This window comes from Dokdonella sp., assembly GCF_044227025.1.
GTDB lineage: Bacteria > Pseudomonadota > Gammaproteobacteria > Xanthomonadales > Rhodanobacteraceae > Dokdonella_A.
Window position 1 is genome coordinate 455,772 of record NZ_JBGAFX010000003.1, and the last position, 57,671, is coordinate 513,442.

At 67.3% G+C, this 57,671-nt stretch carries 46 protein-coding genes (1 of these 46 only partly in view); 22 read left to right on the top strand and 24 right to left on the bottom strand.

Annotated features, from left to right (window positions below; genetic code table 11):
* The 13 genes from ACILRJ_RS09790 to asnS form a co-directional block, all read right to left on the bottom strand.
* Window positions 1-2,247: the 5' portion of a fibronectin type III domain-containing protein gene (locus tag ACILRJ_RS09790; RefSeq protein WP_395682849.1), read on the bottom strand. Its footprint begins 2,238 nt before the window's first position; 2,247 of the gene's 4,485 nt are visible here — the first part of the coding sequence; its start codon is at window positions 2,245-2,247; the stop codon falls past the left edge of the window.
* 219 nt (window positions 2,248-2,466) lie between these two features.
* Complete coding sequence (locus ACILRJ_RS09795) at window positions 2,467-4,575, bottom strand: FUSC family protein (RefSeq protein WP_395682851.1); 2,109 nt, start codon at window positions 4,573-4,575, stop codon at window positions 2,467-2,469.
* A gap of 40 nt (window positions 4,576-4,615) precedes the next feature.
* Window positions 4,616-5,143: a 3-hydroxyanthranilate 3,4-dioxygenase gene (locus ACILRJ_RS09800; RefSeq protein WP_395683078.1), complete on the bottom strand. Its 528-nt coding sequence runs from the start codon at window positions 5,141-5,143 to the stop codon at window positions 4,616-4,618.
* Window positions 5,144-5,292: 149 nt separating this feature from the next.
* Window positions 5,293-5,724: a RidA family protein gene (locus ACILRJ_RS09805; protein ID WP_395682853.1), complete on the bottom strand. Its 432-nt coding sequence runs from the start codon at window positions 5,722-5,724 to the stop codon at window positions 5,293-5,295.
* A 3-nt stretch (window positions 5,725-5,727) separates the two neighbouring features.
* Complete coding sequence (locus ACILRJ_RS09810) at window positions 5,728-7,110, bottom strand: hypothetical protein (protein WP_395682855.1); 1,383 nt, start codon at window positions 7,108-7,110, stop codon at window positions 5,728-5,730.
* Between the two features lie 51 nt (window positions 7,111-7,161).
* Window positions 7,162-7,821, bottom strand: a complete 660-nt coding sequence (gene can, locus ACILRJ_RS09815; RefSeq protein WP_395682857.1) for a carbonate dehydratase — start codon at window positions 7,819-7,821, stop codon at window positions 7,162-7,164.
* Window positions 7,822-7,830: 9 nt separating this feature from the next.
* Window positions 7,831-9,288, bottom strand: coding sequence for an aldehyde dehydrogenase (locus ACILRJ_RS09820; protein ID WP_395682859.1), 1,458 nt, complete (start codon window positions 9,286-9,288; stop codon window positions 7,831-7,833).
* A 74-nt stretch (window positions 9,289-9,362) separates the two neighbouring features.
* Window positions 9,363-10,106, bottom strand: a complete 744-nt coding sequence (locus ACILRJ_RS09825; RefSeq protein WP_395682861.1) for a sulfurtransferase — start codon at window positions 10,104-10,106, stop codon at window positions 9,363-9,365.
* 28 nt (window positions 10,107-10,134) lie between these two features.
* Complete coding sequence (locus ACILRJ_RS09830; RefSeq protein ID WP_395682863.1) at window positions 10,135-10,590, bottom strand: hypothetical protein; 456 nt, start codon at window positions 10,588-10,590, stop codon at window positions 10,135-10,137.
* Entirely contained in the window at window positions 10,587-11,375 is a 789-nt protein-coding gene (locus ACILRJ_RS09835; RefSeq protein WP_395683080.1) for an SDR family oxidoreductase, read from the bottom strand. Before ACILRJ_RS09835 ends, ACILRJ_RS09830 begins: the two co-directional genes overlap by 4 nt.
* Window positions 11,376-11,449: 74 nt before the next feature.
* Window positions 11,450-11,755, bottom strand: a complete 306-nt coding sequence (locus ACILRJ_RS09840) for a hypothetical protein (RefSeq protein ID WP_395682865.1) — start codon at window positions 11,753-11,755, stop codon at window positions 11,450-11,452.
* Window positions 11,752-12,075, bottom strand: a complete 324-nt coding sequence (locus ACILRJ_RS09845; protein WP_395682867.1) for a hypothetical protein — start codon at window positions 12,073-12,075, stop codon at window positions 11,752-11,754. Before ACILRJ_RS09845 ends, ACILRJ_RS09840 begins: the two co-directional genes overlap by 4 nt.
* Before the next feature lie 5 nt (window positions 12,076-12,080).
* Window positions 12,081-13,481 carry an asparagine--tRNA ligase gene (gene asnS, locus ACILRJ_RS09850; protein ID WP_395683082.1) on the bottom strand — a complete coding sequence of 467 codons (1,401 nt, stop codon included), beginning with the start codon at window positions 13,479-13,481 and terminating at the stop codon, window positions 12,081-12,083.
* A 184-nt stretch (window positions 13,482-13,665) separates the two neighbouring features.
* Here asnS and ACILRJ_RS09855 point away from each other — a divergent pair, with 184 nt between their 5' ends.
* From ACILRJ_RS09855 to radA, 8 genes are all read left to right on the top strand, one after another.
* The gene (locus tag ACILRJ_RS09855) at window positions 13,666-14,001 is read left to right on the top strand and encodes a HesB/IscA family protein (RefSeq protein ID WP_395682869.1); all 336 of its coding nucleotides are present in this window, start codon (window positions 13,666-13,668) and stop codon (window positions 13,999-14,001) included.
* Window positions 13,998-14,744, top strand: coding sequence for a hypothetical protein (locus tag ACILRJ_RS09860; protein WP_395682871.1), 747 nt, complete (start codon window positions 13,998-14,000; stop codon window positions 14,742-14,744). The genes ACILRJ_RS09855 and ACILRJ_RS09860 overlap by 4 nt, the downstream gene beginning before the upstream one ends.
* 143 nt (window positions 14,745-14,887) lie before the next feature.
* Window positions 14,888-15,334: a 30S ribosomal protein S6 gene (gene rpsF, locus ACILRJ_RS09865; protein ID WP_395682873.1), complete on the top strand. Its 447-nt coding sequence runs from the start codon at window positions 14,888-14,890 to the stop codon at window positions 15,332-15,334.
* A 30-nt stretch (window positions 15,335-15,364) separates the two neighbouring features.
* Window positions 15,365-15,589, top strand: a complete 225-nt coding sequence (gene rpsR / locus ACILRJ_RS09870; protein ID WP_395682875.1) for a 30S ribosomal protein S18 — start codon at window positions 15,365-15,367, stop codon at window positions 15,587-15,589.
* 159 nt (window positions 15,590-15,748) lie between these two features.
* Window positions 15,749-16,198 carry a 50S ribosomal protein L9 gene (gene rplI / locus ACILRJ_RS09875; RefSeq protein WP_395682877.1) on the top strand — a complete coding sequence of 150 codons (450 nt, stop codon included), beginning with the start codon at window positions 15,749-15,751 and terminating at the stop codon, window positions 16,196-16,198.
* Window positions 16,199-16,408: 210 nt separating this feature from the next.
* On the top strand, window positions 16,409-17,794 hold the full coding sequence (locus ACILRJ_RS09880; RefSeq protein ID WP_395682879.1) for a replicative DNA helicase: 1,386 nt from the start codon (window positions 16,409-16,411) through the stop codon (window positions 17,792-17,794).
* Window positions 17,795-17,928: 134 nt separating this feature from the next.
* A complete protein-coding gene (gene alr / locus ACILRJ_RS09885; protein ID WP_395682881.1) occupies window positions 17,929-19,008 on the top strand; it encodes an alanine racemase in 1,080 nt (359 codons plus the stop codon).
* The gene (gene radA / locus ACILRJ_RS09890; RefSeq protein WP_395682883.1) at window positions 19,008-20,387 is read left to right on the top strand and encodes a DNA repair protein RadA; all 1,380 of its coding nucleotides are present in this window, start codon (window positions 19,008-19,010) and stop codon (window positions 20,385-20,387) included. The genes alr and radA overlap by 1 nt, the downstream gene beginning before the upstream one ends.
* 105 nt (window positions 20,388-20,492) lie before the next feature.
* On the opposite strand, the gene ACILRJ_RS09895 is transcribed toward radA, so the two are convergent.
* The gene (locus ACILRJ_RS09895; RefSeq protein ID WP_395682885.1) at window positions 20,493-20,789 is read right to left on the bottom strand and encodes a hypothetical protein; all 297 of its coding nucleotides are present in this window, start codon (window positions 20,787-20,789) and stop codon (window positions 20,493-20,495) included.
* Window positions 20,786-21,583 carry an inner membrane protein YpjD gene (locus tag ACILRJ_RS09900; protein WP_395682887.1) on the bottom strand — a complete coding sequence of 266 codons (798 nt, stop codon included), beginning with the start codon at window positions 21,581-21,583 and terminating at the stop codon, window positions 20,786-20,788. The genes ACILRJ_RS09895 and ACILRJ_RS09900 overlap by 4 nt, the downstream gene beginning before the upstream one ends.
* A 250-nt stretch (window positions 21,584-21,833) precedes the next feature.
* Here ACILRJ_RS09900 and ffh point away from each other — a divergent pair, with 250 nt between their 5' ends.
* The 9 genes from ffh to htpG all read left to right on the top strand — a co-directional run bounded on the left by ffh (window position 21,834) and on the right by htpG (window position 31,804).
* The gene (gene ffh, locus ACILRJ_RS09905; protein WP_395682889.1) at window positions 21,834-23,222 is read left to right on the top strand and encodes a signal recognition particle protein; all 1,389 of its coding nucleotides are present in this window, start codon (window positions 21,834-21,836) and stop codon (window positions 23,220-23,222) included.
* Between the two features lie 168 nt (window positions 23,223-23,390).
* Window positions 23,391-25,139 carry a DUF1800 family protein gene (locus ACILRJ_RS09910; RefSeq protein WP_395682891.1) on the top strand — a complete coding sequence of 583 codons (1,749 nt, stop codon included), beginning with the start codon at window positions 23,391-23,393 and terminating at the stop codon, window positions 25,137-25,139.
* 10 nt (window positions 25,140-25,149) lie between these two features.
* A complete protein-coding gene (locus tag ACILRJ_RS09915) occupies window positions 25,150-26,631 on the top strand; it encodes a DUF1501 domain-containing protein (RefSeq protein ID WP_395682893.1) in 1,482 nt (493 codons plus the stop codon).
* Between the two features lie 4 nt (window positions 26,632-26,635).
* Window positions 26,636-27,160 (top strand): hypothetical protein, encoded by a 525-nt coding sequence (locus tag ACILRJ_RS09920; RefSeq protein WP_395682895.1) that lies wholly within the window; start codon window positions 26,636-26,638, stop codon window positions 27,158-27,160.
* 336 nt (window positions 27,161-27,496) lie between these two features.
* Window positions 27,497-27,748: a 30S ribosomal protein S16 gene (gene rpsP, locus ACILRJ_RS09925; protein WP_395682897.1), complete on the top strand. Its 252-nt coding sequence runs from the start codon at window positions 27,497-27,499 to the stop codon at window positions 27,746-27,748.
* Window positions 27,749-27,753: 5 nt separating this feature from the next.
* Window positions 27,754-28,266: a ribosome maturation factor RimM gene (gene rimM / locus ACILRJ_RS09930; RefSeq protein WP_395682899.1), complete on the top strand. Its 513-nt coding sequence runs from the start codon at window positions 27,754-27,756 to the stop codon at window positions 28,264-28,266.
* Window positions 28,267-28,357: 91 nt separating this feature from the next.
* Window positions 28,358-29,128 carry a tRNA (guanosine(37)-N1)-methyltransferase TrmD gene (gene trmD, locus ACILRJ_RS09935; protein WP_395682901.1) on the top strand — a complete coding sequence of 257 codons (771 nt, stop codon included), beginning with the start codon at window positions 28,358-28,360 and terminating at the stop codon, window positions 29,126-29,128.
* Between the two features lie 26 nt (window positions 29,129-29,154).
* Window positions 29,155-29,517, top strand: coding sequence for a 50S ribosomal protein L19 (gene rplS / locus ACILRJ_RS09940; protein ID WP_395682903.1), 363 nt, complete (start codon window positions 29,155-29,157; stop codon window positions 29,515-29,517).
* A 415-nt stretch (window positions 29,518-29,932) separates the two neighbouring features.
* Entirely contained in the window at window positions 29,933-31,804 is a 1,872-nt protein-coding gene (gene htpG, locus ACILRJ_RS09945) for a molecular chaperone HtpG (RefSeq protein ID WP_395682905.1), read from the top strand.
* A 77-nt stretch (window positions 31,805-31,881) separates the two neighbouring features.
* On the opposite strand, the gene ACILRJ_RS09950 is transcribed toward htpG, so the two are convergent.
* Together ACILRJ_RS09950 and ACILRJ_RS09955 are read right to left on the bottom strand one after the other, a co-directional pair.
* Window positions 31,882-34,980: a PKD domain-containing protein gene (locus ACILRJ_RS09950; protein ID WP_395682907.1), complete on the bottom strand. Its 3,099-nt coding sequence runs from the start codon at window positions 34,978-34,980 to the stop codon at window positions 31,882-31,884.
* Window positions 34,981-35,067: 87 nt separating this feature from the next.
* Complete coding sequence (locus ACILRJ_RS09955) at window positions 35,068-35,940, bottom strand: DUF4097 family beta strand repeat-containing protein (protein ID WP_395682909.1); 873 nt, start codon at window positions 35,938-35,940, stop codon at window positions 35,068-35,070.
* A gap of 315 nt (window positions 35,941-36,255) precedes the next feature.
* Between ACILRJ_RS09955 and ACILRJ_RS09960 the strand changes: the two genes are divergently transcribed.
* Entirely contained in the window at window positions 36,256-37,404 is a 1,149-nt protein-coding gene (locus ACILRJ_RS09960; protein WP_395682911.1) for a pyridoxal phosphate-dependent aminotransferase, read from the top strand.
* 208 nt (window positions 37,405-37,612) lie between these two features.
* On the top strand, window positions 37,613-38,416 hold the full coding sequence (locus ACILRJ_RS09965) for an amidohydrolase (protein WP_395682913.1): 804 nt from the start codon (window positions 37,613-37,615) through the stop codon (window positions 38,414-38,416).
* Between the two features lie 163 nt (window positions 38,417-38,579).
* On the opposite strand, the gene ACILRJ_RS09970 is transcribed toward ACILRJ_RS09965, so the two are convergent.
* Together ACILRJ_RS09970 and ACILRJ_RS09975 are read right to left on the bottom strand one after the other, a co-directional pair.
* Window positions 38,580-38,783 carry a hypothetical protein gene (locus tag ACILRJ_RS09970; RefSeq protein WP_395682915.1) on the bottom strand — a complete coding sequence of 68 codons (204 nt, stop codon included), beginning with the start codon at window positions 38,781-38,783 and terminating at the stop codon, window positions 38,580-38,582.
* Window positions 38,784-38,840: 57 nt separating this feature from the next.
* On the bottom strand, window positions 38,841-39,938 hold the full coding sequence (locus tag ACILRJ_RS09975) for an aromatic ring-hydroxylating dioxygenase subunit alpha (protein WP_395682917.1): 1,098 nt from the start codon (window positions 39,936-39,938) through the stop codon (window positions 38,841-38,843).
* 260 nt (window positions 39,939-40,198) lie between these two features.
* Here ACILRJ_RS09975 and ACILRJ_RS09980 point away from each other — a divergent pair, with 260 nt between their 5' ends.
* From ACILRJ_RS09980 to ACILRJ_RS09990, 3 genes are all read left to right on the top strand, one after another.
* Window positions 40,199-41,938 (top strand): ArnT family glycosyltransferase, encoded by a 1,740-nt coding sequence (locus ACILRJ_RS09980; protein WP_395682919.1) that lies wholly within the window; start codon window positions 40,199-40,201, stop codon window positions 41,936-41,938.
* A gap of 67 nt (window positions 41,939-42,005) precedes the next feature.
* The gene (locus ACILRJ_RS09985; protein ID WP_395682921.1) at window positions 42,006-44,387 is read left to right on the top strand and encodes a winged helix-turn-helix domain-containing protein; all 2,382 of its coding nucleotides are present in this window, start codon (window positions 42,006-42,008) and stop codon (window positions 44,385-44,387) included.
* Window positions 44,388-44,795: 408 nt separating this feature from the next.
* The gene (locus tag ACILRJ_RS09990) at window positions 44,796-46,763 is read left to right on the top strand and encodes an LVIVD repeat-containing protein (RefSeq protein ID WP_395682923.1); all 1,968 of its coding nucleotides are present in this window, start codon (window positions 44,796-44,798) and stop codon (window positions 46,761-46,763) included.
* A 32-nt stretch (window positions 46,764-46,795) separates the two neighbouring features.
* On the opposite strand, the gene ACILRJ_RS09995 is transcribed toward ACILRJ_RS09990, so the two are convergent.
* The 5 genes from ACILRJ_RS09995 to ACILRJ_RS10015 all read right to left on the bottom strand — a co-directional run bounded on the left by ACILRJ_RS09995 (window position 46,796) and on the right by ACILRJ_RS10015 (window position 57,384).
* Window positions 46,796-49,804, bottom strand: a complete 3,009-nt coding sequence (locus ACILRJ_RS09995; protein ID WP_395682925.1) for a CHAT domain-containing protein — start codon at window positions 49,802-49,804, stop codon at window positions 46,796-46,798.
* A 99-nt stretch (window positions 49,805-49,903) separates the two neighbouring features.
* Window positions 49,904-52,372, bottom strand: a complete 2,469-nt coding sequence (locus ACILRJ_RS10000) for a NosD domain-containing protein (RefSeq protein WP_395682928.1) — start codon at window positions 52,370-52,372, stop codon at window positions 49,904-49,906.
* Window positions 52,373-52,460: 88 nt separating this feature from the next.
* Entirely contained in the window at window positions 52,461-55,178 is a 2,718-nt protein-coding gene (locus tag ACILRJ_RS10005; RefSeq protein WP_395682930.1) for a Calx-beta domain-containing protein, read from the bottom strand.
* 62 nt (window positions 55,179-55,240) lie between these two features.
* Window positions 55,241-56,821, bottom strand: a complete 1,581-nt coding sequence (locus tag ACILRJ_RS10010; RefSeq protein ID WP_395682932.1) for a serine/threonine-protein kinase — start codon at window positions 56,819-56,821, stop codon at window positions 55,241-55,243.
* Entirely contained in the window at window positions 56,818-57,384 is a 567-nt protein-coding gene (locus ACILRJ_RS10015; RefSeq protein WP_395682934.1) for an RNA polymerase sigma factor, read from the bottom strand. The genes ACILRJ_RS10010 and ACILRJ_RS10015 overlap by 4 nt, the downstream gene beginning before the upstream one ends.
* Between the last annotated feature and the right edge of the window lie 287 nt (window positions 57,385-57,671).

Consider the following 57,671-nt stretch of genomic DNA (forward strand, 5'->3'; position numbering starts at 1 on the left):
GCTCGCGCTCAGGGTCACTGCGTTCGAGAACGCCATCTGGCTGCCGACGTTGATCGTGTACGTCGTGTTGCCCGGCGCGCAGATGTTCCGGCTTGCCTCGACGATCGCGAGCGAGAAGTCCGGCGCGTCCGCGCTGCAGACCGGGCGCGCGCCGCAGGCGATGCCGTGCGCGGTGAACGCATCCCAGATGCGGCAGCCATTCGGCGTGCCGTCGGCGAGGTTGCCGTTGTCGTCGTCGGAGGCGAGGAACACCGTGTACCAGTTGTTCGCGCCGCAACCGTCGACGACGGCGGCCGCATTGCAGGTGCCGCCGCTGACGACGCGATAGGCGCTCTTGCTCGGCGTCAGGCTACCGTACCAGATGCGATCCATTTCGGAGTAGCCCTGCGTCGCGCCGTGCTGGGCGACGAGCTTCTGCGACAGATCCCAGTTGGCCGAACTGGCGATGTAGCTCTCGCAGTGACCTTCGTAACCCATCGGTCCCTGATACGGGAAGATGCCCTGCGACAGGTAGGGGCAGGTGAAGCGGTCGCAATTGATGCCGGCGTTGTCGGTGACGGTCGACGGCTTGGAGACCGTCGCGGCGCCGAGCGTGCTGAAGGCATTGAGGTCGCGCACGCCGGTGCAGCTCGCCGCGCAGTTCGCGCACGGCACGCCGGGCTGGAAGTTCTTGCCGATGCAGGCGTCTTTCGTCTCGAGGAACGCGAACGTGTCTCCGACCGCCTCGCCGCTGCCGTTCTCGCTGGCCGCGCCGCCGCTGTTGGTATCCATGCCATGGCCCCACTCGTGCAGGAACACCGCGGCGATTTCACCAGTGTTGGAGCAGCCGCTGCCCGATTTGAAGAAGTTCAGCGTGCTGCCGTTCCAGCCGGCATTGCAGACGTCGTTGACGTTCATGTTCGCCGTCACCGTGCCCTGCAGCCAGGAGTTGGACGGGAAGAACGTGATCGCCTTGCGGTTGATGTTGGTCAGGTGGTAGAAGCCGGTGCGCGAGGCGTGCGTGTTGCCTGCGCCGCCGACGCCGGGCGTCGTGCAGTCAGTGCCCGCGCTGGTGCCGAAGTTCAGGTTGCCGTCGGTGGAGTTCGACAGCGAGATCGCGCCGCAGTTGTCCGACATGTTGAAGAACTTGCCGTTCAGCGTGATCGTTGCCGAGCCGCCGCTGTAGTCGTAGATGCCGAGTACGTCGGTGACCTTGGTACCGCCATTGGAAACGTTCGCGAACGGCATCGGGCGCACGACCTCGGTATCCGAGTTCGTGGTCGGGTAGATGCCGCCCGTGACCGTCGCGTTGACCCAGTCATTGAGGTCACGCACTTCGATCACGCGATTGGTCTTCGCGTCGAACAGGACCTGGTAGGTCGTCTGGTCGTCGTTGACGCGAAACACGAAGCGCCAGGCGAGGCGATGGTCGTAACCCTTGCCGGCACTGCCGAGATAGTTCGCATGCTCCGCTTCACCGGCCGGGCTCACTGGCAGGACCAGCAGCTCGCCGGCGACGAGAAGTTCCTCGACGCGCGTGCCGGCGGGGAAATCCAGTTCGTGCAGCGCCAGGTCGAACGCATTCGCGCGCGTCGAGACGGGTTGCACGTCGATCGTCACCGGGGCGACTGCGTTCGCGCCGAACTGCACGATGTTGCCGGCCGCGATGCGGAAGAACAGGTTCGCGCCTTCCACGCGGACTCCGTCCTTGAACTGCGCGAACTCGACGAACCAGTGCGAGTTGTCCTTGCCGTAGGCAAGGCTGCTGTCGAGGTCGAGGCGGAACTCGAGGCCCTTGGTGCCGAGCAGGTCGGCGTTCGCGCCGATGAAATCGAGCAGGCGCGTTTCGACCAGCGCCATGTCGACCGGTTCGCCGGCGGAAAGGCCCAGTTGTTGCAGCGTCAGCGCATTGCCACGGCCGGGAATCAGCGCGTAGCCGCTGCCCTGGACGAGGTTCGGGCGATCCGAGCGTCGGTCCCAGCGCATCTCCCATGAGCCGGAATTGCGCTGCACGAACGCGCGTGCGGCGGCATGATCGGCCGTGGCGAGCGACGTAGTCGCTTCCAGTTCCGGCTGCACGGCGAGTTCCGGTGCGAGGAACGCGCGCGCGAGTTTTACGTGCGCCGCCCGCTGTTCGGGCACGATCGGCTGGATCGCGAACGCGAGCGAAGTCACGAGGAACAGGCACGCTGCGAACAGCATGCGGGTCAGTTGCGCGCGGCGTGCGCAAGGCGCGGGCACATTGCCGCCTTGGTGTGTCGATATCATCAGTGCTTCCCCAAGCTGAGACGATGGAACGGGTGTGCATCCGGCGTTCGACGCGCATTCGCACGCGCATGCAGTGGCCGGCCGTGGATGACGGCGCGGACGAACGACGGATTTCCCCCGGGGCGCGCAGGCGCCGACCGTAAAACTAGCACGACGCCCGTGCCTTGGAGTCCGCCGAGGGACGGAAAAAAAAGCGCGCCGTGCGCGATTCGCTGCGCGCTAGGTCTCGCGGCGCAGGTCGCGCTCCGCCTGCGCGACGACATGCGCCAGCGTATCGATGCTGTCGGTCATGCGGTCGAAGGTTTCGATGACTTCCGCGGCGAGGCGCGCGCGGTGTTCGTCGGCGGTTGCGCCGAGGCGTTCGGCGACGGAGCGTTCGTCGGCGCGAAGGTCGTCGTTGTCTTCGGGTGCATTCGGCGACTCCTCGCGCAGCGTCGCTGCGAGTGCGGCGAGGCGGGTTTCAATGCGCGCCGAGAACGCGGCCAGCGCGGCGCGTTCGGGCAGGTCGTGCGCATCCTGCAGGGCTGCTTCCAGCGACATGCTGGCGCGCACGAAACGATTCGCGTTGGCGAACACGCCTTCTGCGAACGTGAGCAGGCGGCGATCGGGCCGCGGCTCTCCGCGCAGGCGGTCGAGCGAAGCCTGCGCATTGGTACGCGCGCTGCGGGCAACGCTGCGCGCGGCAATGCGCGCTGGCAGGTCGTCGGCGAGCAGGGTGGAGAAATAGCTGCGATAGGCATCCAGCATCGCGGCCAGCGCCGGTCGAACGCGGCGGTGTTCCCAGGTTGGCCACAGCGCGTAGGCAAGCAGGGCCACCGCGCTGCCGATCGCGGTCGCGGCGCCGCGCGCGATCATCGTTTCGCCGGGAGAGATGCCGTCGAATGCGAGGAGGATGACAACGATGCCGGTCAGCATCATCACGCCGAGGCCGTAGTGCATGGTGACGAGCATGCGAAAGCCGATGCACAACAGCGCGAGCAGGGCGAGTTCCTCCCACGCATCGCCGAACGCATAGTGAACGAGCGCGGTGGTCAGCACGAGGCCGAGCAGGGTGCCGGCTACGCGCAACAGTCCGAACTGGAACGTGCCGGCGAAATCGGGCTTCAGCACGATCGCGATCGTCATCGGGATCCAGTAGCCGTGCTCGATGCCGGAAAGGCGCTCCACCGCGACCGCAAGCGAGACGCAGACGCCGCAGCGCAACGCATGCCGAAACGCAACCGAGGACAGGCCGATGTTCGCGCGCAAGGTGGCCAGCGCGCTGCGCGGGCGCAACGCGCGCGGCAGGAGCGCTTCGGCGAGTTGGGCGCGGAGTTCGCCGCGGCTGCCGGCGAAGTTCGCGTTGCGCAGCATCGCGCGCAACTGCCCGGCGAGACCCTGCGCACGTGCAACCGCGATCGCCAGTGTGCGTGGCATGGTCGACGGCGTGCCGTCGACGCGCGCCTGCAGGCGCAGCGCTTCGACGGTGGCGTCAAGGCCTTCCATCGCCGCGCTGCCGGCCAGCGGTGCGGTGCCGCGTTCCAGCGCGGTCGCCAGAGCATCGAGCACGCGCGCGGCGTATTCGAGCGTGCGCCCGAGCGTCGCCTTCGCCTCGTCGTCCGCGAGCTGGGCACGCAGATCGCCGATCACCAGCAGTTCACGGCGCACGCGTTCGACCAGCTCGGCGAGCACGCGGAAGGTCTGCATGATCTCGCCGCGTGCACGATGCGAGCCGTGCAACAGTCCTTCGACATCGAGCAGGGCCTGCGTCACCGGCGGTGCCTGGCTGCTGTCCGGCAGGTTGCGTGCGCTCGCGCCAAGCTGGCGGCAGATCTGCGCCAGCGCGTGGCGTTCCGGCCGGTAGCGTTGCAGCGGCCACGCCGCGATCGCGAACAGCATCTGCAGCATGCCACCGCCGAAGATCAGCGCGCCGGCCGCAAACGACTCGCCCGGAGTGCGCGATTGCGATGCGGCGATGACCAGCAGGATCACGCTGGTGAGTCCGGCGCGTGCGGCATCCGGACCAAGCGCGACGAGCAGGCCTCCGCCGACACCCCAGACCAGGGCGGCAAAAACGAGCAGCACGGCATGGCCACCGAGCAGGCTGCCGACGAACGCCGACAGGCCTGCTGCGAGCGCCGTCAGCAGCATGCGCTGCATGCGCAGCCGATACGGACCGGGCTGGTCGGTGAACATCGTGTTCAGCGCGCCCGCGGCGATGCCGAGACCGGCGCCGACGTGGCCGGTCGCGAGGCCGAGCGCAAGCGGCAGCACCACCGCGGCGGTGTTGCGCAATGCCACTCGCAGCGGCACGTCGCGTGGCTTGAGTTCGATCAGGCTGCGCAGCATCGGCGGATCATGCGGCAGCGACGCGGCGCTGCAAAGGACTTCAGCCTTCGAACGCGTACTTCTCGGGCGCCGGATTCAGGTGGCCACATGCGTCGCAGGTGCGCGCGTCCACCGAACGGTAGAAATGCTCGAACACGCGCGGAAAGTCGTTCTCGATGTCGACGAGGTGGAAGAACTCCTCGTACAGTTTGTGGTTGCAGCGTTCGCAGAACCACATCAGGCCATCCTGCTCGTGCGCGAGGCGCTTGCGCTCGATGACCAGGCCGATCGACCCCGGCATGCGCTGCGGCGAGTGCGGCACGTGCGGCGGCAGGTGGAACACTTCGCCGGCACGAATCGGAATGTCGCGCACGCGGCCGTCTTCCTGGATTTTTAGCACCATCTCGCCTTCGAGCTGGTGGAAGAACTCGGGGCCTTCCTCCCAGTGGTAGTCGGTGCGCAGGTTCGGTCCGCCGACGATCATGACGATGAAATCGCCCTGCACCATGCACTTGTTGCCGACCGGCGGCTTGAGCAAGTGGCGATGCTCGTCGATCCAGGCTTGCAGGTTGAACGGGGCGGGCAGCATGGTGGAGTCCTGTGCAGGCAGGGTGAAGTCTACCGTTTCATGGAAATCGGAGAGGGAAAGCATTGACGCGCATCCGCGCGGAGGGCGTGGCGTGCCCTGCGAGCGCATCCTTTCGACGCTCCCTCGCGGCACTCGCCCACCATCCTCGGCTAGCCAGCAGGCCGCAACGCCACAATGCACTTCAACTCGATCGCGATCGGCGTCGGCAGCGCGGTGATGCCGAGCGTGGTGCGGCATGGCGCGGTCGCCGGGTCCGCGAAGTATTCGGCATAGACGCGGTTGTAGGTCGCGAAGTCGCGCGCCATGTCGGTCAGGAACACGGTCACGTCGACGAGGTCTTCCCAGCGCGCGCCGCTCGCTTCGAGCACAGCGCGCACGTTCGCGAACACCTGTCGGCACTGCGCCTCGATGTCGTAGCCGACGAGGCGGCCGTTCGCATCCACCACGTTGCCGGGAATCGCGTTCGTGCCCGGCGTGCGCGGTCCGACGCCGGACAGGAACAGCAGGTCGCCGACCCGACGTGCGTGCGGATAGGCACCCACCGGTGCCGGCGCGCTGTCGGTGCGGATCGCCTGGCTCATCCGTCAGCCACCCTTGCCGGCGCGGGTGCCTGCTGCCGGCGCAGTCGCGCCGCCGGATCCGATCGTGACGTCCTTGCGCGCAAGCGAATGGTTTTCGCGGTCGACGCCTGTGATGCGGTAGCGCCCCGGACGCAGGTACAGGTTGCCGTGCACCTCGATCTGGCCCTGGATCACCTTGTCGTTGACGCGATTGATGGCGTTGATCGGGTCGAGCACGAGGCGGTCCGCAGGGATCGCGTCATCGCCCTCGTCCGCATAGCGTGCCTCGACGAGGCAAGGGAACTGCTTCTGGCAGAAATCGCCGGCTACGAAATACGCCTGGCGCAGTCCGCCCAGATCCGCCCACGCGGGGCGTTCCTCGCCTTGCGGCGCGGGCGGAAACACCACGCTGACGTCATACGCCTTCGGCTTGAGCGTCCATGGCTCTCCCTTTGCGTTCTCGAACACGATCGGTGCAGTCGGATGCAGCTGTGCGATCGCAGCGAGATAGAACGGGTGGCTCTCCGTGCCTGGCGGGTGCTCCATCATCATGGTCTGCTCGACGGTGAGCGGATCGATGCCGCTGAGACGCGTGAAGTGCTGCGCCATGCTGCGACCGCCGAGGTACTTGCCGTTTTCCTGGATGTGCGCGTAGCCGGCATTGACGACGACGCGGGCGGTCGGATCGTTCTTGAACACGCGCTCGTACAGGTTCTTCGCCTGGTCGTACTCGCGGATGTCGCCGTTGCCTTCGCGCTCGCTTTCGTAGGCGACCACCTTGAAGCCGAGCTTGAGTGCGGTGCGCACCATTTCGGCGCAAATCGGCTCCATCGTGTAGAAACCGGTCTTCGCAGTCGGATAACCGCGCTTGGCCAGGTCGGTGTCGGTGGAGTAGAGCGTCTCCGCCGCGAAATGGGTGTAGCCATCGGCGCGCAGTTTCGACAGCAGCTCGACCGTCAGCGTGCGCGTCAGCGGGACGTTGTGCGCTTCGTTGAGGAAGATCGCCTTGCGTCCCTTCGCCAACGTGGCAATCGCCTCCAGCGCGGGCTTGGCGACCTGGCCGCCGGACAGTGGCGACGCCGCGTCGTCTTGCGAGGGCAGTTGGCGGATCGAATACGAGTCGTGCGCCCCGGCATAGTCGCCGACGAAGCTCTGGTACCAGCTGAGGTATTGGCCGAACACGATGCGGAACGCGCGATCCTTGTCGGCGCGGTAGGCGTCGCGCATCGCGGCGTATTGGGCCAGCAAGCCGTCACGCTTGAGCGCATCCGCATAGACTTTCTCGGACTTTTCGAACGCGACCTTCTGCGCCTGTTGCCACTGGTACGGCGACAGCGGTTCGTCCGCCGCGGTGGTGTCGGCGCAGGCGAGCAGCAGGGCGAGGGACAGGCTGGCGATGGGGCGCATGATCGTGGTTCCCGTTCGTGGCTGGCATGCATGGCGGCGTACGATCGCCAGTCATTCTCGTGTTGAAGCGCAGACCAGCGCATGGGCATTCGCGACGGCCTTCACGGTATCCGTGTCGGCCTGCACGTGCAGGCCGAGGTCGCGCACGCGTCCGTTGCGCAGGCTGTAGATCCAGCCGTGCACGCTGAGTTGCTGGCCACGGTCCCAGGCATCGCGCACGACCGTGGTCTGACAGACGTTGACGACCTGCTCGATCACGTTGAGCTCGCACAGTCTGTCATGGCGTTCCTGCGGTCCGGCGAGGCCGCGCAACGCTTCGGCGTGCTTGTGCTTCACGTCGTCGACGTGGCGCAGCCAGTTGTCGACCAGACCGAGTCGGCGTTCCTCGAGCACGGACAGCACGCCGCCGCAGCCGTAATGCCCGACCACGATGACGTGCTCGACCTTCAGCACGTCCACCGCAAACTGGATCGTGCTGAGGCAGTTGAGGTCGGTGTGCACGACGACGTTGGCGACGTTGCGGTGCACGAACACCTCGCCTGGCGCCATGTCGATGATCTGGTTCGCCGGCACGCGCGAATCGGAGCAGCCGATCCATAGGTACTTCGGCGCCTGCTGCTCGGAGAGCCGCTTGAAGAAGGTCGGATCCTCGGCGCTGAGCGCCTCGGACCAGGCGCGGTTGCGTTCCAGCAGGTCGTGCAGGTCGTGCATGGTGTTCCCTCAGTCCAGTCGTACGCAGATGTTCTTCGCCTCTGTGAAGAAGCGCAATGCGTCGACGCCACCTTCGCGGCCGATGCCGGAGTTCTTCACCCCGCCGAAAGGCGTGCGCAGGTCGCGCAGCAGCCAGCAGTTGATCCAGACGATGCCGAACTCGAGTCGTGCCGCGCAGCGGTGCGCGCGCGCGAGGTCGGCGGTCCACAGCGACGCGGCGAGGCCGTAGCCGGTGCCATTCGCGATCGCGAGCGCCTCCTCTTCCTCGTCGAACGGGATCAGCGTGACGACCGGACCGAAGATCTCCTCCTGGTTCGTCGCGCTGTCGTTGGAGAGGCCCTCGATCACGGTCGGTGCGACGAACCAGCCGCCAGCGCAGCGCCCGTCGATGCGCACCGCATCTCCACCACACAGGATGCGGCCGCCTTCACTGCGCGCGCGTTCGATGCAGCCGGTCACCTTGTCGAAATGCGCCCGCGAAACCAGTGCGCCGAGGTCGCTCGCGGGATCCTGCGGATCGCCGACGCGCAGTGCACGCACGCGTTCGAGGTAACGCGCCTTGAACGCGTCGAAGATGGAACGCTGCACCAGCAGGCGCGAACCGCACAGGCAGATCTCGCCCTGGTTGGCGAAGCCGGAACGCACGATCGTTTCGAGGTTCGCATCGGAGAGGTCGGCGTCGGCGAACACGATCGCCGGATTCTTGCCACCCATCTCGAGCGAAACCTTCTTGAACTTAGCTGCCGTCGCGAGCGCGATCGCGGCCCCCGTGCGCGTGCTGCCGGTGAACGAGACCGCCTTGATCGCCGGGTGTTCCACCAGCGGCTGGCCGACGCCGGGACCCGTGCCGAGCACGATGTTCAGGACACCCGGCGGAAAGCCCGCCTCGAGCGCGAGCTCGCCCAGGCGCGCGGCGGTGCACGGCGTGACTTCGGAAGGCTTGGCGACGACCGCATTGCCGGTCGCGAGCGCGGGCGCGATCTTCCAGGTGAACAGGTACAGCGGCAGGTTCCACGGCGAGATGCAGGCGACCGCGCCGAGCGGTTGGCGCAGGGTGTAGTTCAGCGCGCGCGCATCGGTCGCATGCGCCTCGCTCGACCATTGGCCGATCGCCGCAGCGAAGAACCGCAGGTTCGCCACCGCGCGCGGGATATCCAGGCTGCGCGCGAGCTTGACCGGCTTGCCGCTGTCCTGCGATTCAAGCTGCGCCAGGTCCTCGAGGTCGCGCTCGACCAGGGTCGCGAGGCGATCGAGCAGGCGCGCGCGCTGTTCGACCGGCGTTGACGCCCAACCGGGCGCGGCGCGCGTGGCGGCGGCGACCGCCGCGTCGACATCGCGCGCATCGGAATCCGGACAACGCGCGAACAGCTTGCCGGTCGCCGGCTCGTGGACATCGAGCCAGCGCTCGCCCTTTGGCGCCAGCAGCACGCCGTCGATCAGGTTGGAGAGGGCAGGGAGCGGACTCATTGGCGCCAGCTTAGCCGCTTGTGCCGGAAAAGGGAGGGCGGATCCTGCGCAGCCGTGGTGCTGCGTCCGCTCGCTCAGGCGGGCAGTGTGGCGTCGCGCAGCGGCTGCAGCGCCGGGTCGAGGGCAACGCGCTCGTCGAACACGAAGCAGCCGCCGTCGTAGCCGTTGCCGCCGACGTGTTCGAAGTAGCCGAGGATCCCGCCGTCGAGTTGCCACACGCGCGCGAAGCCGTTCGCCTGCATCCACAGGGCGGCCTTCTCGCAGCGGATGCCGCCGGTGCAGAAGCTGACGACCGTGGCATCGGCAAGCGCCGCGCGTTGCGATTCCATGGCGGCAGGAAGGTCGGTGAACTTGTCGATCGGCAGTGTCAGTGCGCCCGCAAATGTGCCGTGCACCACTTCGGTGCGGTTGCGCGTGTCCAGCAGCACGACGCGGCGCCCGTCGTCGTCGCGGCCGCGCTCGATCCAGCGCGCAAGCGTGGCGGGCGCCAGCGCCGGTGCGCGCTCGCCCGCCGGATTGCTTTCGCGCCGGAATGCGATGATCTCGCGCTTCGCCTTCACCTTCAGGCGCGCGAACGGCACGACCTCGCTCCAGCTGCGCTTGATCCCGATGCCGGCGAAACGCGCATCCGCGCGCAATGCGGCGAGGAAGGTTTCGACCTTGGCCTGCACGCCGGCGAGAAAAAGATTGATGCCTTCCGGCGCGACCAGCACGGTCCCGCGCAGGTCATTCCGTTCGGCTTCGGCTCGCAGGCGATCGACGATCGCCTGCGCATCGTCGATCGCGACGAAACGGTAGGCGGCGATGTTGAGGATCATCGACGTATTGTAGCGGACGCGGGTTCGATCATTGCCCCGCAGGGCGCGGGCCCAGCGCCATTCGCACGGCAAATGCGACCGTTGGCAGGTAGATCAGGGCGGTCATCGTCAGCATCACCCGGAACAGCGTGCCGCGACTGTCGTTCGGGCCGGGCGGCAAGGGTGGCCAGTGCGCCAGTCCCCATTGCCAGCCCGCAAACCCGAGCAGCGCGATCGCCAGTGCACAGAACAGGTAGCCAGGCGCGGGCGTTTCGCGATCGGGCAGCCAGCGCGCGGACAATGCGACCAGTTCGGCAAGGATGGCGGCGGCAAGCAGCGGACCCCACCCCATGCCCAGCACGAGCAGGGCCAGCATCCAGGTGATCACGCCGGGCACGCGGAACAAAGCGGCGGCCTGGCTGTGCGAGGCGTACAGAAAATCCGCGCCCCACGCGATCGCGCCCGCCTGCGCAATCGCCGCCAGCACTACGACGAGGTGTTTCACAGCGACTGCATCCGCCCGCCGTCGACGGGCACGTTGATGCCGTTGATGTAGCCGGCCGCCGGCGAAGCGAGGAAGGCGATCGCCGCGGCGATCTCCGCCGGCTTGGCGAAGCGTCCGACCGGCACGCTGGCGAGCATCGCCTGCTCGATCTCGGCGCTGCTCTTGCCGGTCGCCTTCCTGCGGTCGGCGAGAATCTGTTCGAGCCGTTGCGTCTGCGTGTAGCCCGGCAGCACGTTGTTGACCGTGATGCCGAACGCGCCGAGTTCGCCGGCGAGCGTCTTGGCCCAGCTCGCGGTGGCGCCGCGGATCGTGTTCGACACGCCGAGGTTCCGGATCGGCTCCTTCACCGAGGTCGAGATCACGTTGACGATGCGGCCGTAGCCGGACGCCTTCATCCCCGGCAGCACCGCCTGCAGCAGCGTCTGCGCACCGATCAGGTGCTGGTTGAATGCGACGAGGAATTCATCGGTGGTCGCGGCATGCGCCGGCCCGCCGGGAGGACCGCCGGTGTTGTTGACGAGGATCTGCAGCGGATGCGCATTCGCTGCGGCCTCGACCTTCGCGTGCAACGTGGCGTGGTCGCTCATGTCGGCCGCGATCGTCGCGTGCGCCTGCGCGGCATGCACCTTCGGCAAGATCGCGAGCGCGGCGTCGAGCGCCTCGCGCGAACGCGCGAGCAGGGTGACATCGGCGCCGAGCTGGGCCAGTTCGATCGCGGCCGCACGGCCGATGCCCTGCGAACCGCCGCAGACGAGCGCGTGTTTGCCGGTGAGGTCGAGGTTCATCATTCAGCCACGTCGGTCATGGAGACAGTATTGCAGGAGCCACACCCGCCGGGCGATCCCCGAAGCGGCAGCGATCAGTGCTCCGGCGCGAGCCTCTGGATCATGCGGGCGAGCAGTTCCTCGTCGCTGTCGCCGCGCGGCGGCTCGATCGAGTCGAGATCGAAACCCATCATCGCGGCATCGTCTTCGTCGAGGCCGTCGAACTCGCGGAACTCGGCGTCGAGCAGGGCCATGCGCGCAGCGGCTTCGTCGTCGTAGCGCAGCACGCGCCCGTCGTTGTCGAACACTTCGGCGACGCCGGAGTCGAGCACGTCGAGGCGTGCCCAGACGAGGGTGTCGCCGAGTCCGGCGACCCACCAGCTCGAGGTCTCTGCGCTCATGCGCCGGCTCCTTGCAGTGAAAGCAGTTTGGCGACGACCGCGGCGATCGCGCCGAGCACGATCGCCCAGGCACCGATGCGGCCGGGTGCGCCGAGCGCATTCAGGCTGCGGTCGCGCAATGCACGATAGCGCCCGGCGAGATACCAGCCGAACGCGCGCGGCGCGAACAGGAATGCGCCGAGGCGAGCGTGCTCGGCCGGATGGCGATCACGCAGATGCACTGCGACCAGCATCCAGGTGATGATGTAGGTGGTGAGGCCGGCGACGACCAGGCCGAGCCCCATGATGAAGATGAATTGGTGCCACGCCGACGCGGACATGGCAGCTAGAACTCCGCCGAACCTGGCGCGCGCGGATACGGGATCGCGTCGCGGATGTTGGCGAGGCCGCAGACGTACACGACCAGCCGTTCGAAACCGAGGCCGAAGCCCGCGTGTGGCACCGTGCCGTAGCGGCGGAAATCCCGGTACCAGGAATACATCTTCGGATCGAGGCCGAACTGGGCGATGCGCTTGTCGAGGATGTCGAGGCGCTCCTCGCGCTGCGAGCCGCCGATGATCTCGCCGATGCCGGGCGCGAGCACGTCCATCGCCGCGACCGTGCGGCCGTCGTCGTTGAGGCGCATGTAGAACGCCTTGATCTTCTCCGGGTAGTTCTTCACCACGACCGGTCCGCCGACGTATTCCTCGGTCAGGAACCGCTCGTGCTCGGTCTGCAGATCCGCGCCCCATTCGACTGCGTAGTCGAACTTCCTGCCGGACTTCTTCAGGATCTCGACCGCATCGGTGTAGTCGATCTGCGCGAACGGCGCGGCGACGATCGACTCGAGGCGCGAGATCGCCGTCTTCTCGACGCGGTCGGCGAAGAACGCCATGTCGTCCGGGCGCTCGGCCAGCACCATCCGGAAGATGAACTTGAGGAACTCCTCGGCGACGCGCGCGTCCTCGGCGAGGTCGGCGAACGCGATCTCCGGTTCGACCATCCAGAACTCGGCGAGGTGGCGCGAGGTGTGCGAGTTCTCGGCGCGGAAGGTCGGGCCGAAGGTGTAGACCTTGCCGAGGGCGAGACAATACGCCTCGACATTGAGCTGGCCGGACACGGTCAGGAACGCTTCCTTGCCGAAGAAATCCTTCTTGAAGTCGACTGCGCCCTTGTCGGTCTTCGGCAGGTTCATGAGGTCGAGCGTCGAGACGCGGAACATCTCGCCGGCGCCCTCGGTGTCCGAGGTCGTGATGATCGGGGTATTGACCCAGAAGTAGCCGTGCTCGTCGAAGTAGCGGTGGATCGCCTGCGCGATCGTGTGGCGCACGCGGCTGACCGCACCGAACAGGTTGGTGCGCGGACGAAGGTGGGCGACCTCGCGCAGGAATTCCGGCGAATGCGGCTTCGGCTGGATCGGATAGGTTTCCGGGTCGTCGACCCAGCCGAGCACCTCGATGCGCTCCGCCTGCAACTCGAACGACTGGCCCTTGCCCTGCGAGGCCACCAGCACGCCCTCGGTGACGAACGAGCAGCCGGCCGTGAGGTGCAGCACTTCGCTGTCATAGTTCTCCAGCGCGTTCGGCGCGACGACCTGGATGGTGTCGAAGCACGAGCCGTCGCTGAGGTTGACGAACGACAGGCCGGCCTTCGAGTCGCGCCGGGTGCGCACCCAGCCGCGCATCTGCACGCGGCTGCCCGGCGCGATCGCGCCCGACAGGGCGTGCTTCACGTCCACTACCTTCATCACGTCGCCGTCGACGTCCGACATACCTTGAAACCCTCGCGAGAGCACCCATCATCGGAGGGCGCGGAAAGATCGCCGATCATAGCGGAATCCTCGTACACGCATCGGCGCCACGGCCCGTGTGGCGCTACAATGGCGCGGCTTGTCGAATCTCCAATCCAAATCGCGAATCCCCCGCCCAGTCATGTCCATCCAGCTCACCGATGCCGCGCGCCAGCGCATGCACGACTTCCTCGCGAAGCAGCCGGATGCTTACGGCGTGCGCTTCGGCATCAGGCGCACCGGCTGCTCCGGCTTCGGCTACACGGTCGATCTCGCCGCCGCGGTCGCCGAAAACGACACGGTGTTCGAGCAGGATGGCCTGCGCCTGGTGGTGGACCGCAAGGCGCTGCCGTTCGTCGACGGCACCGAGATCGATTTCCAGCGCCAGGGCCTGAACGCGAGCTTCGTGTTCCGCAATCCGAACGCGACCGGTGAATGCGGCTGCGGCGAGAGTTTCACGGTCGAGACGCAGGCTTGAGCGCGGTCGAGGAGACGCGTCCGCCGCCGGTCCCGGTGGTGCGCGATTCGACCTCGGCGTTGCAGAACATGCTGCCGCATGTGATCGACACCCTGCGGCGCGAGCCGGCCGTCGCGATCACGCTGGGCTACCTGCTCGTCGCGATGGCGGGCATTTTCTACAACTACTGGTTCTACCGAGCGTTCGACATCCCGGTGCTGACGCTGTCGCAGATCAGCGACTTCCTCGTCGCAGGACTGCAACGACCGATGGCGTTGCTGCTGGTGCTGTCGACGTTCCCGCTGTGCTGGCTCATGGACCTGTACAACCTGCGCAGCCGGCGCCGGCATCTCGATGCGCTCGCGCTGTTGCGCGCGTCGGATTCCCTGTCCGGCTATCAGCGCCTGCGTCGCCGTTTCCTTGAATGGCGTGTTGGCGAGATGTGGTACACGCAGCTCAGCTATGTCGCGGTGATCGCCGTATACGGGTGGGCGTTCGTCGGGATCTATGCCAAGTACCGCGCCGAGGCGGTCAAGCGCGGCGAGGTGGCCGAGGTGCGGATCTGGCTGAATGGCGAGGACGGCGGGCTCGCGGCGGGCGAGTCCGGCACCTGGAGCTATCTCGGCGCGGTTGCCAACTACGTGTTCGTCTACGACCGTACCGAGCGGCGGGCGCTCGTGCTGCCGGTCAATGCGATCGCGCGCCTGCAGCCGATGCCGGCGCCAAAGCGCCCGGCGAGCCTGTTCGTGGTGCCGTTCCCCTGACACCGAGTCTGGGCTGGTTGCGCCAATTCACTGATTCCATTACCATCCGCGCCCCTTGGCTACGTCCAAGGCCTTGCCTCACCGCGCCGCGGGAGGCTGCCGCCCCGGAAATTCCTCCGTGCGGTACCCACAAGGAGTTGCAAATGCGTCATTACGAAGTCGTGTTCCTGGTCCATCCCGACCAGAGCGAGCAGGTGCCGGCGATGGTCGAGCGCTACAAGGCGCTGATCGAAGGTGCCAACGGCAAGATCCACCGCCTCGAAGACTGGGGTCGCCGCCAGCTCGCGTATCCGATCCAGCACCTCGCCAAGGCGCACTACGTGCTGCTCAACATCGAGTGCGACGCCCCGGTGCTGGCCGAGTTGCAGTCCGGTTTCCGCTTCAACGACGCGGTGCTGCGCCACCTGATCGTGACGCGCGAGAACGCGGTGACGGAAATGTCGCCGATCATGAAGAACAAGGACGACAAGGGCGGCCGCCGCCGCGACGACGAGGGCTTTGGTTTCGGCAGCGACGACGACGAACCGCGTCCGCGTCGCGAGCGCGCTCCGCGCGAAGAAGCCTCGGCTCCCGTCGAAGCCGCCGAATAAGCACCCGCCCAGGTCCGAAGGAATATTCCCATGTCCAAGTTCTTCCGCCGCAAGAAGTTCTGCCGTTTCACCGCCGAGGGCGTGACCGAGATCGACTACAAGGATCTCAACATGCTGCGCCAGTACATCAGCGAGACCGGCAAGATCGTGCCGAGCCGCATCACCGGCACCAAGGCGCGCTACCAGCGCATGCTGGGCACTGCGGTCGAGCACGCACGCTTCCTCGCGCTGCTGCCCTACAGCGACGCCCATTGAAACGAGCGTCGCGCGTGAGCGCGACGACCACTTTCCCTCTCCCCGCCGGGAGAGGTTGGGGTGAGGGGAAGTGATCGCGTCGATACGACCCTTCCCTCGCCAGCATTCGGACAGCGCAAGCTGCGCCGGCCAACCCGACGCTAACGAATAGGTAATCCCATGGAACTGATCCTCCTGCAAAAAGTGAAAAACCTCGGCAACCTCGGCGACAAGGTCAAGGTGAAGCCGGGCTACGGCCGCAACTTCCTCGTGCCGCAGGGCAAGGCGACCGCGGCCACGGCCGACAACATCGCCGAGTTCGAGAAGCGCCGCGCCGAGTACGAGGCGAAGGCGAACCAGCTGCTCTCCGGCGCCGAAGCGCGCAGGGCGCAGTTCGAAGGCGCGTCGGTCACGATCAAGGCGAACGCGAGCCCGGAAGGCAAGCTGTTCGGCTCGGTCGGCCCGCGCGACATCGCCGAGGCGTTCACCGCCGCCGGCAGCGCCCTCGACAAGAGCGAGGTCGTGATGAGCGAAGGCCCGCTGCGCCACATCGGCGAGTTCGACGTGCAGGTGCACCTGCATGCCGACGTCAACACCACGGTCAAGGTCGTCATCACCGGCGAAGACTGATCCGTTTTGACATCGCTTCGACAAACGGGCGCCTTCGGGCGCCCGTTTCGTTTCCAGAGTGGCGAACAGCTTGAAACACGAAGCGCGCCGGCCGTTGAAGCATGAGCCGGATCGCAGCTTCGCATACGCACAGGTTATCCACAGAGTTGTTGTCTCGACAGCTGAGACTGCGCCGCGGATGATTCACCGCCGAATGAGTATGCCGTCGCCATGGCCCTGACCGAACGCAAGAACGTCACCAACATCGAAGCGTTGCGCGTTCCGCCGCATTCGATCGAAGCCGAGCAGGCAGTGCTCGGTGGCCTGATGCTCGCGCCGGAGTCGTGGGATCGCGTCGCCGATCGCCTCAACGAGGACGACTTCTACCGCAAGGACCACCGCCTGATCTTCCGTGCGATCGGCGATCTGTCGGCGAAAGGCATGCCCTACGACGCGATCACGCTCGGCGACTGGTTCCAGGCGCAGAACCTGTCCGAGCTGGTCGGCGGCACCACCTACGTGATCGAGCTTGCGAACTCGACGCCGAGCGCCGCGAACATCACCGCGTATGCCGACATCGTGCGCGAGAAATCGGTACTGCGGCAGTTGATCGACGCCGGCACCGACATTGCCGGCGATGCCTTCCAGCCGGAAGGGCGCTCCAGCCAGGAACTGCTCGAAGTCGCCGAGCAGAAGGTGTTCCACATCGCCGAAGCCGGTGCGCGCGGGCGCAAGGGTTTCGTGCAGATGCGCACCGCGGTCAAGGAAGCGTTCCAGATCCTGCATCAGCGCTACGAGAATCGCGGTTCGGTTACCGGGCTCCCGACAGGCTTCCTCGACCTCGACGAGATGACCGCCGGCTTGCAGCCGTCCGACCTCATCATCGTCGCGGCGAGACCGTCGATGGGAAAAACCGCATTCGCTGTCAACATGGCCGAAACGGTGGCGATGCGCGCGAGGAAGGCGGTTGCGATCTTCTCGATGGAAATGTCGGCCTCGCAGCTCGCGTTCCGCCTGATCTCCTCGCTCGGTCGCATCAACCAGCAGCATCTGCGCACCGGCGACCTCGCCGAGGAGGAATGGCCGCGCGTGACCAACGCGATCACGCTGCTCAGCGATGCGAAGATCTTCATCGACGACACGCCGGCCTTGTCGCCGGGCGAATTGCGCGCGCGTGCGCGCCGCCTCAAGCGCGAACACGACCTCGGCCTCATCGTCATCGACTACCTGCAACTGATGCAGGTGCCCGGGACCAAGGAGAATCGCGCCACGGAAATTTCAGAAATCTCGCGCAGCCTGAAGGCGCTGGCGAAGGAACTGAACATCCCCGTGATCGCGTTGTCCCAGCTGAATCGCTCGCTCGAACAGCGCACCGACAAGCGGCCGATGATGGCGGACCTGCGCGAATCCGGCGCGATCGAGCAGGACGCCGACGTCATCATGTTCATCTACCGCGACGAGTACTACAACCCGGAATCGGGCGACAAGGGCGTCGCCGAAATCATCATCGGCAAGCAACGAAACGGCCCGACCGGGATGGTCAAGCTGGCGTTCCTCGGCCAGTACACGAAATTCGAAAACCTCGCGAGCAACAGTTATGCCGGAGGATTCGGGTAGGTCAGCCAGCAGGGGCGGCTGCGGCCGCGGTGTCGCAGGGTGCCTGCCAGCACCATGACGAGGCTGCGGCGCCGTGTCCGGGCCGCTCCTGCGCGGCGTACGACATCAGGATTCCACTTCCGCAAGGAGACAGCATGCGCGCGACCTGCGCGACGATCCATCTTGGAGCCCTGCGCGAGAACCTGCGACGCGTGCGCGAGCTCGCGCCGGGCGCGCGCGTGATGGCGGTGGTCAAGGCCGACGGCTATGGCCACGGCCTCGAACGTGTTGCGCGCGCGCTCGAAGGCGCCGATGCATTCGGGGTCGCCGGCATCGCCGACGGCCAGCGCCTGCGCGCGGCCGGCGTCTCGCAACGAATCGTCGTGCTGTCCGGCCATGACGAGGCGACCGATCTCGCCGAGATGCGCCGCCTGCGCCTCGACACGGTCGTGCATTGCGAGGCGCAAGTCGATCTGCTCGCCGCGGATCACGATCCCCGCCCGCTGCGCGTCTGGCTCAAGGTCGACACCGGCATGCACCGCCTCGGCATCGCACCCGAACGCGCGCGCGACGTGCATGCGCGCCTGCGCGCGCTCGCCTGCGTCGATCGCGACATCGCGCTGATGACCCATTTCGCGAACTCCGACGTGTTCGACGACGCAATGACGACCCAGCAGATCGAGCGCTTCGAGCGCGCCACCATCGGTCTCCAGGGCGAGCGCTCGCTGTCGAATTCGGCCGGCGTGTTTGGCTGGCCCGAGGCGCAGGGACAATGGGTGCGCGTCGGCGGTGCGCTGTACGGCATGTCGGTGGTCGCCGGTCGCATCGGCGCCGATTTCGGTTTCCGCCCGGCGATGACGCTCGCGACGCGCCTGGTCGCGATCAACCGCGTGCGCAAGGGCGAGCACGTCGGCTACGCAGCGACCTGGACTGCGCCGGAGGACATGCCGATCGGCGTCGCCGCGATCGGCTACGGCGACGGTTATCCGCGCCATTCCGACGGCGCCACTCCGGTGCTCGTCAACGGCACGCGAGCGGGCATCATCGGCCGCGTCTCGATGGACCTCGTCACGATCGACCTGCGCCAGCATCCGGACGCGAAGATCGGCGACGCGGTCGTGCTCTGGGGTCGCGGGCTGCCGGTCGAGGAAGTCGCCGCGCACGCACAGACGATCGCCTACGAACTCACCTGCGGCGTCACGCGGCGCGTGCGCTTCGTCGAGGACGAGGGCTGATGGCCAAGGCGAAGACTGCGTACGTCTGCACCGAATGCGGTGCGGAACATTCTAAGTGGCAGGGCCAGTGCGTCGAGTGCGGAGCATGGAACACGCTCAGCGAATTCGTCGTGCAGCCGGCCTCGAAGTCGGCGGCGGTGAATCCCCGCGGCGGTTACGCCGGTGCGGTCGACGCGCCGAGAGTGACCAGGCTCGCGACCGTCGCGGCCGAATCCGAGCAGCGCAGTGCGACCGGCATCACCGAACTCGACCGGGTGCTCGGCGGTGGCCTCGTCGCCGGTTCGGTCGTGCTGATCGGCGGCGATCCCGGCATCGGCAAGTCGACCCTGCTCTTGCAGATGCTCGGTGCGATCGGCCAGCGCGTGCGCGGGTTGTACGTGACCGGCGAGGAATCGCTGGCGCAGGTCGCCTCGCGCGGACAGCGCCTCGGCATCGTGCTGGATGGACTCGAAGCGCTGGCCGAGACGTCGATCGAGCGCATCCTCACCGAGGCGATGAACGGCAAGCCCGAGGTGCTGATCATCGATTCGATCCAGACGATCTGGACCGAGACGCTGACTGCCGCGCCGGGTTCGGTGTCGCAGGTGCGCGAGTCCGCGGCGCGCCTCGTGCGCTTCGCCAAGGAAACCGGCACCAGCGTGTTCCTGGTCGGCCATGTGACCAAGGAAGGCGGTATCGCCGGCCCGCGCGTGCTCGAGCACATGGTCGATGCGGTGCTGTACTTCGAGGGCGAATCCGGCAGCCGTTTCCGCATCCTGCGCGCGTTCAAGAACCGCTTCGGCGCGGTCAACGAACTCGGCGTGTTCGCGATGGGCGACAAGGGCCTGCGCGAGGTGCCGAACCCGTCGGCGATTTTCCTCTCCGCGCACAGCCAGCCGACATCCGGCAGCGCGGTCATGGTCACGCGCGAGGGCACGCGTCCGCTGCTGGTCGAAGTGCAGGCACTGGTCGACCAGAGTTCGCTCGGCAATCCGCGCCGCGTCGCGCTCGGCCTGGAACAGAATCGCCTCGCGATGCTGCTTGCGGTGCTGCACCGCCACGGCGGCGCCGCGGTGTACGACCAGGACGTGTTCGTCAACGTCGTCGGCGGCATCCGCGTGCAGGAGACCGCGGCCGACCTGCCGGTGCTGCTCGCGGTGCTGTCGAGCTTCCGCGACCGGCCGCTGCCGGACAAGACCGTCGCGTTCGGCGAAGTCGGCCTCTCCGGTGAGATCCGCCCGGTGCCGAACGGCGAGGAGCGATTGAAGGAAGCCGCGACGCACGGCTTCCGCCGTGCGATCGTGCCGAAGGCGAACGCGCCGAAGAAGGCGAGGATCGGTGAGATGGAAATCATCGCGGTCGACCGGCTCGCGGACGCGCTGACCGCCGCTTGGACGTAGGGCGGTACGCGCAGGGCGCGTTCCGCCGATTTCGTGACGATCAAGCCACTGCGGTGCGCGGCGGGACTCGTGCTGCGCACTCGACCCGCCCTACGCGGCCAATGACTAGTCGCGCAGGCTTCGCAACCAGATGACGACGAAGGCGGTTCCGGTGGCGACGAACAGCACGGCGGATGACCGGAAAAATGGACTCGCGCCGGCCTTGACCCATGCGAGTGCTTCATCGAACGCGCAGTGGTGGCCTGGGATGTAGGCGCCGTACAGGGCGCGCGTGCATGCCCGCTCGGCTGCTCGTTCGAGCTGGAACGCGACAACCAGTCCATACATCAGGGTGAAGAACAGTCCGCTCGCCCCTGCCCAGCGGCGAGCAACGCGTTCCCGCTCCGCACGCACGTCCCTCATGCCGTGCGGTGCAGGACCACTTCGAGCACGAACTTCGAACCGAAGAACGCGAGCAGCAGGATCGCCATGCCGGCGAGCGTCAGGTTCACCGCGCGGCGGCCGCGCCAGCCGTGGCGCCAGCGGCCCCAGAGCAGGACGCCGAACACGAGCCACGCGGCGATCGACAGCAGCGTTTTGTGCGCGAGGTGCTGCGCGAACAGGTTGTCGACGAACAGGATGCCGCTCAGCAGGGTCAGGCTGAGCAGCACGAAACCGGCCGCGATCAGGCGGAACAGCAGCGCCTCGGTCAAGGTCAGCGGCGGCAGCGCGTGCAGCAGCGCACCGAACTGGCGGTGGCGCAACGCGCGTTCCTGCAGTGCCAGCAGGATCGCCAGCGCGGCCGCGATCGACAGTACGCCGAACGCGAGCAGCGCGATGCTGACGTGCAGCTTGATCTGCCAGTCCATCGGCTGCGGCGCGGTCGCCGGCGCGGCGAACACGTCGACACCGAGCAGTAGCGCACTGAGCGGAAACACGATCACGCCGAGTGTCGCGACCGGTCGCGACAGGTTCACGATCAGGGTCAGCGCCGAAACGACGCTCGCGACCAGCGACAGCGCGGCGAAGAAATGCAGGTCGAGCGCGCCGCGATGGGCGCCGAGCAGCACGCCGGCATGCGCGAGCACTGCTGCACCGGCGATCGCCAGCGGCAGCGTCGTCGTGGTCGCTTCGCGCCCGAACAGCGGACGCGCTAGCAGGGCGGCGGCCGCGAGATAGAGCGTGATCGCGAGCAGGGCGAGGGTGGGTATCAGCATGGGCGAAGTTTCGCACGAGTCGCGCGGCGTGGGCGGATTCGCGTTGCGGAGCCGTCGATCGCGACACCCGCGAGGGGGAGGGCATCGCGCCTTCCGGCGCTCCAACAAGAACTGCCGGATCCGTGCGCAGGTCATTCTTGTGGGAGCGGCGGGAGCCGCAATGCGTGGCGGCCCTCAACCTGCAGCCCTCGGCGCGCGCCAGCCGCAGTCAACGGTATAATTCCGCTCTTTCCGCGCAACCGGTCGCCCCATGTTCGAGTCGCTCAGCCAACGCCTTTCCGCCACCGTCCAGCGCCTGCGCGGCAAGGGACGACTGACCGAGGCGAACATCCGCGAGGCGTTGCGCGAAGTGCGCATCGCCCTGCTCGAAGCCGATGTCGCGTTGCCGGTGGTGCAGGCGGTGATCCAGCGCGTGCAAGTCAAGGCGCTCGGTACGGAAGTGCTGCGCAGCCTGACGCCGGGCCAGACCCTGGTGAAGGTCGTGCGCGACGAGCTGACCGCGGTCATGGGCACCGCCAACAGCGACCTCAACCTTGCCGCGGCGCCGCCCGCGGTCGTGCTGATGGCAGGACTGCAGGGCGCCGGCAAGACCACGACCGTCGCCAAGCTCGCTCGCTTCCTCAAGGATCGCCGCAAGAAGAAGGTGATGGTGGTCAGCTGCGACGTGTATCGCCCTGCGGCGATCGAACAGTTGCGCACGCTCGCCGGCCAGGTCGACGTGCTGTTCCATCCATCGTCCGGCGAACAGGATCCAGTCGCGATCGCGAAGTCCGCGCTCGACGCGGCGGCACGTGCGTTCGCCGATGTGCTGATCGTCGATACCGCCGGCCGCCTGCATGTCGACGAAGCGATGATGGCCGAGATCAAGGCGCTGCATGCGGCGCTGAATCCGGTCGAGACGCTGTTCGTGGTCGACTCGATGACCGGCCAGGATGCGGCGAACACCGCCAAGGCGTTCGCCGATGCGCTGCCGTTGACTGGCGTCGTGCTGACCAAGACCGACGGTGATGCACGCGGCGGTGCCGCGCTGTCGGTGCGCTACGTGACCGGCCGCCCGATCAAGTTCATCGGCGCGGGCGAGAAGGTCGACGCACTCGAACCGTTCCATCCCGATCGCGTGGCCACGCGCATCCTCGGCATGGGCGACGTGCTGTCGCTGGTCGAGCAGGTCGAGCAGGGCGTCGACCAGGAAAAGCAGCGCAAGCTCGCCGAGAAGGTCATCAAGGGCAAGCGTTTCGACCTCAACGACATGAAGGACCAGCTCGAACAGATGGTCAGCATGGGCGGCATGGCGTCGCTGCTCGACAAGCTGCCCGGCGTGTCGAACCTGCCGGACAACGTCAAGTCGAAGGTCAACGACAAGGAAGTGCACCGCATGATCGCGATCATCGGTTCGATGACGAAGAAGGAACGTCGTCATCCGGACCTGCTCAATGGTTCGCGCCGCGCACGCATCGCGCGCGGATCCGGCATGCAGCCGGCTGACGTCAACAAGCTGCTCAAGCAGTACCAGCAGATGGAAAAGATGATGGCCAAGCTCGGCAGCGGCGGCCTCAAGGGCCTTATGCGCCAGATGGGCTCGGCGATGAAGGGCATGGGCGGCGGTGGCTTCCCGCCCGGCGGCTTGCCCGGGCGCTGATCGCCGCCGATCCTCGTCGCGCTGTCAACCGACCGCACATCCGCGCGTTCGCACCGATTGTCGACCGATCCGCCAAGTGGGTCGATCGTCACAACCACCGGACGACCACAGCGGCTATGGTGCGCCGCTCCGGTTACCGGACCATCCAGCCACTCGTGGGGACGAGCGATGACCCGCTTAAGCAAGGCACTCGGCGCACTCGCCGTATCCGCTTCGATGGCCTGTGCGAGCGCGCACGCCGCCACGCACGACCGCCTGTTCGCCTATGGTTTCGATCCCGCCGCCGATCCGCCGGCGAACGCGAACGAAGCCGCGCGCTTCCTGACCCAGGCCACGTTCGGCCCGACCGCTGGCGACATCGCGCGCCTGACCGCGCTCGGCTATGACGCGTGGATCGAGGAGCAACTCGCCCGTGCGCCGACGCTTGGCGAACCGACGGTCGAGCAGGTCGTCAATGCGCGGATCGGAGCGGCGCAGAATGTCTCGCAGATGCAGCGCATCCAGCGCTGGTATTGGCAGGCCGCGTATGCGCCGGACCAGTTGCGCCAGCGCATGGCGTGGGCGCTCAGCCAGATCTTCGTGATTTCCGACCAGAGCAGTGCGATCAACCAGTACGTGGTGCCGATGGCCGGCTACCAGGACATGCTCGCGAAGGACGCATTTGCGTCCTATCGCACGCTGCTCGGAGACGTGACGTGGCACCCGATGATGGGCCGCTACCTGTCCTCGTTCCGCAACCAGAAGCCGAGCTCGACCACCAGCCCGGACGAGAACTACGCGCGCGAAGTCATGCAACTGTTCTCGATCGGACTGATCCTGCGCGACATGGATTTCTCGCCGATCCTCGACAACGGCGTCGAGATCCCGACCTACGACCAGACCACCATCACGCACACCGCGAAGGTGTTCACCGGTTTCACCTGGAGCGACGCGCCGACGGCGCCGCCGAATTTCTACGGCGGTGGCCTCACCTTCGCCGCGCAGTACGAGCCGATGCGCTGCTTCGGCACCGAGTATTTCCCGGCGAGCGGCAGCGGCAGCAACAACATGCGCCACGACATCACCGGCGATGACGGCACCACCGCGACGCCGAAGACGGTCGTCGGCGGCGTGACGATCCCCGCGAACCAGACCTGCGCACAGGACGTCAACGACGAGCTGGACATCCTCGCGGCGCATCCGAACGTGCCGCCGTTCATTTCGCGTCAGCTGATCCAGCGTTTTGTCACGAGCAATCCGTCGCCGCAGTACATCGGGCGCGTCGCGCAGGTGTTCGATGCACCGGGCGCGAACCTCGGCGATGTCGTAAAGGCGATCCTCATGGACGACGAGGCGCGCAATCCGCCCGCGCTCGCGAGCGGCGACCGATACGGCAAGCTGCGCGAGCCGATCCTGCGCCTGACCGCGCTGTGGCGCGCGTTCAACGCGCAGGCGCAGCCCGCCGACACCTATGGTGAGATCAAGATGACGGCGAACAACAGCCTGACCAGTTCGTTCGGGCAGGGGCCGCTCGAATCGCCGACGGTGTTCAACTTCTACGAGCCGGACTACCAGCAGCCCGGGCCGTTCGCCGACCACAACGAATACTCGCCCGAGCTGCAGATCCTGAGCGAGGCGAGCGTGTACTCAACCGCGAACTACTACTACAACTTCAGCGCGAAGGCCTATCAGGGCATGACGAATCCGCCGACCGATCGGCCGCTGATCGACCTTGCCGCGCTGACCGCGAACGCGACCAATCCGGCGGCGATGGTCGCCACGGTCGACAGGAGCCTGCTGTACGGCACGATGTCCCAGACCATGCGCAGCACGCTGACCGGCATGCTGGCCAACCTCAACGGCGCTTCCGCGGCGGAAAAGGCATGGTCGGTGATCTATGTGACGATGCTGTCACCCGAATTCGCGACGCAGCGCTGAGGAGACGACGATGAGCCATTCCCGCAACTCGCGCCGCGACTTCCTGCGCACGCTCGCGCTCGCTGCCGCCAGCGGTGGAACCGCGGCGATGTTCCCGCAACTGCGCATGATGGGCAGTGCACTCGCGAACACGCGTTCGCTCCCCGGCTACAAGGCACTGGTCTGCGTCTACCTTGCCGGTGGCAACGATTCCTGGAACCTGCTGGTGCCGTTCGACAGCGCGCGCCACGGCATCTACGCCGAGTCACGCGGTGGCGTCTACAACGCACAGTCCAACGCCGATGGCCTCGCGCTCGGCATCCCGACCGGCACCGACGTCGCGTTGCAGAAGATCATCGACGCCAACGATGCGAGCGGCACGACCAACCAGTATTTCGTGCACCCGAGACTGGCCGACCTCGCGAGCCTTTATCGCGCCAACAAGCTCGCGTTCGCGGTCAATGTCGGCACGCTGGTCAAGCCGATCACCAAGGCCGACTACTCGTTGCCGGCGAACCGCCCGCCGCAGCTGTATTCCCATTCGGATCAGGAAAACCTCTGGCACCAGGGCAACAGTTTCGCCGATCGCGTGGTCGGCTGGGGCGGTCGCTGCGGCGACGTCGTGCACTCGTCGAACGCGAACCAGGACCTGTCGACCTGCATCTCGATCTCCGGTGCGAACCGTTTCGAGGTCGGGCTGTCGACCGTGCCCTACCGCATGTCGTCGAGCGGCCTGTCCTCGCTCAATGGCATGTGCAACCCCACGCCGTGCAACGGCGTCAGCGCGACCAGCGTGCGCGACAACGCGTTCAATGCACTGCTCGGCGACACCTATGCGAGCGATTTCGCGGGTGAATACTCCAAGGTGTTCGCGCGCAGCCGCGACCTCTACAACCTGCTCAAGACCGGCCTCGACGGCACCACGCTGGTGCAGCAGTTCCCGGCCAACAACTCGCTCGCCTCGCAGTTGCAGATGGTCGCGAAGATGATCAAGCTGTCGAAGGCACAGAACTACGCCTCGCGCCAGATCTACTACGTGCGGCTCGGCGGCTTCGACCTGCATGCGGGCCTGATGTCCGGCGGCAACAACGACCATGCGGCGTTGCTCAAGCTCGTATCGGACGGCGTCGCGGCGTTCTGGCAGTCGCTTGCACCGGGCGATGTCGATGCGCAGAACGAGGTGACACTGTTCACGGCGTCGGAATTCGCACGCACGTTGCAGTCGAACGGCTCCGGCTCGGACCATGCCTGGGGCGGCGTGCAGTTCGTGCTGGGTGGCGCGGTCAACGGCGGCAAGCTGTACACGAACGGAGGCGGGCCGATCAGCGGGTTCCCGGACCAGCATCTCGACGCGCCGAACAACTTCTCGCGCGGGCAGATGATCCCCGGCATCGGCGTCGACCAGTACGCGGCGACGCTGGCGGAGTGGCTCGGCGTCACCGCGCCGGGCGATCTCGCGGCGATCTTCCCGAACCTGGCGAACTTCGGCAGCAGCAACCTCGGGTTCGTCTGACGCGATGCGCACGAGGCCGGCCAGCGCGGTCGCGACCGGCATCGTGCTCGCGCTCGCGGCGACGCTCGCGCACGCGGGCGCGCCGCAAGGCTGCACGCGCATCGCCGACATCCCGCCGAACTACGCCATCAGCTACGGCGCGGCCCTGCAGGGCCTGTTCGACGACTACGCGACGAACGGTGGCAGCGCCGGCTGTGTCGACTGCCACTTCGCGCCGCCGCCGATGCCGAGCGGCGAGCTCGATCTCAGCGCGGGCGTCTCCTGGGGACACCTGGTCGGCGTGCCGAGCGCGGAGGACCCGGGCATTCTCTACGTCGTGCCGGGTAGGCCGCAGGAGAGCCTGCTGTTCCGCAAGGTCAACTGCGACACGCCGGGTGCCGGCGCGCGCATGCCGCTCGACAACTACGGCGGCGGGCTGCTGCCGGAGCAGCAGGCGCTCATCTACGACTGGATCGCGAACGGCGCGTTGCCGGGCACGAGCAACACCGTATTCCGCGACGGCTTCGAGATCCGCGGTTTCGTACCCTGACCTCGAACCGTTCACGGGGCACAAGCCCCACGGCCGCTCACGCCGAGCGCAGGCCTGTCCTGGGCGCCGTCGAAGGGCGGCAGGGAGTCGAACGGTTGCACCTCGTCGCTAGCGTTTCGACTCCGCTCGCCTTGCGCTCGCTGCGCTCGACGCGAACGGCCTGGAGGGTCCTCTGCCCACGGGGAGAAGGGGGAAAGCGGCGCGTACCGGCCGACAAGTCGTTGCGGGGCTTTATTTTTTCCTGATTCCAGCTAGAATGCCCGGCTCCCGACGCGCGATGGCCGTTCCCGGCACCGATCCGACGTCGACGACTTCGCAAAATATCGAGCAAAAACAATGGTCAAGATTCGCCTTTCCCGCGGCGGTGCCAAGGGTCGCCCGTTCTACCACATCATCGTGACCGACGAGCGCAACGCGCGCGACGGCCGCAACATCGAGCGCGTGGGCTATTTCAACCCGATCGCGGCCGGCAAGGACGTGCGCCTCGAGCTCGACACTGCCAAGGTCAAGTCGTGGGTGGAGAAGGGCGCGCAGATGACCAACAAGGTCAAGTCGCTCTACAAGGAAGCGAACAAGAAGGCAGCCTGATCGCCGTGAGTGGGCCGGAGAAATTCGTCCTGCTCGGCAAGGTTGTCGGGGTTCACGGCGTACGCGGCGAGCTCAAGCTCGAGTCGTACACCGAGCCGAGAACGCAGATCTTCCGCTACTCGCCGTGGTGGATGCGATCAGCGGCCGGCGAAAGGATGATCGATGGTTGCCGTGGGCGTGCCCAGGGCAAGGGCATCGTCGCCGAGTTGCCCGGAGTCGATGACCGCGATGCGGCCATGGCCCTGCTCGGTGCGGAAATATGGGTCGCGCGTTCGGCGTTGCCGAAGGCGAAACCCGGCGAATACTACTGGTGCGATCTCGAAGGACTCGAGGTCGTGACGGTCGAAGGCACATCGCTCGGCAAGGTCTCGCATCTGGTCGCGACCGGCGCAAACGATGTGCTGGTCGTGAAGGACGCCGAACGCGAGCGGTTGATACCGTTCCTGGTCGGCCAGTTCGTGACGGAAGTGGATCTCGAAATCGGTCGCATCACGGTCGACTGGGACGTGGATTTCTAGGCTTGTATGGAAAAGTGCGTACCAGGACGTACGCTTCTTGATCGTCGCGTTCATGGATCAACGCACAAGCAGCACACATGGGAAGAGCGCGTTGCGTATTGACGTCATCACGCTGTTTCCGGACTTCATCGAAAGCTGTGCGCGGGTAGGAGTCGTAGGGCGCGCGCGGGAAAAAGGCTTGCTTGAGATCGCAAGCTGGAACCCGCGGGATTTCGCGACCGACAACTATCGCTCGGCCGACGACCGCTGCTACGGTGGCGGGCCCGGCGTGGTGATGATGATCGATCCGTTGCGCAAGGCGCTCGACAGCGCGCGTGCGGCGGCCGGATCGAGCGCTGCGAAAGTGATCTACATGAGTCCGCAGGGAGCGCGGCTCGACCAGGCCAAGGTGGCGGAGCTTGCGCGGCGCGATCACCTGATCCTGCTGAGCGGACGCTACGAAGGCGTGGACGAACGGTTTCTGGAGCATGCGGTCGACGAGGAGATTTCCGTCGGCGACTACGTGCTCTCCGGCGGCGAACTGGCGGCGGCGATCGTGATCGACGCGGTCGGGCGCCTGCAGGAAGGTGTACTGAACGATGCAGCATCGGCCGAGCAGGATTCGTTCTCGAACGGATTGCTCGACTGCCCGCACTACACGCGACCCGAGCGGCACGAATGGGGCGACGTGCCGGCGGTGCTGACTTCGGGCAACCACGCGGAGATTGCGCGCTGGCGCCTGAAGCAGTCGCTGGGGCGGACCTGGTTGCGCAGACCCGATCTGCTCGAACAGGTGGAACTGGACAAGAAGACGCGTGCGCTGCTGGTCGAGTTCCAGCGCGAGCACGAACAGAAGACGCCGGGCCGCGAACCCGGTGAATGAACAACAGACCTAGAGTGGTGAGTGTCATGAACCTGATCCAGCAATTCGAAGCCGCCCAGATGACCCGCTCGCTGCCGGAGTTCAGCCCGGGCGATACCGTGGTCGTCAACGTGAAGGTCAAGGAAGGCAACCGCGAACGCGTGCAGGCCTACGAAGGCGTGGTCATCGCGCGCAAGAACGCCGGCCTCAACTCCGCGTTCACGGTGCGCAAGATCTCCCACGGTACCGGCGTTGAGCGCGTGTTCCAGTCGCACAGCCCGACGATCGACTCGGTCGTGGTCAAGCGTCGCGGCAAGGTGCGCGGTGCGAAGCTCTATTACCTGCGCGGCCTCGAAGGCAAGGCAGCGCGCATCAAGGAAGATCTCGGCGCACACGTCAAGAAGGACTGACGCCAGCAACATCCGTCTTGGAGCATCGAGTCGCGTCTGTGCTCCTCGTCAGAGCGGCCGTCGGAAACGACGGCCGCTTTTTAATGTCCACGGATGGACGGCACACCGGTCCGCGGTCGCTCGCGGCGCCCGCGAACACCTCCCCCATCCATGGGGGGGGCGAAAATGCAGGAGCAATTTCCGGTATGTCCATGATGGACGGCACACCGGTCCGCGGTCGCTCCGGGCGCCCGCGAAAAGCGCGCTCTTGCGGTCCTCCCTGATCGCCGCTTCGGCATGAGCTATTCGCCGCCTTGGGACCCGCTTCGTCGTGGCGTTTTCGAAGCAGGGCTCAGCGACGACCGCCGCCACGGGATGCCTTGAACGATTGCGTTGCCGGCACCATTTCCGACGCACTCATCCGCGGAGGGAATCCATGACGAACGCCACCGAAACCCGTGCCTTCGAAGCCGAGGTTTCCCAGGTCCTGCACCTGGTGACCCATTCGCTCTACTCGCACAAGGAGATATTCCTGCGCGAGCTGGTGTCGAACGCTTCCGATGCCTGCGACAAGCTGCGCTTCGCCGCGCTGTCCGATGCATCGCTGACCGCCGATGGCGCCGATCTGCGCATAGACATCTCGTTCGACAAGGATGCGCGCACGTTGACGATCCAGGACAGCGGCATCGGCATGACGCGCGCGGAAGTCATCGAGAATGTCGGCACGATCGCGCGCTCGGGCACGCGCCGCTTTCTCGAATCGCTGTCGGGCGATGCGCGCAAGGACACGCAGCTGATCGGCCAGTTCGGCGTCGGCTTCTATTCCGCGTTCATCGTTGCCGACCGCGTCACCATGGTCACGCGCAAGGCCGGCACCGCGGCGTCCGAGGGTGTGCGCTGGGAATCGAGCGGTACCGGCGAATACACGCTCGAAACCGTCGACGCGCCGCAGCGCGGTACCCGCGTGACGCTGCACCTGAAGCCCGACGAAGACGAATTCCTCGATGGCTGGAAGCTGCGCGACCTCGTCAAGCGCTACTCCGACCACGTCGCATTCCCGATCCGCATGCCGGTGCAGAAGGACGGCAAGCCGACCGACGAGTTCGAGACGGTCAACCATGCGGCCGCGCTGTGGACGCGTCCGAAGGCCGAGATCACCGACGAGGAATACCAGGCGTTCTACAAGTCGCTCTCGCACGACTACAACGACGCGATGGCGTGGTCGCACAACCGCGTCGAAGGCTCGCAGAGCTATACCTCGCTGCTGTACGTGCCGGAGAAGGCGCCGTTCGACGCCGTCTTCAGCGGTCGTGACGAACGCCAGGGCCTGAAGCTCTACATCCGCCGCGTCTTCATCATGGACGCGAGCGAGCAGTTGCTGCCGGCCTACCTGCGTTTCGTGCGCGGCGTCGTCGATTCCGACGACCTGCCGCTCAACGTCAGCCGCGAGATCCTGCAGGACAACCGCCTCGTCGCGCAGATCCGCAGCGCCTGCGTCAAGCGCACGCTCGACCTGCTGGAAAAAACCGCGAAGGACGAACCGGAGAAGTACCAGCAATTCACCGGCGCGTTCGGCAACGTGCTGAAGGAGGGTGTAGCCGAGGATGGCGCCAACCGAGAGCGCATCGCCAGGCTGCTGCGCTTCGCCTCGACGCACGGCGACGACGCCAGGAAGACCGTCGCGCTCGACGACTATATTGGCCGCATGCAGGCCGGTCAGGACGTGATCTGGTACGTCACCGCGGATTCGCACGCGGCGGCCAAGGGCAGCCCGCAGATCGAGGGCCTGCGCGCGAAGGGCGTGGAAGTGTTGCTGCTCAGCGACCGCATCGACGAGTGGATGATCGGCTACCTCGGCGAATATGCCGGCAAGAAACTGCGCAATGCCGCCAAGGGCGAACTCGACGTGGCCGACGGCGCGGACAAGGAACGCCGCGAGAAGGCGGCGGAGGAAGCGAAGCCGGTCATCGAGAAGCTCGCTGCCGCGCTCGGCGACCGCGTCGGCGAAGTCCGCGTCAGCCACCGTCTGACCGAATCGCCTTCATGCATCGTGCTCGGCGAGTACGACATGGCCCTGCACATGCAGCGTCTGTTGCGCGAAGCCGGCCACGAAGTACCCGACAGCAAGCCGACACTCGAGATCAATCCTGCGCACGTGCTGGTGCAGCGCTTCGCCGCGGAAGCCGATGCGGGCCGCAGCGACGACCTTGCCAGCTTGCTGTTCGAGGAGGCGCAACTCGCCGCCGGCGACCAGCTTGCCGACCCCGCGGCATTCATAGCGCGCATGAATCGTTTGCTGACGGCCTGACGTCCACGCCGATACCGCAAAGAGGAACGGCGGCCGGTGCGAACCGGCCGCCGTTCTTTTTTCGTTGGAACTGCCTGTTACGGCGTGTAGCTCGGCGTCAGCGTGACGCCCGAGAACGTCGAATAGGCGTTGATGCGCACGTGGTACGTGCCGGTCGTCGGCGAGGCAAACGCGCAGGTTTCGCTGTTGCCGCTGAGATATGGGCGGCACAGGTAGCTCGACGTCGTCGGCGCGGCGCTGAGCTGCACGTACAGGTCCGCATCGCCCGAGCCGCCCGCCATGACGAACTTGAGGTTGGTCGCGCCACTTGGCACCACGAGCGTGTAGTCGGACGTCCAGTTGCCGGCGGTCGCGCCGAGCCCGGTGACCGGCACCCCGTTCGACAGCGCCGTGCCGCCACCACCGCCGGTCGTGTAGCTGCCGGTGAGGCTCATGCCGCTGAACGTCGCGTACGCGTTGATCATCACGTAGTACGTGCCGGCCTGTGCGGTCGCGATGCTGCAGGTTTCGGCATTGCCCGTCGCCCACGAACGGCAGTCGTAGCTCGACGTCGTCGGCGCGGAGCCGAACTTCACGTAGAGATCGCCGTCGCCGCTGCCGCCCGAGGTGACGAACTTGAGGTTCGTCGCGCCTGCCGGAACGACCATCGTGTAGTTGAGCTTGTTGCCGGTCGTCGCGGTCAGGCCGGTGACGGCTACGCCGTTCTGCAGCACATTGCCACCGGTGGGCGCGACCGTGACCGAGCTGGTCTTCGTGTTCGTCGCGCCACCGTTGTCGGTGACCGTGAGCGAGACGCTGTAGGTGCCGGCACTCGCGTACGTGTGGCCCGGGTTGGTTGTCGTCGACGTGGCGGCGTCACCGAAGTTCCACGAGCGCGAGGCGATCGTGCCGTCGCTGTCGGTGGAACTGTCGGTGAATGTCGCGACGAGGCCGCTGGTGGTGAAGCTGAAGTTCGCGACCGGCGGCGTGTTGGTGGGCGAGCTGACCGAGACCGACGTGGTCTTGGTGTTGGTGGCGCCGCCGTTGTCGGTGACCGTCAGCGACACGCTGTAGGTGCCAGCGTTGGCGTAGGCGTGGCTCGGGTTGGTCGCGGTCGAGGTGCCGCCGTCGCCGAAGGTCCACGAGCGCGAGGCGATCGTGCCGTCGCTGTCGGTGGAGCTGTCGGTGAAGTTGGCGGTGAGGCCGCTCGTCGTAACGCCGAAGTTCGCGACCGGCGGATTGTTCGTCGTCGGCGTGCCGGTGAAGTTCTTGCCGCTGACGTTCGCACCGCCGATCGTGACGCTGCTGTTCGCCGGCGAGAACGCGTAGCCGGAGAGGCTCGGCGTCAGGGTGTAGGTGCCGTTGGCCAGGCTGCCGAGCGTGTAGGCGCCGCTCGAATTCGTCGTCGTGCTGGCCGCACCGGTGCTGATCGTCACGCCCGCGATGCCGACGCCGGTGCCGGTCGTGACCGTGCCCGACACCGACCACGTGCTCGGTGCCGCGCCGCAATCGTTGAACTTGAAGTCCTGGATGCGCGTGTTCCAGCTGCTCGCCGGGCGGTACATGCCGACCATCCAGAACGTGCAGTCGTCGGTGGGGTCTACCGCCATCTGGAAATAGTCGCCCCAGCGGCCCGACGTTTCGGCGGCGGCGCCGGCTGCGACGGTATTCTCGCCGAGCGTCATCACGCCGGCGGCGTCGGACGCCTTGCGACCGGTGTAGCCGAGCGTCGCGTAGATCGTCGGCGAGCTCGTCTTGGTGACGTTGTAGCCGAGGCCAATGTTGCCCTTGTTGTCGGTCGCGATCGAGCCTTCGAGGTGGTTGGTGCTGGTGTCGCCGGGGCCGAACGTGCCTTCCTGCTGCAGCGTCCAGTTGCCGCCGCCGGTGCGGCGCAGCTCGAACCAGCGGATGCCCGCGTTGACCGTCGTGCCGCTGCGCGCCGAGTTCATGTTCGTCGCGAACTGGCCGACGATCGATTCGTAGGTGCCGACATTGCGGTAGACGAGCGAGTTGAGGATGACTTCGCGAATCGGGTCGAGCAGTGATGTCGAGCCCGGCTGCGGTACCGTCGCGAACGTCGAGTAGTCGCGGAACCAGCTGTTGAATTCGCTGATCGTGATGCGCGGCAGGGTGGTGATCGCGCTGTTCGCCGGCGTGCTCCAGTCGAGGTTGACCGAGTACAGGTCGATGAAGTCGTGGGTGGTGTCCGCCGAGGCACCGGCGTGCGCCTCGTCATCGTTGTGGCGCGCGAGGATCTGCTGCGTGCCCGCGGGCGGAGCATGCGCACTGTCACCCATGAACGACGCCGGTGTCAGCGCCTGGAAGCCGTAGCCGGCCAGTTTCGGCACGCTGACAAAACGCTGCTGCGCGCGCGCGGTCGCACCGTTGAGCATGTTCGCGCGGTCGTAGGCGTACGCGGTCACGTTCGCCGCGCCTTCGTTGTCGGTGCAAACGTAGGCATTGGGCCAGATGCCGCAATGCGGGTAGTCGTTCTGCGTCGGCGTCGAGAAGCCGTAGAACCACCAGCCGCCAGAGACCGGGTTTTCGGTCTTGGAAACATAGATGCACATCTTGGCCGCCGACGAGGTGCCGCCCATCTCGAGCAGGAACCAGCGATTGGCGAGGCGATCGAACAGCACGATCGGATCGCTGACCGACGTGCGGCAACCGTCGCCGGCCGGCGCGAGCGAAGAGAATGTCGTCGGTCCGGCAAGCTTGGTGCCGCTCTTGTCGTACACCGTGAAGTTGGTGCCGCTGCTGCCGTTGATGCCGTAGACGATGTAGTTCGCGCTGACATCGACGACCGGATCGCCCGGCGATACGCCGGTGGAACCGTTGTTGATGCTCACGCGCCCCTGCGCTCCGGCCTGCGTCGCCGACGCCGGTGCGTTGTCGTCCCACAGTTTCTGCAGTTCGGGCAGCCGATCGGGCGCCGCTTCCATCCACGCCGGCGCAGCGGGATTGCGCTGGTCGAGCGGGAAGAACTGGCGCTTGTGCGCTTCCTTGATCGCCATTCCCGCCCGCCATTCCGGCACGACCGGCAACTGGCGAAGGTCGACGTCGATGCTGATCGGCGTGACCGGTTCGCCGACTTCGACGCGCGCGTCGCTCGCGCGCGTGGAATCGGCGGCCTGTCCGATGCCGGACAGCAATAGCGACACTGCTGCTGCGGCGAGTACGGTCCTCAAGCGATTCATTTCGAAATCCCTCCTGCGGAATGTCTGTTGTGACCCGGGTTCGGTGCCGACATCCTTGGACCTGCGCAGCCCGCTTGCGGGCGATGCTCAGTCACTGTCGTTGTCCTCGTACTCCTGATCCGCGGGCTTGCCGCCCAGCGGTGTGAATGCGCTCCGGCGCAGCAGGCGGATTTCGCCGCGCCGGCTTTCCACGGTGATGCGGGCGTCGTCGTCGCCGATGGTCGTGCGTGCGCGCTTGTTCGGTTCCTGGTTCGCGAGAGGTTCGACGTCGAGCGAGAACTCGGTGGCGAACACGCCGGACGTCGCGAGTTCGAGCGTGGCGTCAAGGTGATCGTCGACCGCGAGCACGACGTTGCCGGTGGTGGTGGCGAGGACTTGCCGCGACGCTTTCGGCGCCGTGTTGAACGACGCCTCGATCGATCCGGTTCCGGTCTTTGCCTGGACGCGCCCCTGCGTACCACGGATGGCGATGCCGCCGGAGACGCTCTCCAGGTCGATGTCGGCGCGAACGCCATGGCTTTCGATGAGTCCCTGTTCGGTATGCACCGAGACCGCATGGCCCCGCGGAATGAATGCGACGACGTCGAGGCGTTGTCCCTCGGCGGCGATCGCGCCGGCGGGAAGGCGCGGCGCGAAGCGGTAGCGCCCGGAGTCGTCGTCCGGCTGCACGGCGATCGGCGCCGCATCCTCGGGCTGCTGAAGCACCGCATGGATTTCCAGCTCGTGCGCGAAGCCGCCGAAGCGCAAGCGCACGTCGCCATAGGGATTGTCGATCGTGACGGCCTGGCCGTCGACGAGAGTTGCACTGAAGTCGAGGCGTTGCGGCTGCGCGGATTCGGGCGCTGGCATCGCCGCGACCGGCGACGCAGGGGGAACTGTCGGCGCCGCAGAGCGGCCGGCATCGACATGCGCACATCCGTGCAGCGCGGCGAGCGCTGCGGCGAACACAAGCGTCCTCATCAGCCTCTCCCCAGGCGTTGGAAGACATGTGGAAACGTCCGCGGGCCGCGCTGCGCGCGTGCCGGCCCTCACCGGCACTACGCCCTTGGACTGATGTTGCGTAGGTCTAACGGCCCAAGCATGCACAGATCACGGCAGGATTACAATCGGGAACTCGCGGGGCGGACCCGAAGCGTGAGCGGGTTCGCAGCTTTGCCATCCCGGGCATCACGGGTCGGATTTCGAGCAGCGCGGGCAAGGATGTCCGGGAGCCTTGGCACGCGCGTGCTACCATCGATCGACCAGGCCGTTTGGCCGTCCAAACACAAGGGCGACATGCAGATCGAAACCAAGCTGCCGAAGGTCGGCACCACGATCTTCACCGTGATGAGCCAGCTCGCGATGGAGCACAAGGCGATCAATCTCGGTCAGGGCTTCCCGGATTTCGACGGACCGCCGGCATTGCGCGAGGCGCTCACGCGCGCGATGGCCGAAGGTCGCAACCAGTATTCGCCGATGACCGGCGTGCCGGCACTGCGCGAGGCGATCGCGCGCAAGACCGAGCGCCTGTACGGCTGCAAGGTGAATCCGGACACGGAAGTCACGGTGACCTCGGGTGCGACCGAGGCGCTGTTCGCGGCGATTGCCGCAGTCGTGCGCAGCGGCGACGAAGTCATCGTGCTCGACCCGTGCTACGACAGTTATGAGCCGGCGATCGAGCTGAACGGCGGACATGCGGTGCATGTCGCGCTCGATCCACGCGATTTCTCGCCGGACTGGCAGCGCATCGCCGATGCCGTCACGCCCAGGACGCGCATGATCCTCGTCAACACGCCGCACAATCCGTGTGGCGCGGTGTTCAGCGCCGCCGACATCGAGGCGCTCGCTGCGCTCGCGCGCAAGCACGACCTGTTCGTACTGTCGGACGAGGTCTACGAGCACATCGTGTTCGACGGCGCCGCGCACCAGAGCGTGCTGCGCCACGCAGAGCTGGCCGCGCGCAGCTTCGTCATCAGTTCGTTCGGCAAGACCTACCACTGCACCGGCTGGAAGGTCGGCTACTGCATCGCGCCGCGCGCGCTGTCGGCCGAGTTTCGCAAGGTGCACCAGTACCTGACGTTCTGCACGTTCACGCCGGCGCAGTGGGCGCTGGCGGAGATCATCGAGAACGATCCGCAGCATTACCTCGACCTGCCGGCGTTCTACCAGGCCAAGCGCGACCGCTTCCGCGACCTGCTGGCAGGTTCGAAGTTCGAGTTGCGTGGCGTTGGCGGCGCATATTTCCAGATCGCCGACTATTCGGCGCTGAGCACGGCCGATGACCTCGCGTTCTGCGAATGGTTGGCCAAGCACGGCGGCGTGGCGGCAATTCCGATCTCGGCGTTCTACGAGACTCCGCCGGCCGGACAGCAGCTGGTGCGATTCTGTTTCGCCAAGAGCGACGCGACGCTGGAACAGGCCGCGGCGCGCCTGAAGGCGCTTTAGCACCAACGCCGCTCGTGACGAGTGCAGCGGAACGGAGTCGCACGGGGTCGAAACACCGGAGCATGTCGTGTGCTGGCTGTTCGACTCCGCGCCTTCGGCACAGCGCTCGGACCGAACGTCATCTTGGAACGCTGGGAATGTTGCACACTCGCTGTTCGAGGCTCCGCGCCTTCGGCGCTGCACTCGTACCGAACGGAGTCTGATGCCCATGATGAAGCAACTATTGCGTGTGTCCCTCGTGCAAGGCGCGACGCGCTGGCACGATGCTGCCGCGAACCGCGACTACTACGGCGCGCTGGTGCGTCCGCTGCGGGGGCAGACCGATCTCGTCGTGCTGCCCGAGACGTTCCTGTCCGGCTTCACCAACGAGGCGCTCGGCAATGCCGAGGCGATGGACGGCGAGGGCCTGCGCTGGCTGCGCGCGCTCGCAATCGAGGTTGGCGCGGTCGTGACCGGCAGCCTGGTCGTGCGTGAAGGCGAGCGTTGCGTGAACCGCCTCGTGTGGATGCGCCCGGACGGCACCCACGTGCATTACGACAAGCGTCATCTGTTCCGCATGGCCGGTGAGCACGAACGGTATGCGGGCGGCAACGAACGCGTCGTGGTCGAGCTTGCGGGCTGGCGCATCTGTCCGCTTGTCTGCTACGACCTGCGTTTCCCGGTGTGGTCGCGCAATCGATACGATCGTGCCGTCGGTCGCTTCGATTACGATCTCCTGGTCTACGTCGCGAACTGGCCGAGTGCGCGCCGCCATCCGTGGCGCAGCCTGCTCGTCGCGCGCGCGATCGAGAACCTGTGTTTCTGCGTCGGCGTCAATCGCGTCGGTGTCGACGGCAACGAGTTGCACTATGCCGGCGACAGCGTCGCGCTCGATTTCGTCGGTCAGCCGTTGGTGGAGCTGGGTGCGCAGGAGCAGGTCGTGACCGTTGCGCTCGATCCGGCGGCGCTCGCCGCACATCGCCAGCGCTTTCCGGCCTGGATGGATGCCGACGAGTTCACGATTACCGGGTAAGAATGCGGCGAGCGATTGCCGCGCGCAAATACCGTTCGCCGCCGGATCAAGTCCGGGGCAGGCTCGGAGCGTAGGGGCGCAGGGCCGGAGTCAACGGCGTTTTCGCAGGACCGGCGTTTCGACTTCGCTCACCGCGAACGGATGGGGGACCCGCGCGCTTTCCTCACGCCGCGATCGCGGCAAGCTCACGCGAGATGATTTCGCGTTCCGCTTCGGCGCGGTGCGCGAATGAACCGAGCAACGTCTGCGACTCGGGCGCAAGTACTTCGTACCACTGGGTCGCGATGTCGCCGCGTTCGTCGAGCGTGAGCACCCGCTCGATGCGGTAGCCGAGCACGTTGACTTCGGTATGGCGCTGGTCGCGCATGGTCGGGGTCTCCGTCAGGGGTTTCGCGCAGCTTACCCAGCGACGGTGTGCTTCCGGTTAACCTGATGTTGCAGACCGGTTAACCGTGTCCTCTGCCGCGCGATATGCGGCGCGGAGCAGCTCGTGGAAATGGTGCACGCCGCTCTCGCGTTTCGGGTTGAGTCGTCCGGCGACGTAGGATCCTGAGGCAAGTCCGCGCTGCACCTGCTCGCAGATCGCCACGTCCTCCTTCTGCACCACGTCGCTGAAGACGAGGTCGCGTTGCTGGCGTTCGGCAGCGTCGGAGCCGGGCGGATAGTAGAAGTCGAATTCGACGCGGCAGCGATTGCCGGGCAGTGGCAGTACGCGGTTCGTCTGCAGGCGACCGGGCAGGATATTGAGCATCGTGTTCGGCCAGATCCAGTAGTACAGCGCCTCGCCATTGCCATACAGGTCGCCGGCGCTTTCCAGCGGACTCCATTGCAGCGAGTGCCAGCGCGCGAGTTCGGTGACGTAACTGCGATAGTCGAGCATCCGGTTCAATTCCGGATGGATGTGCGGAACGTGGTAGCCCTCGAGGTAGTTGTCGATGTAGATCTTCCAGTCGCAGTCGATGTCGTAGGCGACGCGGCGCTGCAACGCGTAGCCGGCGAGCGCTGCGTCGCCGATGCGCGCGTCGATGCCGTGCAGCAGTTCGCGCAACGGTGGTGCGTCGCCGAGCGCGACGAACACAAGGTCGCGCCAGCAGGCGACGTGCGCTTCCGGCAGGCGCACGGATTCCACGTGGAAGTCGCACGCGGCATCCATTTCGGGCGCGCTGAGAAGGCGTCCATCCAGCGCGTAGGTCCAGCCGTGGTAATGGCAGCGCAGGCGCTTGGCGGCGCGACCGTCGCACAGCGCGAGTGGTCCCGCGCGATGGCGGCAGACGTTGTGCAAGGCGCGCAGTTCGCCATCCTCGCCGCGCACGATCATGAGCGGCACGCCGGCGACTTCGGTCACGACATGGTCGCCGACGCCTTCGAGATGCGAGCGGTGCGCGGCGAGCTGCCAGCTGCGCGCCAACACCGCGCGACGGTCGAGCGCTTCGGCGTCGTTGCCGACGTAGCGGTGCGCCGGCAGCGCAGATGCATTCGCGAGCGGTTGCGCTGCAAACTCGTGCGGTTGCGGGTTCGACATGCGGCATCCACGGGTGGCGACGGCGACCAGTATCTTGGCCTGCATCGGCGCGCGCAACGGGCTTTTGAGGGCCGAGCGCCGAGAAGCATCGCGGCTTCCGCCGCTTCCGCCGCTTCCCGATACCTCCTCCGGCAGGCGCGCACCCTTTGCGCGTCCGCGACAACCCCAACCGCATCGCGGGTTCGGTCGCCCACAGCGCGGACTCCTACAGTGCAGCTCCCCGCTGTTACGATACGACGCTTCCACTTCGCAACGGCCTGATGACCGACTCTCCGCCCGCCGCCCTCACCTCGCAGGAACGGCGCGCGTTCTGGCTGTTCATGCTGTTCGCGCTGTTGCTGCTCGGTGCGGGCATCGGCTTGCGCGACCCGTGGCCGTCGGACGAGCCGCGCTACGTACTGGCCGCGAAGCAGATGGTGGAATCCGGCGACTGGCTGTTTCCGCGCCGCGGCATCGAGCTGTATTCGGACAAGCCGCCGATGCTGTTCTGGTTGCAGGCTGCCGCGTACGAACTCGTGCGCAACTGGCGCGTCGCGTTCCTGTTGCCGTCGCTGCTCGCGGGCCTGCTCACGCTTGGCTTGACCTGGGATCTCGGCCGGCGCCTGTGGAATCCGCGCGCCGGCCTGCATGCGGCGATCGGCGTGCTGTTCACGTTCGAGTTCATGTTCCAGGTGAAGCGCGCGCAGATCGATCCGCTCGTGATGGGCTGGATCACGCTGGCGAACTGGGGCCTGCTGCTGCATTTCCTGCGTGGACCGAACTGGCGCGCGTACTGGCTCGGCTGCTTCGCGGCCGGTCTCGGCGTGATCAGCAAGGGGGTCGGCGTGCTCGCTTTGCTGATGTTCGTGCCGTACCTGTTCGCGCGCCTGCGTGGCTGGGACGGCGTCACGCGCACGTCGGGCGCGACGCTGCACTGGCTCGGCGGGTTGCTCGCGTTTCTCGCGCCGATCCTGGCGTGGGGGCTGTCGGTATTGCTGGTCGCGAAGGCGCGCGGGATGCCCGAGTACGCATCGTACGTCGACGACCTGTTCTTCCATCAGACCGCCGGACGCTATGGCGGAACGTGGTCGCACCCGCAACCGTTCTGGTACTACCTGCCGGTGTTGCTGCTGCATTTCTTCCCGTTGTCGCTGGCGTATCCGGCCGCATTGCCACGCTGGTGGCGCGACCTGAAAGCCGGCGAAGCACGCGTGCTGCTGCCGCTGGCGTGGACGCTGCTGGTGATCGTGTTCTTCAGCATCCCGAGTGGCAAGCGCGACGTCTACCTGATGCCGGTGCTGCCGATGCTCGCGTTGTCGCTCGCTCCGTATCTGGTCGAGGCCACGCAGGCGCGCTGGCTGCGTCGGCTCGCATTCGGCGTCGCACTCGTCGCCGGGCTTGCGGTCACCGCGGTCGGCGCGTGGGCGTTGCTCGGCCATTCGAGTGCGGCGGAAGCGTGGTTGCAGCGCAAGCAGCTCGACGACCTCGGCCACTACGTGTGGACCATGTTCGTCGCGATGGGACTCGGCTTCCTCGTCGCCGCGTTGTGGTTTCGCCCCCGCCGCGGCCTGCACGCGTTGCTCGCCGGCATCGGTGCGCTGTGGCTGGTGTGGAGCGTGTGGGCGTATCCGCTGCTGAACGATTCGAGTTCCGCCGCGGGCGTGATGCGGCACGCGCGCGAGTTGGCCGGAGCGGGCAGCGAGATCGGTCTGGTCGCGTGGAAGGAACAGAACCTTCTGATGGCGCTCGGCCCGGTGCGCGACTTCGGCTTCCGCCTGCCGCGCAACCAGCAGTACGCGGCGGCACTGCGCTGGATGGAGGAGGCGCCCGCGCAGCGACGCATCTTCATCCTCGAGCAGGCGATGGACGCAGCAGGCGCCTGCCTCGATCGCACCAAGGCGACTCGCGTCGGCAATGCGAACCGGCGCGAGTGGTATCTGTTCGGTGCCGACGCGGTCGTTGCCGGTTGCGTGCCGGGCGCGGCGGCGCCCGGCGGCAACGAAGAGGACAACGATCCTTGATCCGACCGTGCCCGCTGCGACGGCCTTGCGCATTCGTTCGTCCGGGTAGCCGCTTCGGATGGATGCGATGACGTACCGCTTCGATGATTTCCTGCTCAACCCGGCCACGCGCGAGCTGCACCGCAACGGCGTGCCGGTGGTGTTGCCGGCGCGCGCGTTCGATTGTCTTGCCTACCTGATCGAACATCGCGAACGTGCGGTCGGTCGCGATGAGCTGATCGCCGCGGTGTGGGGGCGGGTCGAGATCAGCGACGCGCTGCTCGGCCACACGATCGTCAAGATTCGGCGCAGCCTCGGCGACAGCGGCAACGAGCAGCGTGGCGTGCGTACCGTGCCGCGCTTCGGCTACCGCTGGGTGCAGCCGGTGCAGGTGATCGACGAAGCACCGATGGATGCGGTCGCGACGGTGGAGGAGGCAGCCGATGCGCAGGCCGTCGCGCCGTCGCCGTCAGTCGCGCAAGCCGTCAACGCTGAGGCCGTGGTTGCGCCGCGCGGCCGCACGCGGCATGCCGTGGCCGCTGCAGTGGTGGTGGCCTGCGCGCTCGCGGCGCTTGCATTCTGGCGGATCGACCGGCATGCGCCGAGCGCGCCGGCGCCATCGACCGGAACAATCGAAGCGGCGCCGTTGGCGGCGGCTGTGCTGGTGTTGCCGGCGCTGGTCGATGCGCCGGAGGATTGGCATTGGCTGCGCCTCGGTGCGATGGATCTGGTGGCGAACCGCTTGCGCAGCGCAGCGATCGCAACCACCCCGAGCGAGAGTGTCGTCGGCTTGTTGCGCCAGCGTGGCGCGACGGGCGAAGACGACCTGCTGCACGATGCGACGCTGGCGCAGCTGGCCGCAATGCGCGTACAGCCGAGCATCCGCCGCGAGCAGGGCCGCTGGAGCGTGCGTCTGGATGCGTTCGGCGCGCAGCGTGCGCTCAGCGTCGACGCAGAGGCGGACGATGCGATCTCTGCCGCGCGCGCGGCAGCCGATGCGCTGCTGCGCAAGCTCGGCCAGGCGTCTGCGCAGACGCAGGGCGAGGCGGTCGCCGGACTCGACGAGCTGTTGCAGCGCTCGGGCGCCGCAATGCTGGCCGACCAGCTCGACCAGGCGCGCGCTCTGATCGTCGCCGCGCCGCCATTGTTGCAGCAGCAACCACGCGTCGAGCAGCGCATGGCCCAGATCGAATTGCGTCGTGGCGAGTACGAGGCGGCGGAATCGCGCCTGCACGCATTGCTCGACAGTACCGCGGTCGCGAACGACGACGCGCTGCGCGCCCGCTCGATGATGACGCTTGCCGCGGCGTGGGTGCGCACCCAGCAGGGCGATCGTGCACTGGAACTGTACGACGAGGCGATCGCGCTGCGCGAACGCGCGGCCGACCACGAAGTGCTCGGCGTCGCCCGCCTCGGGCGCGGCTCGATCCTCGCCCTGCAGGAACGCTACGACGATGCGACTGCGGAGCTCGCACGCGCACGCATCGAGCTGGCGACCGTCGGCGACAGCCTTGGTGTCGCCAGTGTCGACGTGAACCTCGGCGAGTTCCAGCGCATGCGCCATCGACCGGCCGACGCGCTCGTGCTGCTGAAGAAGGCAGTCGGCGAATTCGAATTGCTGGGTGCACGCGAAGGGCGCGCTTATGCCCTGGCGCAACAGGCGACCGCCGAACGCGAGCTGCTCGACGGCGAGGCGGCGCTGGCGACGAGTACGCGTTTCTGGCCGGCCGATGCGCACACCAGCAACCAGCGCATGCGCTGGAACCTGACGTTCGAACGCGCGGCGGGCCTGGTGGCTAGCGGTGGCGTCGCCGAAGGCGAGCGCCTCATCGAACGCATCGGGGCGGAGTCGGACCCGCGCAAGGACGCCCTCCCGCGCGCGCAGGCGGCGCTGCTCGCCGCCACGATCGCCGAACGGCGCGGTGACCGGGTGCGCGCGCTGCTGGATCTCGAGCGCGCGCTGGTGCCGATCCTGCGCGACGGCGATTCGATCGGATGGACGCATGGCCTCGTGCTGAAGGCCGCGCTTGAGCGTGGACAGCAACAGCTCGCCGACGCCGCGGCGACGACCGCGACGTTGCAGGCCTGGGCGAGTGCTTCCAGCGATGAGTGGCGCGGACTGCACGCCGCGCTCGCCGCGGCCGGGCAAGCGGAGGTGGAGCATCGGCGCGAACCGGCGCTCGAACAGTACGCACGCGCGATGGCCATGGCCGAGCGCATCGGCGTGCCGGAGGAACTGGTCGAGGTCGGTGCGCCGTATCTGGCCGCGTTGGTGGATGCGAGCCAGCTCGATACGGCGCGCGCGGTGAGCGGTCGCATCGCGCTGTGGGCCGAACACGACCCGCGCGCGGCAACTGCGCAGGCGCACTTGTTCCGCGCGCTTGGCCAGGACGACGCCGCGCGCAGCGCCGAGCAGCAGGCCGCGCGGCTGCTCGCCGCGTATGCGACCGCCCAGGCCGGTCCGCCGTGAATGACTGCCGCCTTCGTGGAGCGGGCTCGCTCCACTGCTTGCTTTGAATCCCCCCGTCGGCAATCCGCGGGACGCACCCGGCGCAAAGCCCCAACCGGAAGCCGTTCGCCCTGAGCGCAGGCCGAAGGGCCGGAGTCGAAGGGCCGCGACGGGAGGGCAAGGCAGGAGGCTCCGCAAGCGTTTCGACTGCGCCAGCTCCCCGTTGCGCCCGACGCGAACGGTTTGGGTAGTCCGTTCGTCCCCAACACAGGGCAGGTACATGGATCGTGCATGCCTAGTGCATCGATCCGACATGCGCATCATGCGGGCACATCCGACCATTGCCGGGTTCGCGACCGCCCCGGTCGCGGCGTCGCGCGACGCCTTGCCGCGTTGCACCGAGTGGCGTTCACCTTCGAGGAAGACCAAATGAAGTTCCTGCGAGCGGCTGGTTCCCTGTGCCTTGGACTGTTCCTCGTCGCGGGCGTGCGCGCGCAGGCGCTGCAACGCCTGGACATCGGCGGGGGCAAGTTGTCCATGCCGGTCGCGCACGCGGGGTATCTGTATGTCGGTACCGGCGTCACGATCAATGCCTGGGACATGGCCGACCCGTCGCAGCCGGTATACGCCGGCCGCAGCAGCTCCGCCCCGGCGAGCGGACCGATCGACGCGCTGGCAGTCGTAGGCGACCACCTGTATGCCGCGTGGAGCGCGCCCGACGGCACGGGCGGCATCACGATCTACTCGCTCGCCGATCCGGCCCGCCCGATCGTCGCCGGCGAATACGACGATTTCGTCGTGTCCGACTTCCACGGACCGATGGGCCTCGCGGCCACCGGCACGACGGTCTATCTCGGTGACGGGCAGAACGGCTTGTTCGTGCTGGATGCGAGCAATCCGCTGGCGCCGAGCGTGATCGGCTCGGCCAGCGGCATCTTCGAATTCGACGCCATGGGCGTGTTCGGCAACCAGCTACTGACGAGCGGATCGAGTTTCATCGGTGGCCGCATCGTCAACGCGATCGATGTCTCCAACCCGTCCGCGCCGGTGCTGACCGGCAACGCGTCGCTCGACGGCGGCACCGTGTTGCGCGCGGTGCTCACCGACGGCTACGCACTCGGCGTCGGCAACGACCTCATCGTCGTCGACACCCACGACGGCGCGAACCTCACCCAGGTCTCGGATACGCCGATCGACCAGGCGACCGGCGCGATCCGCATGGGCAACACGCTTTACCTCGTCGGCGACAGCGGCATCCAGGTGTGGAACTTCGCCAATCCCGCGGCGCCGACGCTCGTGCGCACGGTCGCGATGCCGACCTTCGCGCCCGACCAGACCGCGATCACGCCGTTCGGTCCGCTCGTGCTGACCCATACCGATCGCGCGGTCCTGCTCGGCACTGCCGACCCGCAACAACCGACGCTCGCCGCGCAGTTCACCCTGCCGATCGGCGTCGCGGTGCACGCCGGCGCATTCGACGCGACCCATGCGTACTTCGCCGAGGAAGGCTACGGGCTCGGTGTCGCCGATGCGGCGAGCCTCGCGCCGATCGGACGCTACGACGCGAACCTGCCGGCGAGCCTGGCCGCGCGTGACATGGAGGACATCTCGGTCGACGGCGGTCGCGCCTACCTCGCCGCGTGGGGCTACGGCGTGCTGATCGCGGATCTCGCCAATCCGGCGGCACCGGTCGAACTCGGCCGCTTCGAATTCCCGTTTGCCAGCGCGATCGAGGCGCATGGCGATCGCGTGTATGTCGCGAGCACCACCAACGGCGGCATCTTCAAGGTACTCGACGTCGGCAACCCCGCCGCGCCGGTGGAACTGGGTTCGCTGCTGACGAGCCAGACTTACGACCTGACCGTGCGCGGCAACTACGCCTACCTCGCCGACGGCGCGGACTTCGGCGACGGTGGCCTGCGCGTGGTCGACGTGTCGAACGCGGCACAGCCGGTCGTGGTCGGCCAGGACACCGGCTGCCCGTATGCAATGGGCGTCGACGTCAGCAGCGACGGCAACACGACCTACATCGCATGCGCGTCCGACGTGGCATTCGCGAACGCACTGCGCATCATCGACACCAGCAACCGCGCGCAGCCGCTGCTGCTCGGCAGCCTGAGCTTGCCCGGACTGCCGCCGAACCTGACCGACTACAACGTGGCCCACTCGGTCGTCGTCGCCGACGGGCGCGCCTACGTCGGCAACGAGTTCGGGCTCGACGAGATCGACGTGACTGATCCGACCGCGCCGGTCTGGCTTGCGCGGCATTCCACCGGCTATCCGGTCAGGAAGGTCGAACGCGCGCCGGACGGCCGCATCTTCGCATTCACCTCCGCGGCCGGCGTGTTCGTGTACGTGGTGCCGGGCGATGCGATCTTTGCCGACGGATTCGACTGAGACCTCGTGCGTGCGAGCCCCGGCGTCGGCGCTCAGCGCCAGTCGCCGGCGGCCGTGAATGCGGCCCAGTAGTAAGGATGGGTGGAATCGCCGCGCGCGCGGCGTGCGGCGAGCACGCTGCGCTGCGCCGCGGCCATCGACGCCGCGGTGTCGAGCCCCTCGCCGATGCGGGCGGCATACAGCGCCTGGGTCCATTCCGCGGTCGCGGCATCGTCGACCGGCCACAGGCTGGTCAGCACGGTGCGCGCGCCGGCGAGGCGGAACGCGCGCGCAAGTCCGAACAGCCCTTCGTAGCGATGCGTCGATCCGCGCGCGGTCGTGCACGCCGCGAGCACCGCCCAGCCCGCGTGCGACAGATCGAGCGTCGCGATTTCCTCCGCGGTCAGCACGCCATCGTCGCTGCTGTCGTCCGCGCTGCCGGCGGACAGCAGTAGGGCCGTCGGCGCGATCGCCGGCGCGGCCGGATCGAGCGGAACGTCCGCCGCCAGCGCGAAACCGCGAAGCGCGAGCGATGTCGTCTGGTTGTCGCAATCGGCGTTCGCACTGATGCCGTGCGTGCCGAAGTGCAGGATGTCCGCGTTGGCCGCCATTGCGCGCAGCTTCGCCTCGGTGGCATCGGCGCCGAGCAGCATCGTCGCTTGCGCCGCGTCGCCGAAGCGGTTGCGCCAGAGCGCACCAAGCGCTGCGCTTTCGCGGCGCGCGCCCGGCAGTGCCGCCAGGCCCGTGCCGCAGCCGCGTCGTGCGACCCGCGAGGACGTGCCGACGACCGGATCGGCGACCGCGAGCAGCCGCGGCGCCGCCTGCGGCGCGGCGGGCGCCTGCAGCTCGCGTTCGTGATTGAGTTCGTGTGCGCGGAATCCGCGTTCGGCGAGATAGCCGTCGCCATCCGGCAATGCGCTCCACGGCATGCGATACAGCGCACCGGTCGAAAGCACCAGCCAGTGCGTGCCCGCGCCTGCCGCGGCGATCGGCTGCCACAGTTTCCCGCGCAGCGCGCGGCCGCGCTGCTCGACGGCGGCGAGCGCGACGTCGCGATCGGCCAGTGCCGCGCTCCATGCGTCGATCTCGCGCGAGATCGATTCCAGTTCACCAAGGCGCACGGCGCGCACCGGCGCTTCCGCGCTGGCCAGCACGAACGCGTAGAGGTCCGGGCTGCGCCGTTCGGCGTCGTCGCTGGCGAAGTCCGCCGCGTTGCGTTGTTGCGATACGGTGAACATCACGAGCGAATTGCCGGCCGGCAAGTTGCGGCGCAGGGCGTCGAAATCGAGCCGCGTACCCGCCAGTGCAGCCGCCAGCGGGGTCGCGCCAGCGAGTGCGCGTTCGGCGCGATCCAGGTGCAGCTGCGCTTCGGCGCGTGCATCCGCATTGGCGCCGGCGAGTTCGCTGCGCGCGAGCGCGGCGCTCGCGTCGCGCCACGCCTGCCACAACGCCGCGAGTTTCGGATCGTCGCTGGCGCGAGCCGACGCGAGGCGTTGCGCGCGGATCGCGGTCAGCTGGTCGCGGGCGGCCATGCCGAGTTCCCATGCGCGCTCGAGGTGCGCGGGCTTGCCGCTCGCGATCGCGATCGAGGTGACCTGGTCCAGGGTAGGTCGCAGGTATTCCTGCAGGTTCACCGCCTGCCGTTCGCCGAGATGGCTCGCGGCCAGGCGCAGCGCGGCCTGGCGTGTCCGTTCGGCTGCCGCGGCCTCGTCGAACGCCTCGTCGAACCTTCGCTGCCCCCACAGGCTCGCCGCCAGGCCCATCGAGGAAAACAGCGTGCTTGCCTCGCTGCCCGCACTGGTTTCCTGCAGGCGCGCAAGCGTTTCGCGAAAGCCGGGTTCGGCGTCGGCAAAGAGTCCTTGCCGTACCTGCAGCATCGCGAGGTTCGTCTGCGGCAGGTAGTCCGCAGGATCGGTGCTCTTGCGCGCGTGCGCGATGTCCAGTGCGCGTTGGTACAGCGCTTTCGCGGCGTCGAGGTGGCCGAGGTTCGCCTCGGCATTGGCGTGGTTGTTGAGCACCTGCGCGAGCGGTATCGATTGCGCACCGAAGCTCTTGTCGAACAGCGGTTCGGCTTCGAGGTAGTGCGCGATCGCCTGCTCGTTGCGACCGAGATCGCGCTCGAGGTTTGCCAGGCCGTGCAGCGTGGCCGCGCGCATGCGGCCGCTCGGGTCGGGGTCGAGGCTGTCGGCGGCGAGCGCCTGCTCGTAGACCGGGCCCGCGCGTTCCTTGTCGCCGGAAATCTTCAGCGACTGGCCGAGCACGAGCAGGGTGGCCGCGATGTCGCGCTGGTCCGGCTCCGCCTGCGCGCGCTGGATCACCAGCGATTGCTCGAGCGCATCGATCGCGGCGCCGTGGTCGCCGTTCTCGCGCGCCGCCTTCGCCTTGGTGCGCAGGATGTCGGCGAGTCGCCAGCTGCGGTCGCCGAATCGCGTGCGGGCGATGCGTTCCGCTTCGGCGAGCTGAGCCATCGCCTCGGCGCCCTTGCGCTGCCGGATCAGCGCGTGGCCCCGGTTCTTCAGGCCCAGCAGGAGGCTTTCGTCATCGTGCGCCACACGTGCCAACGCGATCCCGCGATCGCTCGCGGCGATCGCTGCGGGCGCGTCCGCACGAATGTTGTGGATCGTGCCGAGCTGGTTGGCGATGCGCGCCTGCAGCGGCGTGGGCCATTTGGCTGCTGCCGCCTCGCGATCGAGATCCTGCAGTGCAGCCAGCGCATCGTCGAGCCGGCTCCGCTGCAGCAGTACGCGTGCCTGCTGCAGCCTTACCGTTGCAACCGCGGCACTCGCCGCTCCCGAAGGCATGCGCAACTGCAGCTCGCGCGCGAGCCATTCGTCCAGTCCCGGCGTTTCGGGTCGCGCGCAGGCGAGTGCGATCTGCGAACGCAGGGCGAGCGCGTCGGCAATCGCCGCATCCCGTCGGGTCGATTCCGCGCGCGCGACGCCGGCCGCGGCAGCCAGTTGCGCCGCTTTGCATGCTCCGCGCGCCACCAGGCCTTCCGGATCGTCACCCGCCCATGCCCATGGCGCGCACAGAAGCGAGAGGCCGCAGGTGGCGACGGTCATCCAGTTCCCGCGTTTCCCCGGTTCGCGCATGCCAGCCTCCGTGCCGCGATTCTAGACCCGCCGGGCCGGCCATGGCGTCCGCCTCGATCAAACCTCCCGTCAGGGACAGGTATCGGCGCTGCTGCCGTCGCCGCCGTAGCCGAAGATCTGGTCGCAGGTGTAGGCCGCGCAATTCGAGAACTCGGAGGAGTTGCCAGCCAGGTCGCGCACGACCATCGAAAACTGGCGGCCGCCCAGGGCGCTGGTCGAACTGACCGGGATGTCGACGATCACGCTGCCGTTGCTGCCCGGCGAGGCATTGTCGATCGTCGCGACGCTGGTGCTGTGGTATTTGCGACCTTCGCCATGGCCGGAGGCATCGCAGCTGCCGTCGGAGAACAACTGCACCAGATAGGTGCCGTTGGTGGAGACGAACGCCGTGACCACATGGCCGCGATGCTTGCCGCCCTCGGCGAGGCTCAGCGCCGGATAGTTGAGTCCGCGGTTGGCCAGATTGGCGGCGCCGGGCGCGGCATCGTTGTCGACCGGATCGACGCCGGCGGCATTGAGGTCGATGCCGAGTCCGTCGTTCTCGTAGATGGTGTTGCTGAGCAGGGAATTGTGCAGGCCGTCGACGATGCGCACGCCCGCGCCGCCATTCCATGCGATCGTGTTGCTGTTGATCGAATTGTCGTGTGCGTCGCCGTGGATGCGGATGCCGTCGGCAATGTTCGGCAGGTCCGAAGGGCCGCACGTCGGCAGGCACAGCGTGATCGAGCGGACGCCGACCCGGTTCGAGGCGATGAAGTTGTCGAGCGCGGACGTGCCGGCGAGTTCGATGCCGTAGCTCTGGTTGCCGGAGATGAGGTTGTCGCGGATCGTGTGGTGGCTGCCGGTGACCTGGATGCCGACCTGGTTCGGCGCCGCGGCAAGTCCGTTCGCGCTGGTGCCGATGTAGTTGTTCTGCACCGTGCTTCCGTTCGCATGCGTCGCCAGCATGAGCACGCCGGTGACCCACGCGTACGGGATGATGTTGCGGTCTGCCGTCTCCTCGCCGCCGATCAGGTTGTAGTAGGTCGAGCTACCCGAGACGCGGATGTTCACCGCGTTGTTGCCGAGCGCGGTGCTGCCGAGCGTACCGGCGAACTGCACGCCGTGGATCCACGAGCCCGCGCCACCCTGCAGGTCGACCGCGGCGTTGTCGAAACCGCCAATCGCGACGCCGCTCAGCTGCAGGTAGTGAGAGGCGCTGACCGACGAGGGAATGCGGAACGCGTAATCGTCGGAGAGATCGCCGCGGATGCCGATGCAGATGTCCGCATTGAAGCCGTAGGCGGCGGTGTTTTCCGCGCTGCCCGGCTGGGTGTAGCCGTCGATGATCACGCGATCGGTGATCGTCGGCAGCGGCGCCGCGAGGGTGATGATGCGCGGGCAGCCACCGGGGATGTTGAAGTGGATGTAGTTGAGGCCACCGTCGGCGTTCGCCTGCGTGATCGCCCAGCGCAGCGAGCCGGTGATCTGCGGCACGAGCTGGTCCGCGGTGGTAGTCACGACGAGCGTGTTGGTATCGTCGATATTGGTCTCGTAGACGCCGCGGTCGGGCGCGGAACCGACGGTGCGCGGGCCGCCGTCGATATCCTGGGTGAGCGGGTTGGAAACGAACGGCGTGCCGCTGTTGACGGCCGGCGAACCGACCTGCAGGTGGTAGTCGTTGCTCGCCGGCGCGGTAAAGTCGGGATCCTGGTTGAGCGTACCGGTTGGCGCGCCGATCGGAGCAGGCGAGGCATCCAGCACCTGGTAGATGTTGTTGCGCAATGTCAGGTGTCCCGACGCGCGCGTGCGGATGTCCTGGCCGCCCGCGTTGTCCCAGAAGATGTTGTTCTCCGCGTGCAGGCGGTAGTCGTCGTCGGCGAACTGCGTGTCCGTGATGCAGAGGCCGTCGCCGGCGTTGTCGCCGACCACGGAATAGGACAGGAACACGTCATCGAGATCGTGGTTGTCGACGTACAGCGCACACCCGGAATGTGCGTTGTGCACCGCGAGCACGTGCGACATCGAGACCGCGTCGCTGTTGATCCCGACCGCGTAGCCGCCGTTGTTGACGCCGTTGCAGCTCCCGCTCGTGCACAGGTCCTCGAAGATCACGCGGCGCAGTGTTACCTGCTCGTCCGGCCCGCTGCCGCCGTAGGACACTGCCTCGAGCCAGACGCCGCCCGCGATGTGCGCGAAGCGGATCGAGTCGATGTCGAGCGAATCGTAGGTCTGCAACTGCACGATGTCTGCGTCGCCGGTGATCGTGGTCAGGTGCGGATCGAGGCTGCGCGACGTGCACGCACTGTTGTAGCCGCCGACGATCGTGATCGTGTAGCCGAACGACGGGTCGTCGATAAGGTCGAGCGGATTGACGTCGAGGTGGTAGGTGCCCTGCACGACGTGGATCACGACATCGTCGTCGACCGCAAGCAGGATCGCTCCGAGCAACTCGCCACTGGTGTCGACGCAGCGCTCTTCGGTGGCGAAGGCGGGTTTGTGCAGGCATGCGATGAGCAGCAGTGCCAGCCAGGGGAGCGTGCGCAGGCGGATGGACATCGTCGAGGCCTCGGGAATCCGTTTCCCTAGGAACACCACGCGGTGCGATTCCGAACATCGCGGCGTCCGAGATGCGCCGCCGCGGTGCTCATTCTTCGCAGTCTTCCTCACGCACGGCCACCAGCGCCATCCACGACGGCACGAACGGCGGCATCTCGCGCACCTCGGGCCAGAACTGTTGTTCCCTTTCGCAGTCGGCTTGCGGATGCGGGCCGAGTTTCGCGACGACCGGTACCAGCGCAGGCGGCGGGTCGAATCCGTCCTGGAAGATCACGTCGTCATGCAGCTCGTCGTAGACAGCCAGGCCCGCGACGCCCCCCTGGCCGCTGTTGAAGCTGCCGAGCACCGCACCGCTGGCGATGTCGACGTGGTAGACGTTGCCGCTGTTCGCGCCCGCGGTCCAGAAGGAGGTGCCGTCCGGATCGAGGTTCATCGCGAACAGGCCGCTCGCATCGGTCTCGCCGATGCTCGTGCGCGTATAGGTGTGCAGGTTCGCGCCCTGCGGACTCAGGCGATGCACCGCTTCCTGGCACGCGACCATCACCTCGCGGTTCGGTCGAATGCGCAACGCATAGCAGTAAGGCGGCGTGAGGCCGGTCGCGAACATCGGCAACACGGTGTGCGTGCAGGCGTTGTAGCGGCGCACGTCGGTGTCTTCGGACGTGTAGTAGAGCGTGCAGTCGTCACCCGCGAGATCGATCCAGTCGGTGCCGCGCGGGCCCGTCGGCAGCACGAGCGTGTCGAGCCGCGTGCCATAGCGATCGAACTTCAGCACCGGTACCTGGTCATCCGGCGAGCTCGAGCCGCCGGCCTGCCCGATGTAGACATTGCCGGCGTGGTCGAACACGCATGATTCGTGGTTGGCGAAGGTCGCATTGCCGAGCGGATGGCGCGTGAAGTCCTCGTCGAGGATCGCGCCGAAGCGGCTGTAAAGGACCGGCCCGGGATAGGCGAACCGGGTCGCGAGCACGTTGCCGTTCGGGGCGAAGCAGATGCCCGTGACGATGTAGCCGAATCCACTCGGCAAGCGGTCATCCCAATCGTCGATGAAGGTACCGCCGGTGGTGTAACGGCGGATCTTCCTGCCGCTGGTTCCGTTGTCCTTGCCGACGAGCACGAAGCGCGTGCCGGGCGCGATCTCGTCGCTGATGATCGTGCCGGTCGCGGTCGGACTGCCGGGCACGCCGTTGCCGAGCGCTGCGTTGGTCACCTTGTTGCGGTACAGGTCCACCGCGAAGGACTCGTTGCCTTCGACCACGCCGTCGCCATTGACCGGATACACCTGGGTCTTCAGCACCTCGCCCGGTGCGAACGTGAACACGTAGTCGGACGGCAGCAGGTAGTCGCCCGACGGCGACGTGCCGTAGACGGCCGTGCCGTCGCGGTTGCGCACCTCGACCGTGACCGCCTGCGTGGTCGGCTGCGACAGGTGGACATTGAATCCCATCGGCGTCATGCCCGTCGCGCCTTCGACGACGCTCGCGTCGCTGATCGTGACGCGTGGCGCCGGGAATACCTCCAGCGCGGTCGGTGCGAAGCGCGCGGCATAGTCGAGTGGGTAGTTGGCGTCGATGCGATTGAAGCTCGCACCCGCGGTCACGCTTGCGTACGTCATCACCGGCACGACCGCGCCGAGCGGCGGCGCATAGCCTCCCGCGAGGCGAAGGACGAGGCGTCCCTGGCCGTCGAAACTGGTCGGGAAGCCTGCACTCGCGGCGCCGCCGGCCTGGACGAGGTCGTGGCTGCCGCCCGCGCTTCCACCGAGGTCGACATCGAGGATGCCCGTCTCCTGCACGGTCACCGCGCCGCTCACCACGAGCGTGCCGTACGGCGTGCCGGCGAGCGCGCCCGGCGCGATCCGTCCGCGAAGCACGATCGAGGCCTGCACGGTGCCGGTACCGGCCAATGTGGACACGTCGCCGAGTGAATAGGAGACCGCGGCGCCGCCGAGGTCGAGCACGGCGTTGTTGAGCCGCGTGATCGCTGGCGCGGGCATGCCGTTCGCGTCGCGGAACGAGCACTTGTCGGTCGCCACCTGGCTGCAGACGATGCTCGCATTGTTCACCGTCAGGTCGCCGTACTGCTGGAACGCGGAGAAGCTGCCGCCGAACGGCATGTCCAGGGTGCCCGGGCCGTTGACGACCATCGTTCCGAGGTTCTTGACGATCGCGTAGTTCGATGCCGGCGTCGCACGGCCGATCACCGTATTGCCGCTGATCGTCAGCATGGCCCCGGCGTTGTTGACCAGCTGGCTGCTGCCGTCGAGGTACAGGCGCGAATTGCCACCCGCGATCGCGGTCGTTCCACCCGCCATGTTGCGCACTTCGCTCGCGACGAGCAGGGTCAGTGCGGTGCCGCCCGCCGAGCCAAGCGTCAGCGTGCCGGAGTTCTCGAAGAACACCGCGTTCTCGAGGGTGGTCGGCGCGAGCAGCGAACCGCTGCCGCCCGCGTGCAGATACAGCAGCAACTGGTTGCTGCCGAGGACCGTCGTCGCGCGGCCACCGGCGAAGCGCAGCCTGGACGTCACGTCGAAAGTCTTGGTGGATCCGACCACCGACAGCACGCCGTTGCCGCCGAGCTCGAACTCGGCGACGGTCGGGGAGATGTCGAGGTCCGCGGTGCCGTTGGCCAGCACCGCGGTGTCGCCGCTGCCCGGAGCGCGCGTGGAGGGCCCCGCGGCATCCGCGCAGCCGCTCCAGTTGGAAGCCACGCTCCAGTTTCCCGACGGCGTGTTCCACGTGCAGGTGGCGGCGGGTGCGGCCAGTGGCAGCAGGAAAAGCAGGAGTGTTGCGAGCGTGCGTGTCATGGGGCTGTTCCCGCGAGGTTCCTTCAACGGAACACCGCGGGACGCCGATCCGAACACGCATGTCAGCGCGTGTCGGACGTGCCGAAGTGGTAGGCCAGCACGCGCACGTGGCGTGTGTCGACGAGTTCGGCGGCCGACTCGGACAGCAACGCATTGAGTTGCCGTCCCTGCACGCGGACGTTCACCAGCGGTTCGCTGCTGACGCGCCCGATGCCGCGTTGCGGCGCATCGCTGGTTGCCGCTGCGTAACCGGCAAGTCGCTGTTCAAGCGCCTGCATCGGCCGATCGGCGAGGATCACGAGGAATTCCTCGCGACCGCCGTTGCTCGACACTTCCCACGACAGCGCGCGGCCGCCCTGCTGGCCGGGCAAGTGGATTTGGACCTGGGCGGGCAGTGGATTGGCCTGCGCGAGGCTCGCGAGCGGGAACAGCACGTGCAGCGTGCCGGCCTGATCCTCATTCAGGACATAGGCCCAGGTTTGCCGGTTCGACGAGAGCGTGAGGCCGATGCGATCGCCGAGCCGCAGTTCGGCGCCATCGCGCAACGGCTCGCCCCCGGTGGCGGTGCGACGCGCGAGTTCGACGTTCTGCTGCCAGCCTGTCGTACGCGATGTCCACCACGCGCCGGCTGCAAGCAGCGTCGCGAGCAGGGCTGCCGCAACCAGCAACGGCGCGCGATGCCCGCTGGGTTTCGTCATCCCACGCGCGCCGCCCTGGGTCGCGAGCAGCGCATCGCCGAACGCATGCGCGTTCGCGTAGCGGCGTTGCGGATCGGGCGACAACGCGTGCTCGATCACCTCGGCGAGCGGCGCGCCGATCGTCGGCTTCGATTCGCGCAGGTTCCTGCCGGCGTCGTCCGGGTAGGTGCCGCTCAGCAGGAAATGCAGCAGCACGCCGAGCGCATACAGGTCGTCGGTCGCCGCGCGCGGCGCACCATTGCGCGACTGTGGCGAGAGATACGCGGGAGTCGCCTGCGTGCGCAGCGAACCGTTCAAGGTGTCCGGCGCGCCAGCCGCGCCGAGATCGGCGAGCACGATGCGCCCGCCACGCGCGCGCATGACATTGCTTGCCTTGACGTCGCCGTGCAGCAGGCCGGCCGCGTGGATCGCGCCGAGCGCGGCGCACAGTTCGATGCCGATATGCGCGGCTTCGGCGTCGGAGAACGGTCCGTCCGCTGCGACGATCGCATCGAGCGTGCGTCCGTCGATCCATTCGTTCCAGATGCCCGGACGTCCGTCGTGCACCGCGGCGCCGTATACGCGCAACACGTTGCGCTGGCTGAGTCGCGCGAGCAGGCGCCCCTCATGCAGGAATTCATTGCTGCGCAGGCCGGCAGCCGCGGCTTCCGGCCGCAGCAGCTTCAGTGCGACCGTGGTCGCGAGGCCGGCGTCCCAGGCGCGATAGACCTCCGCGCTGGCGCCGCTGCCGATCTTCTCCTGTACCGCAAGCGGGCCCCACTGGAACAGGGTCGGCACATGCGGCGCGGGCGCTGCGCCGATGCGCTGGTAGGCGCTGCGCACCTGGTCGAGTGTGTGCAGCGCGTCGAGCAGGCTGGCATCGCTCGCGGTCGCGCGACTCCAGTCGATCGGCTCGCCGTCGACGAGCCGGTCGACCAGGCCGTGTTGGTCCGCTTGCGTCGTCATGGGCGGCCACCGAGCGTGCGCGCCAGCGCCTCGACCGCGCGGCGGATCGCCATGCGTACCGCATCCGGTGTCGATTGCACTTCGTTGGCGATGTCTTCATAGGTCATGTCGAACTCCAGCCGCATGATGACCAGCTCGCGGGCGCGCGCCGGCAGCGCTTCCAGCGCCGCCTCGTAGCGTTCCAGGCGTTCGCGCCCGATCGCCTGTTCCAGCGGCGATGCCGTGTCGTCCTCGACCAGGGCCTCGTCCAATTCGAGGCTCTCGCCGCGTCGCGCAACGCGACGGATCTCGTTGCGCAGCAGGTTCAGCAGGGTGCTGCGCAGGTACGCCAGGAAGCTGCCCGCGCCGCCGTACTCGAACCGGCCTATCTGCTTCAACACGCGGAAGAGGGTGACCTGAACAAGATCGTCGGTGTCGGTGAGATCGCGCGTCGACGGCGGCAGCCGTCCATGCGCCCAGCGCCGCAGCATCGGCAGGTAGCGCGCGGCCAGGCGCTCGCGCGCGGCGTCGTCGCCGCCGCGGGCGCGGTCGAGCAGCAGGGCGGTGGTTTCCTCGGTCTGCATGCGCGGCTTATAGCATGCCCGTTGGCGTGGCCCTGCCCAGTTCGGGGCAGGCTCTGGGCGCAGGTAAACCCTTTTGCCCTGAGCGCAGGCCTGTCCTGAGCGCAGTCGAAGGGCCCGCGGGCCGGAGTCGAAGGGTTCGGGGCGGTCGGTGAATCCGTTCGCCCTGAGCGCAGGCCCGCAGGGCCGGAGTCGAAGGGTTCGGGCGCATGGCGTTTCGACTTCGCTCGCTCCGCTCGCTGCGCTCAACGCGAACGGAGCCGGAAGCGCGCTGCGCCCAACGCGAACGG

What these genes read in the sequence shown, in the direction of transcription:
- ACILRJ_RS10000 (WP_395682928.1), bottom strand. Translation starts at nt 52,372, where the DNA reads ATGTCCATCCGCCTGCGCACGCTCCCCTGGCTGGCACTGCTGCTCATC.
- ACILRJ_RS09965 (WP_395682913.1), top strand. Translation starts at nt 37,613, where the DNA reads ATGATGAAGCAACTATTGCGTGTGTCCCTCGTGCAAGGCGCGACGCGC.
- ACILRJ_RS09995 (WP_395682925.1), bottom strand. Translation starts at nt 49,804, where the DNA reads ATGACCGTCGCCACCTGCGGCCTCTCGCTTCTGTGCGCGCCATGGGCA.
- ACILRJ_RS09900 (WP_395682887.1), bottom strand. Translation starts at nt 21,583, where the DNA reads ATGCTGATACCCACCCTCGCCCTGCTCGCGATCACGCTCTATCTCGCG.
- ACILRJ_RS09895 (WP_395682885.1), bottom strand. Translation starts at nt 20,789, where the DNA reads ATGAGGGACGTGCGTGCGGAGCGGGAACGCGTTGCTCGCCGCTGGGCA.
- rpsP (WP_395682897.1), top strand. Translation starts at nt 27,497, where the DNA reads ATGGTCAAGATTCGCCTTTCCCGCGGCGGTGCCAAGGGTCGCCCGTTC.
- ACILRJ_RS09980 (WP_395682919.1), top strand. Translation starts at nt 40,199, where the DNA reads ATGACCGACTCTCCGCCCGCCGCCCTCACCTCGCAGGAACGGCGCGCG.
- ACILRJ_RS09805 (WP_395682853.1), bottom strand. Translation starts at nt 5,724, where the DNA reads ATGAGCCAGGCGATCCGCACCGACAGCGCGCCGGCACCGGTGGGTGCC.
- ACILRJ_RS09855 (WP_395682869.1), top strand. Translation starts at nt 13,666, where the DNA reads ATGTCCATCCAGCTCACCGATGCCGCGCGCCAGCGCATGCACGACTTC.
- htpG (WP_395682905.1), top strand. Translation starts at nt 29,933, where the DNA reads ATGACGAACGCCACCGAAACCCGTGCCTTCGAAGCCGAGGTTTCCCAG.
- rpsR (WP_395682875.1), top strand. Translation starts at nt 15,365, where the DNA reads ATGTCCAAGTTCTTCCGCCGCAAGAAGTTCTGCCGTTTCACCGCCGAG.
- ACILRJ_RS09985 (WP_395682921.1), top strand. Translation starts at nt 42,006, where the DNA reads ATGACGTACCGCTTCGATGATTTCCTGCTCAACCCGGCCACGCGCGAG.
- ACILRJ_RS09825 (WP_395682861.1), bottom strand. Translation starts at nt 10,106, where the DNA reads ATGATCCTCAACATCGCCGCCTACCGTTTCGTCGCGATCGACGATGCG.
- ACILRJ_RS10015 (WP_395682934.1), bottom strand. Translation starts at nt 57,384, where the DNA reads ATGCAGACCGAGGAAACCACCGCCCTGCTGCTCGACCGCGCCCGCGGC.
- ACILRJ_RS09955 (WP_395682909.1), bottom strand. Translation starts at nt 35,940, where the DNA reads ATGAGGACGCTTGTGTTCGCCGCAGCGCTCGCCGCGCTGCACGGATGT.
- ACILRJ_RS09835 (WP_395683080.1), bottom strand. Translation starts at nt 11,375, where the DNA reads ATGAACCTCGACCTCACCGGCAAACACGCGCTCGTCTGCGGCGGTTCG.
- rplI (WP_395682877.1), top strand. Translation starts at nt 15,749, where the DNA reads ATGGAACTGATCCTCCTGCAAAAAGTGAAAAACCTCGGCAACCTCGGC.
- ACILRJ_RS09800 (WP_395683078.1), bottom strand. Translation starts at nt 5,143, where the DNA reads ATGCTGCCCGCCCCGTTCAACCTGCAAGCCTGGATCGACGAGCATCGC.
- ACILRJ_RS09910 (WP_395682891.1), top strand. Translation starts at nt 23,391, where the DNA reads ATGACCCGCTTAAGCAAGGCACTCGGCGCACTCGCCGTATCCGCTTCG.
- ACILRJ_RS09950 (WP_395682907.1), bottom strand. Translation starts at nt 34,980, where the DNA reads ATGAATCGCTTGAGGACCGTACTCGCCGCAGCAGCAGTGTCGCTATTG.
- ACILRJ_RS09840 (WP_395682865.1), bottom strand. Translation starts at nt 11,755, where the DNA reads ATGAGCGCAGAGACCTCGAGCTGGTGGGTCGCCGGACTCGGCGACACC.
- ACILRJ_RS09915 (WP_395682893.1), top strand. Translation starts at nt 25,150, where the DNA reads ATGAGCCATTCCCGCAACTCGCGCCGCGACTTCCTGCGCACGCTCGCG.
- rplS (WP_395682903.1), top strand. Translation starts at nt 29,155, where the DNA reads ATGAACCTGATCCAGCAATTCGAAGCCGCCCAGATGACCCGCTCGCTG.
- ACILRJ_RS09820 (WP_395682859.1), bottom strand. Translation starts at nt 9,288, where the DNA reads ATGAGTCCGCTCCCTGCCCTCTCCAACCTGATCGACGGCGTGCTGCTG.
- asnS (WP_395683082.1), bottom strand. Translation starts at nt 13,481, where the DNA reads ATGAAGGTAGTGGACGTGAAGCACGCCCTGTCGGGCGCGATCGCGCCG.
- ACILRJ_RS10010 (WP_395682932.1), bottom strand. Translation starts at nt 56,821, where the DNA reads ATGACGACGCAAGCGGACCAACACGGCCTGGTCGACCGGCTCGTCGAC.
- ACILRJ_RS09960 (WP_395682911.1), top strand. Translation starts at nt 36,256, where the DNA reads ATGCAGATCGAAACCAAGCTGCCGAAGGTCGGCACCACGATCTTCACC.
- ACILRJ_RS09795 (WP_395682851.1), bottom strand. Translation starts at nt 4,575, where the DNA reads ATGCTGCGCAGCCTGATCGAACTCAAGCCACGCGACGTGCCGCTGCGA.
- can (WP_395682857.1), bottom strand. Translation starts at nt 7,821, where the DNA reads ATGCACGACCTGCACGACCTGCTGGAACGCAACCGCGCCTGGTCCGAG.
- ACILRJ_RS09990 (WP_395682923.1), top strand. Translation starts at nt 44,796, where the DNA reads ATGAAGTTCCTGCGAGCGGCTGGTTCCCTGTGCCTTGGACTGTTCCTC.
- ACILRJ_RS09880 (WP_395682879.1), top strand. Translation starts at nt 16,409, where the DNA reads ATGGCCCTGACCGAACGCAAGAACGTCACCAACATCGAAGCGTTGCGC.
- ACILRJ_RS10005 (WP_395682930.1), bottom strand. Translation starts at nt 55,178, where the DNA reads ATGACACGCACGCTCGCAACACTCCTGCTTTTCCTGCTGCCACTGGCC.
- radA (WP_395682883.1), top strand. Translation starts at nt 19,008, where the DNA reads ATGGCCAAGGCGAAGACTGCGTACGTCTGCACCGAATGCGGTGCGGAA.
- ACILRJ_RS09970 (WP_395682915.1), bottom strand. Translation starts at nt 38,783, where the DNA reads ATGCGCGACCAGCGCCATACCGAAGTCAACGTGCTCGGCTACCGCATC.
- alr (WP_395682881.1), top strand. Translation starts at nt 17,929, where the DNA reads ATGCGCGCGACCTGCGCGACGATCCATCTTGGAGCCCTGCGCGAGAAC.
- ACILRJ_RS09845 (WP_395682867.1), bottom strand. Translation starts at nt 12,075, where the DNA reads ATGTCCGCGTCGGCGTGGCACCAATTCATCTTCATCATGGGGCTCGGC.
- ffh (WP_395682889.1), top strand. Translation starts at nt 21,834, where the DNA reads ATGTTCGAGTCGCTCAGCCAACGCCTTTCCGCCACCGTCCAGCGCCTG.
- rpsF (WP_395682873.1), top strand. Translation starts at nt 14,888, where the DNA reads ATGCGTCATTACGAAGTCGTGTTCCTGGTCCATCCCGACCAGAGCGAG.
- ACILRJ_RS09810 (WP_395682855.1), bottom strand. Translation starts at nt 7,110, where the DNA reads ATGCGCCCCATCGCCAGCCTGTCCCTCGCCCTGCTGCTCGCCTGCGCC.
- ACILRJ_RS09920 (WP_395682895.1), top strand. Translation starts at nt 26,636, where the DNA reads ATGCGCACGAGGCCGGCCAGCGCGGTCGCGACCGGCATCGTGCTCGCG.
- ACILRJ_RS09975 (WP_395682917.1), bottom strand. Translation starts at nt 39,938, where the DNA reads ATGTCGAACCCGCAACCGCACGAGTTTGCAGCGCAACCGCTCGCGAAT.